This is a genomic window from Paenibacillus phocaeensis (assembly GCF_900021165.1).
Classification (GTDB): Bacteria; Bacillota; Bacilli; order Paenibacillales; family Paenibacillaceae; genus Fontibacillus; species Fontibacillus phocaensis.
In genome coordinates, this window is the sequence record NZ_FCOQ01000018.1 from 288,358 (window position 1) to 346,028 (window position 57,671).

The window sequence follows — 57,671 nt, forward strand, 5'->3', positions numbered from 1 at the left end:
CATCTCTCCCGATTGGGATTGACGCAGTTGGCGGCGAACGGTGAACTCGTTGAGATACGCTTGCAAATACTTAATCCCTAAAGCTACATACGTTCTCTTCAGGGATTCCCATGCCTCTCTTACGATTCTCCGCAAGGGAGGATATAGACGAAAAGCCAGCGGGAAAGATTGAAACGCCGAGTTATGGGCATCTACATATCTATTTATGAACGCGGTAATCTCGTGGCGGCTTGCCTGTGCTCCGTCTCCCCTCTTCTGCGACACCAAGCGGATCTTCACCTGCTCCGGCTCGCCCGATTCGGTAACCGCACAGCCAGCCACAACCGCAGTGGCATAGGAGTGAGGAAGCCGTTGGTGCCGGAAAGGATCTACCCCATAGTGATCGCTGTTGACTCTCACATTTCCGCTCAAGAGCTCCCGCGCATCAAATTCGCCGAGGGAATACCGAATTTTGTGCAGCATTAACCAAGCGGTCTTATAAGTGACACGAATCACCTGACTCAGCCGCATCGCCGAAATGCCGTCGGGGAGCAGGAACAACTCCAGAGCTTGAAACCACTTTAAAAGGGGCAGATGTGTCCCCTCAAAAATCGTATCAACCAATGGGGATGTCTGATGTGCGCATCTCCTGCACTCAAATAAGGGAATCCGGCGGGAGGTCAAACGGGTACACCGGGTGTATGAGCAGAGGGGACAAACGAAGCCGTTTGGCCACTTCAATGCGACTAAAGCCTCTATGCAGTCCCCTTCACGATGGAAGTGACTGTTGATTTTTGCTATCTCCAGCTTCATCTTAACCCCCACGGCCAATAACCTCCCTGACTCAAAATAGGAACCTGTGTTCGCTTTTCTACATTATACCAAACATACGTTCTCGAAACAAGCAGAAAATTCCACTTTTGATCTTTATCCCAGCTAAAATAATTCATTCAACGTTTCGCACTAGGAAAATCACACTGCCATGCGGCAACTCCTGAATGAAAGGGATAATGATAATTCCAATGATAATACCGTGTGATCATCCGGTGAATCCTGAGCGAAGGGGATAATCATTGAAGAAGGGGCAGGAGGAACACCAAAAGCGGGAAAGCGAAAAAAGTGAGATTTTTTTGTGAAAGCGCTATACCCAAAACAAACCAAATAGTTTAAAATTAAAACAAACAAAAATAAAGAAAAAACCAAACAATCAAAAATGGAGGTAATTATGGTACAGAACTTATGGGATTCATCTAAAGCAACGGTTTTAGCTTCGGGACTGGAGCAGCTTGTCTATCGCTCGAATCTGCTGGGGGCAGATCGTCGGGTATGCAATTGGGGCGGCGGCAATACGTCGAGCAAAACAATCGAAAAGGATTTTCGCGGCCGGGACGTGGAGGTGATGTGGGTGAAGGGCAGCGGCTCGGACCTCGCGTCGATGAAAGCCGGAAACTTTACCGGGCTGCGTATGGACGACATTCGACCGCTGTTTGCGCGGGAAAACATGAGCGACGAAGAAATGGTGGCATATCTCGCAAACTGTATGATCGATGCCAAACATCCGCGGGCATCGATCGAAACGCTACTGCATGCGTTTCTGCCGTTCAAGCATGTGGATCATACCCATCCGGACGCGATCATCAGCTTGTGCTGCGCCGACAACGGCCAAGACATTGCCCGGGAAATCTACGGCAACCGCTTTGTATGGGTCCCTTATATCCGCCCAGGGTTCACTTTGTCCAAAATGATCGCCGAAGGCGTGTTAGCCAATCCGAATGCGGAGCTTGTGCTGATGGAGAAGCACGGGTTGGTGACTTGGGGAGAGACGCAGGAGGACTGCTACGCCAAAACCATTGCCATTATCAATGAGGCGGAGGCGTATATTGAAGCGAAAAGCAGAGCGCAAGCGGCGGAAGGACGCATGTTTGGCGGGTCAGTGGCTGAGCCGCTTGAAGCCGAACAGCGCCGGGCGATCGCGGCAGAGATCATGCCGCTGGTTCGCGGGCTGGCGAGCGGAGAGAAGCCGGTTATCGTCACTTTTGACGACGAGGCCGATGTTCTTGAATTCGCCGGAAGCCGGGATGCCGGGGAGCTGTCGCAGGTTGGTGCGGCTTGTCCCGACCATTTAGTGCACACCAAGGTGGTGCCGCTATTCATCAACTGGAAGCCGGATACGGCTGATGTCGCCAGTCTGAAGGAGAAGCTTCAGGAGGGAATCGCCGACTATAAGGCGCGTTATCAAGCCTACTTTGAACGCAACAAGCAGGCGAATGACGTCATGTTCGACGCGGCACCGCGCGTTATTTTGATTCCCGGAATCGGCATGTTGAACACCGGCAAAAGCTGGGTGAACTCCAAGCTGAGCGGGGCGCTGTACCATCGGGCAATTGCGGTAATGAAAGGAGCAACGGCGCTGGGCCGGTTCGTATCGCTCAGTGAAAACGAATCCTACAATGTGGAATATTGGCCGCTGGAGCTGTACAAATTGTCGCTTGCACCGGCGGAGGCGGAGTTTTCCCGCAAGATTGCGTTTATTACCGGAGGTGCGGGCGGCATCGGCAGCGAAACTGCGCGGCGACTGGCCGAGGAAGGGGCGCATGTCGTACTGGCTGACCTTAACCTGGAAGGCGCACAAAAGGTTGCTGCCGAGATCAATGCCCAATATGGCGAAAATCGGGCGCTGGCAGTGAAGATGGACGTGACGAAGGAGGAGCAGGTTGCGGCCGCGTATGCGGAAGCCGCGTTAACCTATGGCGGTGTCGATATCATTGTCAACAACGCCGGTTTGGCAACGTCCAGCCCGTTCCCGGAAACGTCGCTCCAGGAATGGAATCTGAACATGGCCGTGCTGGGGACGGGGTATTTTCTGGTTGCCCGGGAAGCGTTCAAGCTGATGAAGGAACAGGGCCTCGGCGGCAGCATGGTGTTCATCGGCTCGAAAAACTCGGTTTACGCCGGCAAGAACGTCACCGCTTACAGCTCCGCCAAAGCGTTGGAAGCTCACTTGGCCCGCTGTATCGCAGCCGAAGGCGGGGAGCTGGGCATTCGGGTGAATACGATTTTGCCCGATGCGATTTTACAGGGCTCGGCGATTTGGAATTCCAACTGGCGAAATGAGCGGGCTGCCGCTTACGGCATTGACCCGGACCAGTTGGAGGAGTATTACCGCAAACGGACGACGCTGCAAGTGAACATTTACCCGCGGGATATTGCCGAGGGGGTTGCCTACTTCGCTTCGTCCAAGGCGGCGAAAACAACCGGCTGCATGCTGACGATCGACGGCGGCGTGCCGGCGGCGTTCGTGAGGTAAGGCGGAGGGGATCGAAGAGGGTGAAAGTCTAACGAACCTATGGGAGGTGCGAGAATGGGGCTGCTGAATCAAGTGGACCCGGCAACGGCCGGGGCCGGCATCAAAGTATCGATGTTTGCTACCTGCATCGGAGATGCGGTGTACCCGCGCATTGCGGAAGCGATGACGCGCCTGTTGGCGAGGGTTGGGGTCAGGCTGGATTTTCCGCAGGGGCAAACGTGCTGCGGCCAGCCGGCGTTTAATAGCGGATATTGGGAAGAAGCGCGCCGGTCGGCTTCAACGTTGCTGGAGGCTTTTGCCGACAGTGATTTTGTGGTGGGGCCTTCCGGCTCGTGTATCGGCATGATTCATCACTACCCGAAGCTGTTCGAGCATGATCCGGTTCGGCTGGCCATGGCCGAGGAGCTGAAAGCGAAGTCGTATGAATTTACCCAATTCCTCGTTCAGGTGTTGGGGGTAACGGATCTTGGGGCGTCTTTTCCGCATAAGGTTACGTATCATCCGTCCTGTCACGGCAGCCGATTGCTCGGGATCAAGGAGGAGCCGATGGCCCTTCTGCATAACGTAAGGGATCTGGAGCTCGTACCGCTTCCGTTCGCGGAGGATTGCTGCGGTTTCGGCGGGACGTTTGCGGTGAAAATGGCCGATATTTCCGGAGCGATGGTCACGGAAAAGGCCGACCACGTGCTCGAGACGTCTGCCGAGGTCCTGACCGGGTTGGACATGGCTTGCCTGATGAACATCGCCGGTCAATTGCGTTACCGCCGCCAGCCGGTGCGCGTTATGCATTTGGCGGAACTGCTGTATGAGGGGGTGAGCTTGGCATGAGCAGCGTGAAGGAGCGGGCGGATCTGGCGCTGAACAATGACTTTCTGCGCAAAGCGGTGCGTTTTACGACGGAGCGCTTGCGCGAGGGCAAGCGAATAGCCGCCGAGGACCATGGGAACTGGGAGGAATGGCGGGAGCGGGGGCGGCAAATCCGCCTGCATACGATCGCGCATCTCGATTACTACTTGGATCGATTTGCCGAGCAGGCCCGGGCAAACGGGGCGCATGTCCATTTTGCTTCGACCGGTGAAGAGGCGGTGCGAATTGCTTTGGAGATCGCCGCCCGCAAGCAGGCCAGTTCTGTCGTGAAGTCCAAATCGATGGTCAGCGAGGAGCTGCATATCAACCGGGCTCTGGAGGAAGCGGGGGTGGAGGCGGTCGAAACCGATTTGGGCGAGTATATCATTCAGCTCGCCGGGGAGGCCCCCTCCCATATCATTATTCCGGCGATCCACAAGAACCGGCACCAGATCGCCGAGCTGTTGTCCCGCGAGGCAGGGGAAGCGCTGCCGCCGGAGACGAGCGTGCTGGCGGGGTTCGTGCGCCGGAAGCTGCGGACGAAGTTCCTGGCGGCGGACATCGGCATGACCGGCTGCAACTTCGCGATCGCCGAGACCGGTTCGATTGTGCTGTTCGAAAACGAAGGGAACGCCCGCATGGTATCAACCGTCCCCCAAACGCAAATCACGTTTATGGGCATGGAGCGCATCATCCCGACCTGGAGCGATCTCGAGGTGATGGCGACACTGCTGCCGCGCTCGGCAACCGGTCAGAAGCTGACGGTATACATGTCCGGTATCACCGGTCCGCGCCGTACAGAGGATGGGGACGGCCCGGAGGAGATGCACATCATCATCCTCGACAACGGCCGCTCCGAGCAGCTAGGCGATCCGGAGTTCCAGGAACTGCTGAACTGTATTCGCTGCGGCGCTTGTCTTAATGCTTGTCCGGTGTACCGCCATATCGGCGGCCATGCCTACGGCGGTACGTACAGCGGCCCGATCGGGGCGGTCCTGACGCCGGCGCTCAACAAGAATGTAGCGGAATGGGACGATATCGCTTCGGCCTCCAGCTTATGCGGTGCCTGTTACGAAGCGTGTCCGGTCAAAATCCCGCTGCACGATATGCTCGTCTACTTGCGTCGGCGCAAGATCGAGCGAGGCTTCGGAAACAAGCTGGAGACGGCGGGGATGAAGGGCTTCGCCGCGGTGACGGCAAGCTCCAAACGGTTTCATCGCGCGCTGAAGGCAGGACGGGTCGCTCAGCGAGTTGTTGTCCGCAACGGAGAAATCCCCGTGCGGATCGGCCCGCTCAAAGGCTGGAACCGCTACCGGGTGGCCCCAAGCTTGGCAAACCAGCCGTTCCGCGAACGCTGGGGTACGCTCCAACATGAGCTGCAGGCACCCGTGGCAGAGACTGTGGATGGCGCGGCTGCGCAGGAACGGATGAAGGCAGCGCTGCGCAAGCGTGCAACTGGAGCGGGGGGATGCGGGGAGACGAGGCGAACGCATGGAGCCGAAGATGAGTCATCCAGTGCCGCGAATGTACGGAAAGAAGGTCAAACCCATGATGGATAACGAATATATCGATTGGCTGAAAATGAAGGAAGCGGAAGCGCGGGAGAAGCAGGAGCAGTTCATGGAGCGGATTGCCGGGAAACTCAAGCGGCCGCGGCAGCGGGAGGCGCCGAGCCATCCGTTCAAGGGAGCGCCGTTGTATTGGCGGGAGCTGGATTGGAGCCTGGAGGAGCGGCTGGCTCGCTTTGAGGACCACTTTACGGCGGCGGGGGGGCATGTCGTCCGCATGGCCAATCTCGAAGCGGCCAAAGCGTATATGGTGGCCAAGGCGCAAGCGCTGGGTGCCCGTTATATTCTGCGCCAGGATGATCCGTTGCTGGCGGAGCTCGGGCTCGACGATGCGCTTACCGCTGACGGCGCCCGGGTATCCGTGTGGAACGGGCGTCAGCCCGAGGCGTGGATCGCCCGGGCTGCGGAGGCGGACATCGGCATCGTAGCGGCGGATCATGCCGTCGCCTACACCGGTTCGCTGGTCGTCCGGTCCGCCGCGGAGAAAGGGCGCTCGGTCAGCCTGCTGCCGACGATGCTGTTCGCCATCATCCCCGTGGAACGACTGAAGACCCGCTTGGGCGAGGTATTGGAGACGTTCGACGCGGCCGGGCGCGAGGCTTTGCCCGCCGGCATCCACTTCATCTCCGGTCCGAGCCGTTCGGCAGACATCGAAAACGATTTGACGATCGGCGTACATGGGCCCGGTATTGTGTTTGCGTTGCTGGTCGGGCAAGATGAGGGAAGTTAGTATAACACTTCGATGTTTTTGTCGTGAAGCAGCTGCAACCAGGCATCGGAGGGACGTTGATCGGTGATCAAATAGTCGATCTGCTCCCAGTCAGCCAGTTTGACAAACGCGTTCTTGTCAAACTTCGTGTGGTCGGCCAGCAAAATGACTTTGTCGGCATGGCGGAGCATATGCTTCTTCAGCTCGCATTCCGGTTCATTGGAATCGGAGATGCCTTTGTCCGGCGACATGCCTTTGCAGCTGATGATCGCGGTGTCGACGTTGTACTTCTCCACCGTTTCCTGCGCGGCGGGGCCGACCAGCGACAGGGAACGGGCGCGCAGCGAACCGCCGGTGGAGATGATGTTCAGGTTCGAGCTGGCGAATTCGTGCAAGACGCTGACGGAATTGGTGATGACGGTGACGTTGCTTTTGGAATACAGCGTCTTGAGGAATTCAAAGCAGGTTGAGCTTGGATCAATCATCAGCGTGTCTCCGTCGTTCACTAGTTCGATGGCCTTGAGTGCGATGTCCCGCTTGATCTCTACATTAAGCGTGTTCCGGGTTGTATACGGCAAATCTTCGTTCGTATGCCGGTTGAGCATGGCACCGCCGTAGGAGCGGGTCGCGATCCCTTCTTTTTCAAGCTTCTCCAGGTCGCGGCGGATCGTCTCCTCCGTCACCTCGAACATCCGGCTGAGCTCGGACACCAGCACCCGCTTGTCCTGATGCAGCAAGTCGATGATTTTTTGTTTGCGTTCTGCCGCCAGCATGGCGTTCACCTCGAAATCCGTTCTTAGTGTCAAGACCCCCAGGTCTTGGTTTCCCTCCCATCATAGCGAGAAAAAGGGGCGCTTGGCAACCGTATTTCGGAAATGCGGCGACTTTGACAGACGTTATATTTTCACGAAAAATACAAAAACAGAAATAAAACAACATAGATAATATTTGTTTGTGTTGACTTTGCAAAAAAACAGACATAGGATAGAGGTAAGAACAAGCAGCATTTCAGAGTGAGGAGAGCTTAAGCGATGAGTATTCACGTTGCCGTTGATATCGGCGCCTCCAGCGGAAGGCTCGTACGGGGAGAACTGCAGGACGGTTGTTTGTCGCTGCAGGAAATCCACCGGTTTGACAACGGGTTTTCCGAGCGTGACGGGCATTGTTATTGGGATATCGACCATTTATATCGGGAAATCCTCCGCGGCCTGCAGCAGGCCAAAAAGCTCGGGATTGAGCGCTGCACGCTGGGCATCGATACGTGGGCGGTCGATTATGTCCTGCTGGACGGGAAGGGGAAGCGGATCGGCGAGGTGTACGCCTATCGCGATTCCCGCACACTTGAGGCCGTCCCTCAGGTTCACGCGGTTTATCCGTTTGCGCGGATTTATGAAAAAACCGGCATTCAGCATTTGTCTTTTAATACGTTATATCAATTGTATGCACATGATCGGGAAGAACTGGCGGAGGCCAAGGATATCCTGCTTGTGCCGGATTATCTTTATTATCTATTGTCAGGGCGGAGGATGAACGAACTGACGAACGCCTCGACTACCGCTTTGCTGAACCTGCAAACCCGTGAGTATGACCCGGATTTGCTGGAACTGCTGGGGGTGTCCCGGTCGAAGTTTCCGGCTCTGACGGAGCCCGGAACACGGCTTGGGCCGATCAAGCCGGAGCTGGTGCAGGCTTACGGCTTGCCCGAATGCGAGCTGATCGTCGCGGCGACGCACGATACAGCTTCCGCCGTATTGGGCGTTCCGGCCAGCAGCGCTTCTTGGGCGTATCTCAGCAGCGGGACGTGGTCGCTGATCGGTGTGGAGCGGCAGGCGCCGCTAGCGACGCCGGAAGCGATGGAGCGCAATTATACGAACGAATGGGGAGCATATGGGACGTATCGTTTTTTGAAAAACATCATGGGGATGTGGTTGATCCAGGAGGTCCGCAAGGATTACGGCAAGCAGCACAGCTATGCCGAATTCGTGGAACTGGCTGAGGCCGCACCGCCATTTCGTTCCCTGATCGACTGTAACGACGATCGCTTCCTCAATCCCTCGCACATGACCGAGGAGATTCGGCGATATTGTGCGGAGACGGGGCAGCCCGTTCCGGATACGCCGGGTGAGGTGGCACGGTGCATTTTTGACAGCTTGGCCTTATCCTATGAGGTTTACCTGAGGGAGCTGGGACGGTTGACCGGGCAAAAACCCGAGACGCTGCACATCGTCGGCGGCGGCGCGAACAACGGGCTGCTGTGCCAGTGGACGGCGGACGTGTCGGGCATTCCGGTTGAAGCTGGGCCAACGGAGTCCACAGCTTTGGGGAATTTGCTGGTGCAAATGATCAGCAGCGGCGCGATTCGCGATATCGGCGAGGGGCGCGAGCTGATTCGGCGGTCTTTTCCGATCCAGATCTATGTTCCTCGCGGGACAAATGCTCGCCCAATTGCAGAGGCGCGGAAACGATTCGCGGATTTGCTGGCGCGGTAACGGTTGGACTATCAGGTGGTTAGACAGATGATTTATGCCAAAAGGAGGAGCAGAACATGGACAACACGATTCAAACCAGCTACAACGAGGCGAAAAAACTATACGAGCGGCATGGCATCGATGTCGATGCCGCGCTGGCACGATTGGCTCAAATCAAGGTTTCGCTGCATTGCTGGCAAGGGGATGACGTCAAGGGATTCCTGCGCAAGGATCAGGAACTGGGCGGCGGCCTGGCGGTTACCGGCAGTTATCCGGGACGGGCGCGGACGCCGGACGAACTGCGGCAAGACCTGGATGAAGCGCTGCGGCTGATTCCGGGCCAACATAAGGTCAATCTTCACGCGATTTACGCCGATACGGACGAACAGGTCGAACTTGATGCGCTGGAACCGCGGCATTTTGCCGGTTGGGTGGATTGGGCGAAGGAGCGGGGGCTGGGTTTGGATTTTAACCCGACCTGCTTCTCGCACGAGAAAGCCAAGGACGGGTTCACGCTCAGCCACGCCGACCCGGAGATTCGTAAATTCTGGATCGACCACTGCAAGGCGTCGCGCAAGATTGCCGAATCGTTTGGCCGGGCGCTCGGCCAGCCGTGTGTCACCAACGTCTGGATCCCGGACGGCTTCAAGGACTCGCCGGTGGATCGGCTGACGCCGCGGGCCCGGTTGATGGAGGCGCTTGATGAGGTGTTCGCCGAGCCGATCGACGAGAAGTACAACATCGACGCGGTCGAGAGCAAGCTGTTTGGCATCGGCTCGGAAAGTTATGTCGTCGGCTCGCATGAATTTTACATGGGTTATGCGTTGTCGCGCGGCAAAGCGGTATGCTTCGATGCCGGCCATTTTCACCCGACAGAGACGATCTCCAACAAGCTGTCTTCCTGGCTGTTGTTTGGCCGCGAGCTGCTGTTGCACGTCAGCCGCCCGGTGCGCTGGGACAGCGACCACGTCGTAACGATGGACGACGAGCTGCTGGAAATTGCCCGCGAGCTGGTGCGCGGCGAGCTGTTGGAGCGCACGCACATCGGTCTCGATTTCTTCGACGGCAGCATCAATCATATCGCGGCTTGGGTCATCGGGACGCGCAACACGCAAAAAGCGCTGCTGCGGGCGATGCTGGAGCCGGTCGCTACGCTGAAGCAACTGGAGTTGGATGGCGATTATACGTCCCGCTTGGCGTTGGTCGAAGAATTCAAATCGTATCCGTACGGGGCGATATGGGATTACTTCTGCGCAACGCACGGCGTGCCGGTGCGTGAAACGTGGCTGGCGGACGTCAAGACCTACGAAACAAACGTGCTGTCGGCGCGGTAAGGAGTAAATCGTCGTAATTTGAGGCAATCCGCATTTTTTCAAATACAAGCTTGACCAAAGGAGAGAAACCTACTGTGAGTACGACATTAGCGGAAGTGGAGCAAGGACGGCGGAACCCAAGCATGGAAGTGCCTTTCATCCGGGAGATGGCGGAAATCACGTATCACATGTGGCGGCTGGGCTGGGATGAGCGGAACGGGGGAAACATCAGCTATCTGCTGGACGAGGCAGAGGTAATGAAGCATCTCGGCGGAACCGATTCTGCGGCGGAGCGGCGGAGGCTGCCGCTCGCGTTTCCGGTGAAGGAGCTGGCGGGGCGTTATTTTATCGTGACGGGTTCGGGCAAATATTTCAAAAACGTGATCTCCGATCCGGAAGCGAACCTGGGCGTACTCCGAGTAGCCGAGGGCGGCGATCAGGTCGAGGTGCTGTGGGGCCTGCGGGACGGCGCAGTTCCGACCAGCGAGCTGCCGGCGCATTTCATGAGCCACATCGAGCGGCTGAAGGTGGACCCGGCGCACCGTATTGTCATGCATTGCCATGCGACGCACGCGTTGGCCATGACGTTCGTCCATGAGCTGGACGAGAAGAAGCTGACGAAAACGCTGTGGGAAATGTGCACGGAATGCCTGGTGGTCTTCCCCGACGGCGTCGGCATCGTACCGTGGATGGTGCCGGGCAGCCCGGACATCGGGCGGGCGACCGCGGCGAAGATGCGCGAGCATCGCGTTGTCGTCTGGCCGCAGCACGGGATATTTGGCACGGGAACGACGATGGACGAAGCGTTTGGCTTGATCGAAACCGTGGAGAAGGCGGCGCAAATCTACATGTTGCTTGGCGACCGTCCGGTGCTGCAAAAGATCACCGACGCTCAGTTGCGCGATCTGGCTGCCGCCTTTGGCGTGACTCCGCAGCCGGGGATTTTGGGATAGGGATCACAGCGGAGCGGCGAATCCTAGAAGCAGCAGCGGAAGACATCTTCCTTCGGGGGATGTCTTCTTTTTGCTGTTCTTTTGAAGAAGATGAAGATATGTGTTCGGCGGACGCTTTACACCATTATCCCCTTTGATCAGGCAGCAGGGAAATGGACAAAAGCTTGTCTTAACTCAGGGACGCCTGTCCCCCCTACGCCGGTAGCCGACTCCTCCTGAACGAAAGGGATAATCTTGAAAAGAGGGGGGCAGTCTTCTTCTTGCCGACCTTTTGAAGAAGATGAAGATATATGTCCGGCGGACGCTTTACACCATTATCCCCTTTGATCAGTCAACATGGAAATGGATTGAAGCTTGTCTTAACTCAGGGGCGCCTGTCCCCCTACGCCGGTAGCCGACTCCTCCTGAACGAAAGGGATAATCTTGAAAAGGGAGGGCTGAGGGAGGAGCAGGAGGAGGGTGGCAGGAGCGAACCCGCTATTGCCTTTTGAGCCGGAGGGAAGTAGAATAAGGTTAATCCAACTTGTACGTACAATATGAGTGAAATTGTCGAAAATTCAAATAAGGTATGTACAAGTTAACAAGCAGTTATTTCCGATTAGGAGGCGCTTTGGCATGATGAAATTGAAACCGCATTCTTTCTGGTTTGTGACCGGCAGCCAGCACTTGTACGGCCCTGAAACGCTGGAGGAAGTGGCCGCCCACTCCCGCATTATTGCAGAACAACTGGACCAAGATCCGGCGATCGGTTTTCCGGTGGTTTTCAAGCCGATTGTGACGACTCCGGACGAAATCTACAAGCTGATTTTGGCCGCTAATGGCGACGAGACCTGCGCGGGAATTATCACCTGGATGCACACGTTCTCGCCAGCCAAGATGTGGATCGCCGGTTTGTCCCAGCTGCAAAAGCCGCTGCTGCATTTCCATACGCAGTTTAACCGCGATATTCCGTGGGAAACGATCGACATGGACTTCATGAACCTGAACCAGTCCGCCCACGGCGACCGCGAGTACGGCCATATCGGCGCCCGACTCGGCATCGCCCGCAAAATCGTCGTCGGCCATTGGGAAGACGGCGAAGTGCGCAGCTCGATCGCCGGCTGGATGCGGACGGCAGCCGCTTACGCCGAGAGCCGTCAGCTCAAGGTGGCCCGCTTCGGCGACAACATGCGCGAGGTGGCGGTGACCGAAGGCGACAAGGTCGAAGCGCAAATCAAGTTCGGCTGGTCGGTCAACGGGTACGGCGTCGGCGATTTGGTGCAGGTGCTGAGCGAAGTCAGCGACGCAGAAGCCGCAGCGCTGCTGAAGGAGTACGCGGAGCAGTACGCGATTACCCAAGCGGGCTTAAGCGATGGTCCGGTGCGCGATTCCATCGCCTATCAGGCGAAGCTTGAAATCGCTATGAAGCGGTTTCTGGAGCAAGGCGGATTCGGCGCGTTTACGACGACGTTCGAAGACCTGCACGGACTTAAGCAACTTCCGGGTCTGGCCGTGCAGCGGCTGATGGAAGCCGGCTACGGCTTCGGCGGCGAAGGCGACTGGAAAACCGCGGCCCTGACGCGCGTGCTGAAGGTGCTGGCGAACAACAAGAGCACGTCCTTCATGGAGGATTACACGTATCATTTCGAGCCGGGCAACCATATGATTCTCGGCGCGCACATGCTGGAGGTGTGCCCGACGATTGCGGCGACGAAGCCGACGATCGAGGTGCATCCGCTGGGCATCGGCGGCAAAGCCGATCCGGCGCGGATCGTGTTCGACGGCCAGGCCGGTCCGGCGGTCAACGCTTCGCTGGTCGATCTGGGTCATCGCTTCCGGCTGCTGGTCAATGTGGTGGACGGCGTGAAGGTGGAGAAGCCGATGCCGAAGCTGCCGGTGGCCCGCGTATTGTGGAAGCCGCAACCTTCGCTGCGCGAGTCGGCGGAAGCGTGGATTTTGGCCGGCGGGGCGCATCATACGGTGCTGTCTTACGCGATTACAGCCGAGAACCTGTCCGACTGGGCGGAAATGGCCGGCATTGAAACGGTGATCATCGACAAGGATACCTCGGTACCGCGCTTCAAGAATGAGCTGCGCTGGAGCGATGCCGCTTATCGGCTGCGTTAATCGAAGCTTTTAGATAAGGGGGGATCAGTACCAGCCCTCTGCGTTCGCCCGGCCTATGTTACAATAACGGGGAGTACAAAAAGAACGGCGGCATTGGTGAAGGGTGGACGAAACATGAATGACCGAAAAATTCCGAAATATATGCAGCTCAAAAACGAATTGCTGTCCTGGCTCGAGCAAGGAAAACTTCAGCCCGGGCAGCAGGTTCCTTCGGAGAACGAAATTGCGGAGCAGTTCGGCTTAAGCCGGCAGACGGTTCGGCAGACGTTCGGAGAGCTGGAGAAAGACGGCTGGCTGGAGCGCATCCAAGGCAAAGGCACGTTCGTCCGGCATCCCGGGCGGCGGGAAGGCGAAGCGGTCAAGACGATCGGGATAATGACGACGTATATTTCGGATTATATTTTTCCCCATATCGTTCGGGGGGCGGAAGCGGAGTTGCGCCAGCACGGGTATCGCCTGCTGCTGTCGAGCACGGACAACACGAAGGAGAAAGAGATGGACAGCCTGCAGCTCATGACGAGCCAGCCGCTCAGCGGACTGATCATCGAGCCGACGAAAAGCGCGGAGGGCAACCCGAATTTGGGGTATTTTTTGGAGCTGCAGGAGAAGGGCATTCCTTATTTGATGATCAACGAAAAATATCATGAGCTGGAATGTCCTTGCCTGAAGGTGAACGATGAGGCGGGGGGGCGGAAGGCGGCGCGTTACCTGCTAGAGAAGGGGCATCGGCAGATCGCCGGGTTCTTCAAAAGGGATGACCTGCAGGGCGTAAACCGGCTGAAGGGGTTCCTCTCCGCCCATCGGGACTTTGGGATCACGGTGTCGCCACAGCATGTGGTGACGTTTACGACGGAGCAAAAAGGGGATTTCGTCTACCAAAAGGCGCTGGACCTGCTTCAAAAAATGTCGGATACGCGGCCAACGGCGCTGGTATGTTACAATGACGAGCTGGCGGTGCTGCTGATGGACGCCGCAGCCGCCTGCGGCTTGCGGGTTCCCGAGGACTTGTCCGTTATCGGCTTCGACGATTCCAGCCTGGCGGCGGCCTCGGGCACGAAGCTAACGACGCTGACCCATCCCAAAACGGCGATGGGCGAACTCGCCGCCCGCCAGTTGATCGGAATGATCGAGCGGGGGGAAAGGCCGGACGATACGGTGTTTGAGCCGGAGCTGATTGAACGGGATTCGGTGCTGGAGCGGACGGAGTCGAAATAAACTGGAACGAGGCAACTTGGCGGTGTCATCGTCCTGCTGAAGTTTGGCGGGGCGGTGCCGCTTGGAGTTGAAGCAGGTGCTTGGTAACTTGTACGTACCTTTTTTAGGATGGGATGAGGAAAGGGGTTGGATCAAGCGATGTTGGAAGCCTTAAAGCAGCAGGTGTGGGAGGCCAATCTGGAGCTTCCGAAGTATGGACTGGTCACGTTTACGTGGGGGAATGTCAGCGGGATCGACCGGGAAAGCGGACGGTTCGTCATTAAACCAAGCGGCGTGCCGTATGAGGATTTAAAGCCGGAACACATGGTCGTCGTCGATCTGGAAGGGAACGTGGTGGAGGGGAACCTGCGTCCGTCCTCCGATACGCCGACACATCTTGTGCTGTATCGCGAGTTTCCCGACATCGGCGGGGTCGTGCATACGCATTCCCCTTGGGGAACCAGCTGGGCCCAGGCGGGGCGGGCGCTGCCGGCGTACGGAACGACGCATGCGGATTATTTTTACGGTGAGATTCCGGTGACGCGGCCGATGACGCGGGAAGAAATCGAAGGCGCTTACGAGCTGGAGACAGGCAATGTGATCGTGGAGCGGTTTGCCGAGCTGGGGCTGGATCCGAACCGGGTTCCCGGGGTGCTCGTGCATTCGCACGCGCCGTTCGTATGGGGCAAGGACGCGCATAACGCCGTCCATAATGCGGTTGTGTTGGAAGAGGTGGCGAAGATCGCCGCCCGCATGTTGCAGATTCATCCGGATACGCCGGCGATGGATCAGACGCTGCTGGATCGGCATTTTCTGCGGAAGCATGGAGCGAATGCCTATTACGGGCAGAAATAACGGGGAGGGATCACGATGAGTATCGGAAAAAAATACACGATCGGCGTCGACTACGGCACCCAGTCCGGACGCGCCGTGCTGGTCGATCTGTCGGACGGCCGGGAGGTCGCCGACCACGTTACGCCGTATCCGCACCACGTCATCGACGAGCGGCTGCCCGGCTCCGGAATCAAGCTCGAGCATGATTGGGCCTTGCAACATCCCGGCGACTATATTGAGGTGCTGCGGCGCTCGGTGCCTGCGGTGCTGAAGGAATCGGGGATCGATCCGGCGGATGTGATCGGGATCGGGATCGATTTTACCGCCTGCACGATGTTGCCGGTGGATGCGCAGGGTCAGCCGCTTAGCTTTGATTCGGCGCTGGCCGACAACCCGCATAGCTGGGTGAAGCTGTGGAAGCACCATGCGGCCCAGCCGGAGGCCGACAAGATCAACGCAATTGCGGCTGCGCGGGGAGAGGCGTTTTTGCCGCGGTACGGGGGGAAGATTTCCTCCGAGTGGATGATCGCCAAGGTATGGCAAATCCTCGATGAAGCGCCGGAGATCTACGAGAAGGCCGACCTGTTCCTGGAAGCGACCGATTGGGTGATCGCGCAAATGACCGGCAACATCGTCCGCAACAGCTGTACGGCGGGCTATAAAGCGATTTGGCACAAGCGGGACGGGTATCCGAGCAAGGCGTATTTCACGGCGCTGGATCCCCGGCTGGAGGATTTGACGGATACGAAGCTGCGCGGCGATGTGATTCCGCTCGGAACGAATGCGGGCGGGCTGCTGCCGGAGATGGCCGAGATGATGGGCCTTGCGCCGGGGATCGCCGTGGCGGTGGGCAACGTGGACGCCCATGCGGCTGTGCCGGCCGTTGGCGTCGTTACGCCGGGCAAGCTGGTGATGGCGATGGGCACCTCGATTTGCCACATGCTGCTGGGGACGGAAGAGAAGCAGGTGGAAGGCATGTGCGGCGTGGTCGAAGACGGGATCATCCCGGGCTTGTACGGCTACGAGGCCGGACAGTCGGCCGTGGGCGACATTTTCGAATGGTACGTTGAAGAAGCGCTGCCGGCGTACGTGAAGGAAGCGGCCGAGAAGGAGGGCCTGAATGTACACCAATGGCTGGAGCGGGAAGCCGCCGCATACAAACCGGGGCAAACCGGCCTGCTCGCGCTCGATTGGTGGAACGGCAACCGGTCCGTGCTGGTGGATACCGATTTGACCGGCTTGATGCTGGGGATGACACTGCTGACCAAACCGCAGGAAATTTACCGGGCGCTGCTGGAAGCTACCGCCTTCGGCACGCGCAAAATCGTCGACGCGTTCGATCGGAACGGCGTGCGGGTGGACGTGTTGTACGCCTGCGGCGGGCTGCCGCAGAAAAATCGCCTGCTGATGCAGATCTATGCGGATGTGACGAACCGCGAGATTTTCGTGGCGGATTCCAAGCAGACGCCGGCCCTCGGCGCGGCGATGTTCGCGGCGGTAGCCGCAGGCGCGGAGGCTGGCGGGTACGATTCGATCCTGGACGCGGCCGGGAAAATGGCCAGGGTCCAGGAGGAAACGTTCAAGCCGATTCCGGCGCACGTGGAAGTGTACGAGAAGCTGTACCAGGAGTACAGCAAGCTGCACGACTACTTCGGCCGCGGCGAAAACGACGTGATGAAACGGCTGAAGCGGATCAAAAAAGCTGCGGAGTAAGCGTGTGGGTGCGGAGCGACGGATCAACGGTTAAATTGCAGGAAGTTGATGGATGGCCCAAGGAGGGGATACCATGCTGCAAGACAAGGTATTGGAGCAGTTGAAGGTGATTGAACTAGAGCGGGGGGCAATCCGGAAAGTCGCCCCTTATTTGCGGGAACAAGGTTATGAACACGTCCTGCTGGTGGCGGACGATCTTACGTATGCGGCGGCGGGGGAGCAGCTATCGGGTTTGCTTGCGGCCGAAGGCGTCGATGCGCGCGTCTGCCTCATTCAACCGGACGCGCAGGGGGACGTGGTGGCCGACGAGATTGCGATCGTCCAACTGCTGCTGGAGGTTCGCCCGGAGGAGACGGCCGCGCTGCTCGCGGTGGGCTCCGGGACGATTCACGACATCGTCCGGTTTGCCGCCCACAAGACCGGCAAGCCGTTCGTCTCGGTGCCGACGGCGCCGTCCGTGGACGGCTTCACCTCCGCGGGTGCGCCGCTCATCCTGCGCGGGGTCAAGAAGACGGTACCGGCTGTTCCGCCGGTTGCGATCTTCGCCGACCTCGACGTCCTGATGGCGGCCCCGCAGCGGCTGGTCGCCGCGGGTTTTGGCGATATGCTCGGCAAGTACACCAGCCTGTTCGATTGGAAGTTCTCCCGCCTGACGGCGGGGGAACCTTATGACGAACAGGCGGCGGCGATTACCGAGCGCGCGCTTTTGAGCTGCGTGACGCACGCCGAGGCGATCGGCGCGCGCACGGAAGAAGGGATCCGCGCCTTGATGACGGCGCTGATCGAATCGGGCATCGCCATGCTGCTGTTCGGGCAGTCGCACCCGGCCTCGGGCGCCGAGCACCATCTCTCCCATTACTGGGAGATGGAGTACCTGCGCCTGGGCCGGCGGGCGCTGCTGCACGGCGCCAAAGTCGGCGTTGCCTGCGCCGAGATCGCCCGCGCGTACCACGCCGCGGGCGAAGGGACCTTCCCGGGCGCCGAGCCCGCGGCGCTCCGGGAACACGGGGAGCAGGTCCGCGCCTGGCTGCGGGACCTGCCCGGCGAAGCCGAGNAGCTGTTCGCGCGCAGCCTGCGCGAAGCCCACCGGGTGCGCGACCGCCGCACGTTGCTGCGGGCGCTGAACGAGGCGGGGCAGGCCTAGCGCGCGAACCGTTCGCGGCCGGGCCAGGCGCCCCGGCCGCGCTTAAATGCGCCGGCGGGACCTCACGAAGGGGTCCCGCCGGCGCGTTTAAGCGAAATAGCGGTAATAAATCACCTTATTTCCGCCGGGAACCCCGGTTTCTTCGGAATAAGGTGATTTTTTGTCGCGATTCATGGCCTTGGGCTTACCCGAGTCTCTTATCCTACCCCCAGCAGCTCCATTAAAGCGCGAAGCGCACTGGTGGGATGGGCGTTTTTGCGGTAGAGGAGTTCGGTCTTCATGTGCCGCATCGCCTCCGGAACCTCGTGGATTCGCACGGTGCCGTCCTGCTCCGGCTTCTCGGCGACGATCCGAGGAACCAGCGAGATGCCGAGGCCGGCCGATACGCCGCCGAGGATGGCTTCCAGCGTGCCGAACTCCATCGTGCCGACGTAAGTTCTGCCGCGAGATTGCCGCATCTCCTCCAGCATTTCGCGGTAAGTGCAGCTCTGGCTGTAAACCAGGCTCGGTTTCGCCAGGGCCTCATCCAGGCTGGCTATGCCCGGTGGAGAGATGACGACAACCTCCTCGTCGAACACGGGGATGGAGGCCAGATCTTCATGGCGGTACCGGAAACTGCCAAAGGCCACGTCCAGCTCATATTGCAGCACCTTCTCGGCCAGGCGGTCGGAGAAATCGGTCGTCAGCGTTAACTCCACCTTCGGATACATTTCGTAATATCGGCTCAGCAGCTTGGGCATCCGCACCGCCGCCGTCGTCTGCGTCGAGCCGATCGTAAGCGGGCCGGCAGGTTCGCCGGAGAAGGAGAGCGCCGTCGTCGCTTCGTCCAGCAGACCGACGATTTTATCGGTGTAATCCAGCAGCGTTTTGCCGCTGGAGGTCAAGGTCATGCCGCGGTTATGACGGTAAAACAACCCCGTTCCAAGCTCCGATTCCAACTGCCTGATGCGGGCGGTTACGTTGGACTGCACATAACCCAGCCGGTCGGCGGCTTTCGTGATGGACCCTTCCCGGGCAACCGCTTGAAAGATTCGTAAATCCGTACTCTCCATAGCGGGAGTCCCCTTTCCAATAAGGTATCACTAAAAATGATATCAGATATCTTTATCAATCATTATACATAATGGCATACCTCCCTTACAATACAAACATGACTTACATCACGGGAGGAAGAACTTCATGAACATTTACAAATATACAGGTTTGCTGCTGTTAACCACCTTCTTGATGGGGACGGCCTACCCTGTTGCCAAGCTGGGGTTGGGGTATACAACGCCCCTTATGCTCATGGGGATCCGTTTCTTGTTCGCCGGGGGATTGCTTGCCTTGTTCAGCGCCAAAAGACCGCAGCCCCAAGGAGCCAGAGCCTGGCTGCAAATCATGCTGCTCGGCTTGTTTCAATCGGCCGGGGTGATGGGCTTCACGGCCTACAGCATGCGGTGGATCACCTCCGGGGAGTCGGCGATCATCTCGAGTACCAGCCCGCTGATGCTGCTCGTTTGGGGGGCGTTGATGGGCACCGCGTACCGCGTTAGGCAATGGTTCGGCGTGGCGATCGGTTTTATCGGCGTGGTGATCACCTTCGGGGCGCATCTGAGCCTGGATCCCGGCACCTTGCTTGCGCTCGCTGGAGCCGTATGCTTCACCGTCGCCACGTTAATCATTAACCGAATCGGCCCGGCGTTCGATAAAAGCGTCCTGGCCGCCTACCAAATGCTGGTGGGCGGTATCCTGCTGCTGATCCTCAGCTTTGCAGGAGAGCAGCCCGCCTTCGAACTGAACTTCACGTCGGGCTGGGTGGTCGTATGGATGGTCTTGTTCTGTTCCATCGTTCAATTTACGTTATGGTTCTATTTGCTAAGCCATAGCGATCCGGGCAAAACCAGCTCGTTCCTGTTCCTCGTACCGATCTTTAGCCTACTTTGCAGCTGGCTGCTGCTTGGCGAGCACATCGCTTGGTACGTTTACGTGGGCGGGGCCCTGACTTGTGCAGGCGTCTTCCTGGTGAATTGGCAGGGGAACGGCAAGCCGCAAGCCGAGGAAACAAAGGCAGCAAAGGCACCGAATCCGCTTCGAATGAAGGAGGAGATGTAAACATGAGTTACCGGGCAAACTCTCACCGTCGACAACGGTCAGCCCCTGTGAGTTTATCTTGCGCATGACAAACAGCAGCCACCAGGTCAACCTGATGGCTGCTGTTCGTTTATTCCTCCCTTACATCATACAGCACCCGGGCCAACAGATCCTGGCTGTAATTGCCGAAATTCCGGCCGAAGATGGTCAACCCCCGCTTGTTAATCGGCTTGTCGGTGACGGCGATGCGAAACGTCAGCTCGCTCTTGAAATCCAGGTTAATCTGTTCCAGCGTGACGTCAGAGATGCGGCAACCGTCGATAAAGCTGCCTTCGTTGTTAATGCGGATCAGCTTCAGCATCCCGTATTGGTTCAGATGCGGCGGCCACCAATCCGGGTTAAACGTCCCGCGCGCATCGCCGAAATCGCCCGGACTCGTCCAGAAACCGATTTCGACGCCGTTCAAATAGAAATAGATGTCGGACGGATAGTTGTCGCAATAGCCGGGGGCCTCCGAACCCAGCTCCATCGAAAATTGAATTTCCCGGAACGTCTGATTCGGCTTGAGGTAGTTCGGAATGCGGTATTCCAGGAAACCCTCGGACAACCATATGATCTCCGAATCGATCCGCTGCGGATCGGCGAAGTATCGGGGATCGTCGAAGTCGCCGATGATGCTGTCTTTTGTGGCGAGCCCGCAGGTCGGAACCGCCTGATAGTTGCTGTAGTGGCCCACCTGGATTTCCACTTCATATAAGTTGTCGACATCTTTGCTCCGCAGGTCGACCATCAACTTGTCTTTGTTCAGATAACATATTTTCTGGATGCCGTGTTTGCCGACGGTCGTATTGATTTCAATCAGGCCGCTCTCCTCGAGCTTCTTAATGTGCATCGTAATGGCCCCGTTGCTCAACCCCAGCTTGGTGGCCAGGTCGTTCAGATTTAAGGCTTGGTTCTTCGCCAGCAATTCGAGGATTTGAATCCTGATCTCGGAGCTTAACGCTTTAAAAATATCGATCCCGCTCATCAAATCCTTAATATAGATCATCGGATAATCGAACCTTCTTCCAATAGGATTATGGATTGTTTTATTTTAGATAATTATAAACTAACTCAGTCGTTTAAGAAAGCATCAAATCAAATAATGTAAATAATGTTCAAAAAATAGCTTAATTTTGTAATAAATTCACAATTATATTTAGAATAATCTAAATCAAATTTCAGGAGTTTATTGAAAATACAATTGTTTTACACTGTTTTTCATGCGGTTTAGCATCACTTATTTAATTAACTTTACAAAAACATAAAACAGTTTAGATAAATATATTTACAAGCTAATTCTCATATGTTATTTTATACCTGTAAACGGATTCATTCAAGAATATGCGAAATAATTTAGTATTTTCTAAAACGGAAGGTGATCAACATGTCATCAGCAGCACTGCGGGCGAAGATGGTCGTCGATAAGGCCTTTAGCATTGCCGAGGTGGATCGGCGGATTTACGGCTCCTTTATTGAACATCTGGGCCGAGCGGTATACGGAGGAATCTATGAGCCTGCGCATCCGTCAGCCGACCGGATGGGGTTCCGAAACGACGTGAAGGAGCTGGTCAAACAGCTGAACGTTCCGATCATCCGGTATCCCGGCGGGAACTTCGTATCCGGATACAACTGGGAGGATGGGGTGGGTCCGGTCGAAGCGAGACCCAAACGTCTGGAACTGGCCTGGAGAACGGTCGAGCCTAACTGGGTCGGGACGAACGAGTTTGCCGGATGGGCCAAGGAGGTCGGCTCGGAAGTGATGATGGCGGTGAACCTCGGGACACGGGGCGTCGATGCCGCCCGCAACTTGCTGGAATACTGCAATCATCCGGGCGGCAGCTATTGGAGCGATTTGCGCCGCAGCCACGGTTACGAGCAGCCTCACCAGATCAGAACCTGGTGCCTGGGCAACGAGATGGACGGACCTTGGCAAATCGGGCAGAAGACGCCGCAGGAGTACGGCCGGCTGGCCTACGAGACGGCGAAGGCGATGCGGTTGGTCGATCCCGGGATCGAGCTGGTATCCTGCGGAAGTTCCAGTTCGTCGATGCCGACGTTCCCTGAATGGGAAGCGGTGACGCTGGATCACACCTACGAGGTTGCCGACTACATCTCCCTGCACCAATACTACGGCAACCGGGACAACGACTCCGCGAATTTCCTGGCCCGCTCGATGGACATGGACCATTTTATCCGGACGGTAATCGCCACCTGCGACTATGTCAAAGCGAAGAAACGCAGCAAGAAAACGATGTACCTCAGCTTCGACGAATGGAACGTTTGGTACCATTCCAACGATTCTGATGCCCGGCTCGAACCTTGGGGGATCGCTCCGCCGCAACTGGAGGATGTCTACAACTTCGAGGACGCGTTGCTGGTCGGCAGTATGCTGATTACGTTCCTGCGCCATGCCGACCGGGTGAAGATGGCTTGCATGGCCCAATTGGTGAACGTCATTGCTCCGATTATGACGGAGAATGGCGGGCGGTCCTGGAAACAGACGATCTTTTACCCTTATATGCATGCTTCGGTTTTCGGACGGGGCGTATCCCTGCAACCGGTCGTCGACTCCCCGGTATACGACGCCAAGGATTACACCGATGTTCCTTATTTGGATAGCGCCGTCGTATACAATGAAGCGGAAGAGACGCTGACGATCTTTGCGGTGAACCGCCACCTGGAGGAGGCTCTTGAAGTGGAATGCGATATCCGCGGGTTCGAAGGTTACCGTCTGATCGAGCATCTCGTGCTGGAGCACGAGGACCTGAAAGCTGTGAATACGGCGGAGCGCGAGAACGTAAAACCTCACAACAGAGGGGATGCTGCTTGCGATGGCGGTTATGTCAAAGCCCGATTCGCCAAGGCGTCCTGGAACGTTATTCGCTTAGGTAAGCCGGGGAACTAACGAACTGGCGCTCCTTCAAGCGTGTCCACTGCATCTCCCGATGGAATATGACAACATCCTTGAGCTAGAGCTATACACAACAGGCGAGCGCTTCTTAGGCTATCGATTTACCGCCGGTATTGCTAGAAGTGAGAGAAACAGACTGTAGATGAAGTGTGTAGATTTTATTTTGTCAGGGAGGGTCAAGGATGAAGAAAAAAGGTTGGATTGTGCTCTTGATTTTAACGATGGCCACATGGTTATGGGGCTGCGGCAAGGCGTCGACGACGGCCGGCGGGGAAACCTCCGTGCTGGACGGCGGAGCTGGAGAAAGCGCGACGGAGCTGTCCTATTGGACATTCGTGGAGCTGCATGGGCAGCATTTTGAGAAAATGCTGGAGAAATGGAACGCCGCCAATCCGGATCGGCAAATCAAGCTGAACGTCACCGTGATGCCTTACGACGACATGCACAACAAATTATCGATTGCCGTGCAGACGGGCGTTGGCGCGCCGGATATCGCCGATATCGAGCTAGGCAAGTTCCCGGACTTCCTGGCCGGGACACCACAACTGGTCGAACTGAACGACGTCATCGATCCGTATCGGGACACGATCGTCAAATCGAGAATCGACCTTTACAGCAAAGACGGCAAGAATTATGGCGTTCCGACCCACGTAGGCGCTTCGGTCGCGTTCTACAACACGGAAATTTTGGAAGCGGCCGGGGTGGATTACAAGACGATCGTTACTTGGGAGGATTTCAAAAAAGCCGGGATTCAAGTCTATGAGAAAACCGGGAAGTATATGGGGACCGCCGATACGAGCGCAACGTGGCAAGCCTCCCAGCTGCTGGCGCAGCAAGGGACGGATTTTACGGACGACGCCGGGAACCCGGTCGTCAATTCGGAAGCGATGGTGAAGGCGCTCACCCTGCTGAAGGACCTGCAGGATAACAATGTCATCGCCACGATTGCCGGCGGGCAGCCGGATACGGAAGAGGCGTACGGGGAATTTAACGCAGGCAACTATGCAACCGCATTCATGCCGTTGTGGCAAATGTCGCGTTACACGAACTACATGAAGGACTTGTCCGGGAAGATCGCCATTGCGCCAATCCCGGTTATTGAGAAAGGCATGCCGCGATCGGTCGGCGGCGGCGGAACCGGGACGGTCGTGACCAAGACGGCGAAGGACATTACGCTTGCGAAGGACTTCCTCGCTTTTGCCAAATTGTCGGAGGATGCCAACATCGAGATCTGGAACACGCTGGGCTTCGACCCGGTGAACATGGATGTTTGGGAAATGAAAGACGTCACCCATAACCCGGATAACCAGTTTGTGCAATATTTCGTAAACAACCCGTTTGACGTGCTGGCCGACATCAAGGATGAAATTCAACTGATCAAGTCGACCTCGGCATCGCCAACCATCAACAATGTGTTGTGTACCGTCACGCTGAACGAGATTTTCGAAGATGGCAAGGATATCAAGCAAGCCCTGGACGATGCGCAGGCGCAAATCGAGCAGGAGCTGAAGTAATCCCGAATCGATTGAAATAAGCAGCGAGCTACTCCATCCGGAGTAGCTCTGTTTAAAAGGGGGATGGCGATGGTCAAAAAATTCCTTTACTCGCAAAAGGTAGCTCCTTACGTATTTGTTCTGCCGTTCGTGCTCGTTTTCCTCCTCTTCTGGGTGTATCCGCTGGCCAGTTCCTTCGGAATGAGCTTCCAGAAGGTCACGCTGGGACAGGAAGCGGCCTGGATTGGCGTAGACAATTACGATAAATTGATGGGCGACGGCATTTTCCTCAAAGCAGTGGGCAACAGTGCGATCTATATGGTGTTAACTTTAGTGATCCTGATTCCGTTTCCGATGCTGTTTGCTGTATTAATCAACAATAAATTCATGTGGGCCAGAGAGTTTTTCAAATCCTCGTTTTTCTTCCCGGCCCTGACTTCGGTTGTCGTTGCCGGGACCATTTTCCGCCTGATGTTCGGGGAAATGGAAGGTTCGTTAATCAACAGCTTCCTGGGGTTGTTTGGCGTCGAACCGATCAAATTCCTGAAAGGGCAAACAACCGGATTCATCGCTTTGCTGGCCTTGGCAACCTGGAGATGGACCGGGGTGAACATGCTTTACTTCTTATCCGGACTCAAAAATATCCCCGACGAATATTACGAAGCCGCTTCGATCGACGGCGCCTCGCCTATTCAGCGATTTACGAAAATCACCATGCCGCTGTTGAAGCCGACGACAATTTATGTATTAACGATCAGCATTTATGCTGGATTGGCGATGTTTATCGAAAGCATGATGCTCTGGAACGGCAACAATTCTCCGAAAAATATCGGCTTGACTATCGTCGGCTATTTGTACCGCCAAGGGATTGAGAAGAACAACCTGGGGTATGCAGCCGCCGTCGGTATCGTGCTTCTGATCATCACGATGGTCATTAACCTGACGCAGTTGGCCTTCACCGGCATGTTCAAGAAGGAGGAGGAAGCATGACGAAATCAACTCGCAGCTTGCCGATCAAAATCGTCCTGTTCGTGTTTTTTGCCTTCTTGTGCGTGCTGATCCTTCTGCCTTTTTATGCCGTTACGCTCGCTTCATTTAAGCCTGGAGAGGACTTGATCCGGTACGGGCTGAATTTGCGGTTCGATCTATCGGCTATGAGCTTTGACAACTTCATTTACCTGTTTACGGGCAACCATTCTTATTTTTTGTGGTTTTTTAATTCACTTCTGCTGACGATCGTGCAGGTGGTTGTGACTCTGCTGGTCAGCGCCACGGTAGCATATGGATTTTCGGCGTATGAATTTAAGGGGAAAAATGTCCTGTTCGTCTGCGTGCTGCTGATTATGATGGTTCCGTTTGAAATCCTGCTGCTGCCACTGTATACGTTGACATATGATATCGGGCTGATGAACTCGTATTCGGCCATCATTCTGCCGGGGATCGCCAGCGCGGCGACGATCTTCTTCTTTCGGCAGTATCTGCGGGGAATTCCCCGGGAAATCATCGCCGCCGGACGCGTGGATGGAGCCAGCGAATACGGGATTTACGTGCGGCTGATCCTGCCGATAATGAAACCTTCTTTTGCTGCAATGGCCATCCTCAACGGGATGAACAGCTGGAACAACTTCCTGTGGCCGTTTATGGTGTTGAGCGATGCAAACAAATATACACTGCCGATCGGGCTCAAGACGCTGCTGACTCCTTACGGAAACAATTATGATTTGCTGATCGTGGGTTCTTTTTTCTCCATCATTCCGATCTTTATCCTGTTCGTCGCGTTCCAAAAATACTTTATCGACGGGATGACAGCGGGAGCGGTCAAAGGATAGGCGGATTCGGATTCGCGCTCAATGTCAACTAATCATAGAAGGAGAAACCGACATGAATCACAAGCAGACGTATTTAAATCCCATTGTAGAACAGCGGGCAGACCCGTGGGTTTATAAGCATCGGGACGGGTATTATTACTTTACGGCCTCCGTTCCCGAATACGACCGGATTGAAATCCGCCGGTCAACGACGCTGCAAGGATTGGGGGATGCGGAGCCGGTCATCGCTTGGCGCAAATATGAGAGCGGTCCGCTGAGCGCCAATATCTGGGCGCCGGAAATCCATTATATCGATGGAAAATGGTACATCTACTTTGCCGCGGCGCGGACGACGGAAACGAACGAAGGTTTGTTTGATCATCGAATGTACGTGCTGGAGAACGCCTCCGCCAATCCGCTGGAAGGCGCATGGGAAGAGAAAGGGCAGATCCGGACGCGCTGGGAGTCGTTCGCGCTGGATGCGACGACGTTCGAGCACCGGGGGGAACGTTATTACGTTTGGGCGCAGAAGGATCCGCAGATCGACGGCAACTCCAATCTGTACATCTCCCGGATGAGCAACCCCTGGACGCTGACCGGAGAGCAAGCGATGATCTCCACGCCGGAATACGACTGGGAGACGGTCGGCTTCAAGGTCAACGAAGGCCCGGCGGTACTGCGGCGAAATGGACGAATCTTCATCAGCTATTCGGCCAGCGCAACCGACCATCATTATTGTATGGGGCTCCTTGCCGCCGCCGAAACGGCGAATCTGCTGGACCCCGCCTCCTGGACGAAATCGCCGGTCCCGGTGTTCGCCACCGATGAGGCTGCCGGGCAGTTCGGGCCGGGGCATAACAGCTTTACCGTCTCGGAAGACGGGCGCGATGTGCTAATATATCATGCCCGCAACTACAAGGAGATCGTCGGCGACCCGCTGTATGATCCGAATCGGCATACGCGGGCCCAGCCATTTGTCTGGAACGAGGACGGTACGCCGAATTTCGGCGCGCCGGTCCCGGATCCGACTCGCACCGGAAGTTAGCCCGAATTTAAACGAAACCCTGGAATCACCGTAAACCGAATGAATCGGACAACTGCTCCCTTATCCAATGATGGGGGCAGCTTTTTTTTGCAACCTCAAAATAGTGCAATAAATGAACAGAATAATGTTGGTAACTGATTCAAAGTTCAACTTATAATGTTTGAAAACGCTTTAATGATGCTGGAGAAACGAACTTTTTCCGGTCGGAGGAGTGCCAAATGATTAAAGTGCTTATTGTTGACGACGAACCCAAACTCAGAGAAGGCCTGCGCGCCTTCATCGATTGGGGAGCTTATGGCTACGAAGTTGTAGATACGGCGGCGAACGGGAACGAAGCACTGGATAAATATCAGCGATCCCATCCTGACTTGGTGCTGGCCGATATCCGCATGCCGGGCATGGACGGGCTGCAATTGATCGAGAAGCTCCGCAGGCAGGACCCGCTCCTGCATATTTTAATTCTTAGCGGTTACGCGGATTTCAGCTACGCGAAGAAAGCCATGACCCAGCGGGCCGACGGTTATTTGCTGAAGCCGGTCGATGAGGACGAGCTGAAGGATTATCTCCGGAAAATCAAGCTGACGATCGACGAGGAGAAGTCCTCCCAGCAGTGGAAGCACGTCACGGACGAATGGAACCGCGAAGCGCTGATCCAGTCCGTACTGACCGGCGAGGACGAAGACGATACCGCCACGCTATGCGAACGGGCCGATAAGGTCGGCATCTGCGGCAAGTCGTTTCAAATCCTGCTGCTGAACGCGCAAATTGAAGGGGACGCCGAAGCCGAAATGAATGCGCTGGCCCGGAAAACGCTGGTTCGGCTGTTCGAAGAGACCGGCCGCGGCTGGGGGTTCGCCATTCACGCCAAGCTCGGCGTCCTGCTGAAGGAACCGCTTCTCTCGGTAGAACTCGGGGGGATTTATCGCGAACTGGCCGCCGAGTTGACCGGGGCGGGAATCCGGTTTTCCGCCGCGCTTGGTGAGAAGGTTGGCTGCTTGACGGAGATCCGGGAATCCTATCGAACCGCGTGCGAGTTGGTTCGACATCACTTTTTTCTGGACCAGGGAACGATCTTGACTTCGGAAGCTTTGCAAGCCGGGACAGCCAAGGTCACGGGATCTTCGACCGAAGAGCTGGGGGAACAGCTCTATTACGCCGTCGACATCGGAAATCGGGATGCGGTGAAATCCGTGCTGCACCGGTTGGGGGAAGCCTATCGAGCCGAGGGGGCAACAGAGAATGAAATCAAGAGCCGTTACGTGGAGCTGCTGACGACGATTTACGGCAAGGCGCTGAAGCAATCGCCTGAGCTGCAACACCGCGGCAAGGAGTTTTCCGACGGTTTCTCTAAGATTCAAAAGGCCTACTCCATCCTGGAGTTAAATGGACAGGCGGAACGCCTCCTGCAGCAGATCATGAATCAGCTCGGCGAAGACGGCAAACACCGGGAAGTCAAAATTATGCTAGACCTAATTCACCGGAACTATAGCGATAACCTCAAACTGGAGACGCTCTCCGGCATTTTTAACTATAACAGCGCTTATTTGGGCAAATTGTTCAAGAACACGACCGGGGAATATTTCAATACGTATCTGGATAAGGTGCGGATCGAGAAAGCGAAGAGTTATCTTGAGGAAGGCTTGAAGGTCTATCAGGTGGCCGAAAAAGTCGGGTATACCAATGTCGATTACTTCCACAGCAAATTCCGCAAATACGTTGGCACCTCGCCTTCCGCTTACCGCAAACAGTCGAATCATGCCTGAATCCTCGATGGGATGTATGCTATCCGAGCCTCTTCTGACGATTATCCCGTTGCATCAGGGAGTGGAGAAAGAGAGGCTGAACCGCCGTGAACCACTCACAAGAAAAAATGTTAAGGTTATAAAAAAGCCCTGATTCTATACCAACCGATCCAGCCTAGCCCAGTCCAGTCCACCTAGCTCACCGAGCCCATCCGGTTCACCCGGTCCACCAGTCCACCCAGCGCATCCGGTCCAACTGGTCCGTCCAGTCCACCCAGCACATTCGGTTCATCTGATCCGTCCAGTCCACCCAGCACATTCGGTTCATCTGATCCGTCCAGTCCACCCAGCGCATCCGGTCCAACTGGTCCGTCCAGTCCACCCAGCACATTCGGTTCATCTGATCCGTCCAGTCCACCCAGCGCATCCGGTTCATCTGATCCGTCCAGTCCACCCAGCGCATCCGGTTCATCTGATCCGTCCAGTCCACTCAGTTCATCGGGTCCACCTGGTCCGTCCGGTCTACCCAGCTCATCCGTCCATCCGGTCCACCCGGCCACCCGGTCCGTCCTGAAATCGACCCTGCTCGTTCGCTTAAGCGCGTTCGTTCAGCCATTGATTAAGCCGCTGCTGCAAGGGACGGGTTATGTTGTTGGTGTGCAATTAGTTGGTGGTACGGGATCGCTGGAATAGACATACACATATGCAGAAATTGACGACTCATCGTCTCTTCAGAATTAGACATGAGCAAGCGGCGGCGTACGGTATACTCATTTAGATACGCCTGTAAATGCGTTATACCTAAGGCGACATACGTACTCTTGAGAGAACTCCAAGCCGCTCTTACTTCTCTCTGTAAAGGCTGATACAGCCGATAAGCCAACGGGAACGATTGAACGCTGGAGGTATGGTCCTCGATATGCTTATGAATGAACGCGGAAAGATCGTGCCGGTTGGCCCGTTGCCCGCCTCCTCTTTTATGCGAAATCAACTGAATCTTTACCCGCCCCAGCTCCCCGGACTCCGTGACCGTGCATCCGGCGACGACCGCGGTGGCATAGGGTTGAACGGTTGGATGAAACCGCAACGGATCGTTTGCATATAGATCGCAGTTCACTTTCACCTCTCCGCTGAGCAGCTCCCGGGCATCGCATTCACCGAGAGTATGGCGGATTTTGTGCAGCATGAGCCATGCGGTCTTGTAGGTAACCTGGATAACCTGACTCAATCGCAGCGCCGAGATGCCATCGGGAAGCAGGAACAATTCCATAGCTTGAAACCATTTCACTAAGGGCAGATGGGTTCTTTCAAAAATCGTGCCCACCAAAGGCGAGGCTTGATAGCCGCATCTTCCACATTCAAATAGAGGAAGGCGGCGGGAGGACAGACGGGTGCATTCGGTATAATCACATCGCGGGCAGACGAAGCCATTCGGCCACTTCATAGCGATAATCGCATCGATGCAGTTCGCCTCACTTTGAAAACGACTGAGGATAGATTGAAGCTCCGTATTCGCACCTAATTCCAAGTCCGATCCCTCCAAATCAAGAAATACGTACATACGTTCTCTTTTTTCTCATTATACCAAACAAATGTTCTTGTTACAAGAAAAAAATCCCAAAAAGCTAATTTTTCTTCAATAAAGATGTGGAGTATCAACCCTTCAAAGAGGTTTCATCTCCGAGCTTCATCTAGAAGACCTCATATCACCTTTCTGTTAACCTATTTCTGAACAAAAGGGATAATCACGGAAAGAAGGGGGGAAATAGTTGAAGTAGCGAAGTAGCGAAGTGGCGTAGTAGTGGGGTAGCAAAGTGGCGTAGTAGTGAGGGGTAGCGCAGGCGATACGATATTTTTATATGAAAATATAACTAATGTACCGTGTACCCCGAGAAATGGCGGCGAGGGAATCGCAGAACCCTGATTTGCCGCTGGCGGAGCGGGTGAATATACGATCAGGATCGGGCCTTCTTCCAGCGTGATGGCCTTGACGACGACGCTTCAAGTGAACGGCGAAACTGTGCCGCCGCCCGCGTTCACTGCGCGAACCTGTGCGGGCGGTGTACCTGTATCTGCAAGGGGAGGCGCCAATCGGCTGGTTCCGGCTCTATGACTTTTGAGCATTGCCTCCGCGTATTTGAGCCAAACTACTATAGCATTAGGAAAGTTACAGTTCCTGCGCGGCAAGCGAGCGTTGGGCGCAGCAGGGGCAGCATGTAGCCTGACCAGCCCTCGTGCCGCATAGCAACTCGCTCTGCGAGCAGCGCGAGTTAGGAATCGGCAACCAGCTAGACCTCCACTGGCGTCAGCAGCCGCTTGCGGAATTCCGACGGCGAGCAGTTCATCGCCTTGCGGAACACCCGAATGAAGTAGCTGATGTTGTCAAAGCCAACCTCCAGCGCGATATCGGAGATTTTGCGGTCCGGCTCCCGCAGCAGCTCGGCAGCCTGGCGGATCCGGTACGAGTTGATGTAATCCATCGGCGTCTGCCGGGTCATCGATTTGAAGAAGCGGCAGAACTGCCCTTCGCTCATTGGAATCAGCGCTGCCAGCTCCGCCAGGCGGATCGGATGACCATAGTTCTGCTGAATATGCTGGATGACGGTCTTCAGCCGGTCGATCTTGGAGGATTCGCTGCGGCTGCTGCCATGGGAGCGGTTCACGGTTCGGCCTGCCGCTGCGGTCTCCGCCAGCATCAGGTAGAGATGCCCTTTGACGGCGCCTTCATATCCGGGCGATTGGGTGCTGCAACTGCGCATCATCGATACGATATGCTCAAGCAAGGAGAGATTTGCCGCCTCCGTGCGCCGGATATGACGGGGAAAGGTAGCCTTCCGTTCCTGCAGCGGCAGAATGAGGTTCTCCTGAACCGCGTCGTAGTGGGCGCTGGCCAGCAACTGCGTGTCGAAGACGAGGGAGAAGAAAGCGCAGCCCTGCTCGCCATGGGCATGTGCGGCGTGAAGATCTCCCCCGTCGATAAATACCGCTTCTCCCGCCCGAACCGGGAAGTAATCGGTGTCGACTTGAAACAGCGTTTCGCCTTCAAGACAATAGAACAACTCAGCTTCCTCATGCCAGTGGCAGTCGATGACATGCTCGCCGGGGCCGTAGCGGTACCAGTAGGTGCCGAACGGCAGGCGCTCGGTGCCGTGACTTTTGCTCTCTTTCAGCGAGCGGCGCAGCGCTTGATCCATGGTCATTCACCTCGTCAAAATAGTGTTATATTTTCACTTGATAATGTTAGTTTAATCATCGTGGTATCAGTATAATGCAAGTATAGAACGTTTTCATTTGAAAAACAATGCGACGAGAAAGGCGGTACTCCCTCTATGAAATTTACCGATGGCAACTGGCTGATTCGCGACGAATTTACCCTATCCACCGCGGTACAGGCCCATGATTTTTACGTTCAAGACCATACTCTAATCGCCTCCGCTTCAACGACACCGATCCGCGGTCGCGGCGACATGATTAATACGACCCTGCTGACGATGCAATTCCATTCCCCGCTGCCGGGTGTGATTGGCGTGAAGCTGATCCACTTTGCCGGTACGGTCGACCATGGCCCGCATTTTGAATTGGCGAAGGGCGGCGATCATGCCGAGATTACGGAGAATGAGCAATACGCCGAGCTGAAGAGCGGCAGCCTCAGCGTCCGCATCAATAAAGGCCCGCAATGGTCCGTGGATTTCTATCGCGGCCGCGAGCGGATTACCGGCAGCGGATTCAAATCGATGGCGCATGTTACCGAGACCGGCGGCAAGACCTATATGCGCGAGGAGCTTGATCTTCGCGTTGGCGAATGGGTGTACGGACTCGGCGAACGCTTCACCTCGTTCCTCAAGAACGGTCAAGTCGTCGACATTTGGAACAAGGACGGCGGCACCAGCTCCGAGCAGTCCTACAAGAACATTCCTTTCTATGTGACCAATAAAGGGTATGGCGTATTCGTCAATGATCCGGGCGCCGTTTCCTTCGAAGTCGCCTCGGAAAAAGTGAAGAAAGTGCAGTTCAGCGTTCCCGGCGAATCGCTGGAATATTTCGTGATCGACGGCCCCGAGCCGAAGGAAGTGCTGAATAAATATACCGATCTGACCGGCAAGCCTTCACTCCCGCCAGCCTGGAGCTTTGGCTTGTGGCTGACGACCTCGTTTACAACCGATTACGATGAAGCGACGGTAAATTCCTTTGTGGACGGCATGGCTGAACGCGATTTGCCGCTGCATGTATTCCACTTCGACTGTTTCTGGATGCGCGAATTCCACTGGACGGACTTCAAATGGGATGAACGGGTCTTCCCGGATCCGGTGGGCATGCTTAAGCGCTTGAAGGAGAAGGGGCTGAAGATTTGCGTGTGGATCAACCCGTACATCGGGCAGCGGTCCCGGCTGTTTGAAGAAGGCAAGCAAAAGGGTTATCTGGTGAAAAAAGCGAACGGCGACGTCTGGCAATGGAATCTCTGGCAGCCGGGGATGGCGCTGGTGGATTTCACGAATCCTGCGGCCTGCGAATGGTTTGCCGGATATTTGCGGGAGCTGGTCGACATGGGCGTCGACTGCTTCAAGACCGACTTCGGCGAACGGATTCCGACGGATGTCGTCTACCACGACGGCTCCGATCCGGTGAAAATGCACAACTATTACACGTACCTGTACAATAAAGTCGTCTTTGAAGTGCTGGAAGAGAAGCTGGGCAAAAATGAAGCGGCCTTGTTCGCCCGTTCGGCAACGGTTGGCGGCCAGAAGTTCCCGATTCATTGGGGCGGCGACTGCTACGCCGATTATGAATCGATGGCGGAAAGCCTCCGCGGCGGCTTGTCGCTGGGTCTCGCCGGCTTCGGCTTCTGGAGCCACGATATCGGCGGCTTTGAGAATACGGCGCCAGCGCATGTGTTCAAACGCTGGCTGGCCTTCGGCTTGCTGTCGAGCCACAGCCGCTTGCACGGCAGCAGCTCGTACCGCGTGCCTTGGGCTTACGACGACGAGGCCGTGGACGTCACCCGCTTCTTCACCAAGCTCAAATGCCGCTTGATGCCTTATATGTTCGACACCGCCGTCCAAGCGACGCAGCAAGGCGTGCCGACGATGCGGGCCATGTTCCTCGAATTCCCGGAAGATCCGGCTTGCGATACGCTGGACCGTCAGTATATGCTGGGCGACTCGCTGCTCGTAGCGCCGGTATTCAGTGAGCAGGGCGACGTGACCTACTACCTGCCGGAAGGTCAGTGGACGCATCTACTCTCCGGTCAAACCGTAGAAGGCGGCAAATGGCGCAAGGAACAATACGACTTCTTCAGCCTGCCGCTGTTCGTTCGTCCGAACTCGATCCTGGCCATAGGCGCAAACGACGTGCGTCCGGATTATGACTATGCGGACGGCGTGGAGCTTGGCTTGTATGCGATTGAGGACGGAGCTGCGGTATCTCGCACGGTGCGGAATGCCAAAGGCGAGGTTGAATTAACCGTGACGGTCGTTCGCAGCGGAAATGTCGTGAAATTGGCTGCCAAAGGGGCAGGCAAACCGTTCTTCGTCACCTTGAAAGGCATGGGTGAACCGGTTGCGGTGCAAGGCGCAGCGCTCGCCGAGAACGGCCGGATCCAGGCCGCTTCCTTCAGCGGCAAGACCGAACTGCAAATCACTTTGAAATAAGGGGTCCCGGACCTTTAGCAGGCGGCAATTTAATAGATGACTGGCATCCCTGGCCCTGATATAAGGAGCAGGGATGCCGAAATATCCCCTTTCCCCAAACGAAGGGGATATTTCCATTTCTATGAGGGGGGATCCGATTGTTAGGCAAATTGATCCGTATCACCAACAACCTGAGACTGAAGCATAAGCTGCTCATTTCCTATATCGTCGTGGTCATGATTCCCATCCTGATCGTAGGCGCTGCTGTAACCGCTTACTTCCGCCATCAAGCTATGGAACGGGCGATCGCGCAAACGACCAACAACGTCGAGAAGGTAAAAACCCGAACGGCTACGATGCTCCGCGTGCCTACCGATATCTCCGATTTCTTTATGCTCGACAACAAGCTGGAGAAGATGGTAAGCACCCCTTACCCCAACGTGCTGGAGTTGACCAAGGCGTATCTCGACTATGACGATTTCCGCAATTACGACAGAACCTACCGCGAGGTTTCAGGGATCCGTTTTTACTATGACAACGCGACCTTGATCAACAACCTGGAGTTAATCCCGGTGAATGAGAACATCGAGGGCATGTATTGGTACAAGCAGGCGATGACGAGCAAAGACATCGGGTGGTTTTACATCAACGACAATGAAGAGGTTCCGGTTAAGCGGCTTAGCCTCGTTCGGCAAATCTCCTTTGAGGGGACGAAGAAGAGCGGCGTTCTGATGGTCATCATGAACCAGGAGGAGCTTAACCGGATGCTGCAGCAGGAGCCCTTCGAGACGTTGATCACCGATGATTTGGGGTACGTTGTCGCCGCCAAAAATCCGTCGATCGTCGGCCAAACGCTGGAAGATCTGGACTACGGCATTGATTTGCGGAATCAGCAGAAAGGGACGTTTCAAGTGGATATCCAAGGGGTCCCGTCTTACCTCGTCATCGACACTTTGACCCCGGAGTCCAGCATGAACGGCTTGAAGTTTATCTCGGTGTTTGCAACGGAGCCAATCGTAAAAGACGCGAATACCGTCAGTCTAGTCGGACTCCTCATTATGATCCTCGTGCTGGTGATTGCCCTGATTTTCGTATATACCGTTTCTTTCCTGACGACCAACCGAATGCTGCGATTAAGCCGTCACTTGAACCGACTGGCCTTAGGAGATCTCAATGTCGTATCGCGAATCGACGGCAATGATGAGATCGGGCAGTTGTCCCGGCAGTTCAACTATATGGTGGACAGCATCCGCCGGCTCATGGACCAGGTGGTGGAGAAAACCGAGCAAAACAACACGCTCGAGCTGGCACAACGCGAGATTAAGCTGAAGATGATGGCCAGCCAGATCAATCCGCATTTTCTATTTAACGCCTTGGAGTCGATTCGAATGAATGCCCATTTGAAAGGGGATAAGGAAATCGCGAATGTAGTCCGGCTGCTCGGTAAAATGATGCGCAAAAATCTGGAGGTCGGCCGGGAGAGCACGCCGCTCAAGGAAGAGCTGGAGATGGTCAGCTCCTACCTGGAGATCCAGAAGTTCCGCTATGAGGACCGCTTAAGCTATACCTTATCGATCGATCCCGCAGCCAGTCTTATTCGCATTCCGCCGCTGATCATTCAGCCGTTGGTCGAGAATGCGGTGGTGCATGGAGTCGAGGACAAAGAAGAAGGCGTGCATGTCGAGGTGAAAGTCGAAACGGACGGGCATCGGGTCCGCGTCACGGTACGCGACAACGGGATGGGGATGACGCCGGAACGTCTTGCCGAGGTGAGGCGTTTTATCTCCGGGAGCCATGAACCGGAGCAGACGCGAATCGGACTGCGCAACGTCCATCAGAGACTTGTTTTGTCTTACGGGGAAGAGCATGGTTTGCGGATTGTCAGCGAGTACGGGAGCGGGACGGAGATTCAATTTACGCTGCCGACCGGAAGCAATCTCTAATTTTTATATGGTTTTGTTTGAAATCTCTCGGGTATTTTGCCGCACCCCCCTGCCTTATCATTAAGCTATAGCAGACAAGGGGGGAGAAAAGAGATGGAAACGCTGTCAACTCGGCCTCAAACCAGAAAGGCAAGCGCAACCCCTAAGCCGCCGAGGAAGCGGAAGAGCGGGATCTGGCGGAGTATTTTGCAGCAAAAGTATCTGTACTTCATGTCCTTGCCATTCGTCATCTGGTTGTTCGTATTCAACTATCTACCGATCTGGGGATGGACGATGGCTTTCCAAAACTATAAGCCGGCGAAATCCTTCACGGAGCAGAAATGGATTGGATTCAAAAATTTTGTGGACCTGTTCCAGGATGACCGGTTCTACCTGGTGCTCCGCAATACGCTGGCCATGAGCATCATGGGCCTGATCGCCGGGTTCGTAGTCCCGATTACCTTTGCGGTGCTCCTGAACGAGCTTCGCGGGAAGTACTTCAAGCGGACGGTGCAGACGGTGTCGTATCTGCCGCACTTTGTTTCCTGGGTTGTCGTTGGGGGGATTATTACGAAGATGCTCTCGATCGACGGCGGGATTGTGAATGAGATCTTGATCTCCTTGCACATCATCAACGAGCCGATTCAATTCATGGCCGAGGGGAAGTGGTTTTGGGGAATTGTAACCGCTTCCGATGTATGGAAGGAAACCGGCTGGAACGCCATCATTTACCTGGCGGCCATCACCGGTATCGATAAAGAGCTATATGAGGCGGCCCGGGTCGACGGGGCCGGACGTTTCCGGCAGATCTGGAACATCACGCTTCCGGGGATCCGGACGACGATTTCAGTGCTGCTGATCATGTCAATCGGTCATTTGATCGGCATCGGGTTCGAGAAGCAGTTCCAGCTCAGCAACTCGCTGGTCACCGACTATTCCGAAGTGCTTGATTTGTATGCGCTGAACTACGGGATCAATATCAGCCGCTTCTCGTATGGTACGGCGATCAGCATGTTCACCTCCGTGGTCAGCATCATCCTGCTGCTTACCGCGAACGGAATCATGAAGAAAACGACGAAAGAAAGCATCATGTAGGGAAGGGAGAGGAGACGACGATGGCAGGTTCAAGCAAAGCCTTCAACGACACGCGGGGCGATAGAATCTTCAATATCTGTAATTTCATGCTGATGAGCGTTATTTTGGTCATCACGCTGTACCCTTTCCTGAACGTGCTGGCGATCTCGCTCAATGATTCCACAGACACGGTTCGAGGCGGCATTTACCTGTGGCCGCGGGAATTTACCCTGGAGAACTACAGGACGATCTTCAACTATTCCAGCCTGATTACGGGCTTCAAAATTACGATCTACCGGACGGTGCTCGGAACTGTGCTTGGATTGATCAGCGCCTCGATGCTGGCCTATACGCTCAGCCGGCAGGATTTCAAATCCCGGAAGTTCGTGTCCACTTTTCTGGCGCTGACGATGTACTTCTCCGGCGGTCTGGTACCGACTTATATGTTGATGCGCCATCTCGAATTGATCGGCACGTTCTGGATTTATGTGCTGCCGGGGGTTGTCAGTGCATTTAACGTCTTTATTATCCGTTCCTTTATCGACGGATTGCCGTATGCGCTGCAGGAATCGGCCAAGCTGGACGGAGCCAACGACTTTACGATTTACTACAGGGTGATTCTGCCGCTCTGCAAGCCGGTTCTGGCGACGATCGCCTTGTTCCTGGCGGTTGGTCAGTGGAACTCCTGGTTTGACACCTATCTGTACAACGGGAACAAAGCGCATTTAACGACCTTGCAATACGAGCTGATGAAAATCCTGCAGAGCACGAACCAAGGCGCACGGATGATCAATGCCAACGATATGGCGAATCAGATGGCCCAGGTCTCGCCCGAGTCCATCAAAATGGCGATCACGATCGTTGTTACGGTGCCCATCCTGGTTGTCTACCCCTTCTTGCAGCGTTATTTCGTAGACGGGATGACGCTGGGGGCCGTCAAGGCTTGACGCAGGAGTTGGCGTACGGAATGGGTATCAGCAGGTTATGCCTGTTATACAATACAAGCTTCATAATCAAGATGATGAGGGGGAACGCGGAAATGAAATGGAGAAGTCCTAAAGCTTTTGCAGCCATCCTGCTCGCGAGTATGATACTGGTAGCAGGTTGCGGAAGCAATGGAAACCACGCCGCCAATAACGGGAATGCAGGCAATACCGGGAGCACCGGGAACGCAGGAACCAACGCGGAAGCAGCCGCAGATACAAGCCCGATTACCTTTACCTTCTTCGGTGCGGACGCCAGCCCGAACTGGAACAACATGCAGGACGACGTAGGCAAGGTGATTCAGGAGAAAACCGGTGTGACGATCGAAGCCGAATATGACGTAGGCGCAGGCGGCGGTGAGAACAAGATCGCCCTGATGGCGGCGAGCGGCGGCGTGCCGGACCTGATTTTTGCCAAAGGCGAATTGAGCAAGCTGGTGGATGCCGGATTGATCGTCGACCTGGCCCCGTTGATTGAGAAGCATGCGCCAAACCTGAAGAAAATTTTCAGCGAAAACATGAACCGCCTGAAATACAGCAACGATGATCAAGCCATCTATTCGATCTTTACCAACGGCGGCGTGGACCAACAATATTTCGATGCCGGCGGCGGATTTGAAATTCAGCAGCGCGTCCTGAAAGAACTGGGCTATCCGAAGGTTCGCACGGTTAAGGATTTTGAAAATGTGCTGAAGCAATACGTGGAGAAGAACCCGACGACGGATGGCCAGCCGACGATTCCGCTGACGCTGAGCGCTGACGACTGGAGAATCATGATTACGGTAACGAATCCGGCGTTCCTGGCGACCGGAGCTCCTGATGATGGCGAGTACTACGTTAATCCGGAGACGTATGAGGCCATGCTGCACTACAAACGCCCGGAGGAGAAGGAATATTTCCGTTGGCTGAACCACATGTATAACGAAGGTTTGCTCGATAAAGATACGTTTGTTCAAAAAGAAGACCAATACAAAGCGAAAATCGCCAGCGGCCGCGTATTGGGCCTGATCGACCAGGAGTGGGGGTATCAGGACGCTGAGAACGCGTTGAAAACCGCAGGCAAAGACGAATACACCTACGCGCATTTCCCGGTCACCTTGTCGGAAGAATACGAGGACCATTCCTTCCAGCAAGCGGGCGTTGACGGCTACGGCATCAGCATCACGACGGCATGCAAAGATCCGGTTCGCGCCATCCAATTCATAGACTGGTTGTCTTCCGACGAAGGCCAGGTTTTGAGAAACTGGGGGATCGAAGGCAAACACTATACGGTCGAGAACGGCCAACGCGTCGTACCGGCAGACATTCAAGAACGCAAAGTCAATGACAGCACGAACTTCACCAAAGAATCGGGCATCAGCCTGTACCGTATCTTCGGCGCAAACTATGGCGACGGCGTGAAGGATCCTTCAGGCAACTACTACACCACGAACTTCCCGGAGCAAATCGTGGCAGGCTACACCGAAGCTGAGAAAGAAACGCTGAAAGCCTACAATGCAACAACCTGGAAAGACCTGTTCCCGGGTGAAGACGCCTTCCCTGCGAAGGATTGGGGCGCATTGTACAATATGCCTGTTCCTACGGACGGCGATTACCAAGTGATTTTCCAAAAAACGCAGGATATCATCCGCAAGCGGATTCCGGAAGCGGTTCTGGCGAAAGAGGCCGATTTCGACAAGGTATATGACGCATTCCTGGTCGAGCTGGATAAAGCCGGCGCCAAAGAAATGGAAGCCGAATATACAGAACTGGTGAAGAAGAGAGTCGAGTTGTTCACCGGCAAGAAATTGCAATAATCTTACTGGTTTAATAAGCGTTGCGAAAAGGTCCGTGCTTTCATCGGGCCTTTTTGCGCCACTATAACCGATCTCGTACGCTGACCACTTCGGATCAAACGCCTAATGCAGCCTGCGGAACTGCTGGGGGGTCATGCCCGTGTGCTTGCGGAAGGTGGCAACGAAGTGGCTGGCATCGCGGAAGCCGGTTTTGCCGGCAATGGCGGCTACGGTGACGCCGGGCTCACTGGCCAGATGCTCCTTCGCCTTATGGATGCGCATCTGGGTAAGATAGCTGTACGGCGCGATGCCGAAGGTTTGCTGGAACAGCTTGCTGAGATGTCTGCCTGACATCCCGACCACTTCTGCCAAGGTATCCAGGCCAACGTCGGGATTGCCGTATTCCTGCTCCATCCAGGCGAGCAGCGGCCCGAGCTTCTCCATGTTTCGGGGGACGGCGCTGCTGCTTACCTGGCCAAATTGGCTCAGGACGGCGAGAAAACGGTACACCTCGGTCGAGGTTTCGAGGCCGAAGAAGTCCTGGAGACGGTCCAGCTTGTTCAACAGCTGCCCGAGCAGCGGGGTGAGCGGGGCTTCCGCTTCCCAGCGGAACAACGCGGCCTCGCGGATGCCAAAAGCCGCCAGAATCGAACCGGCGGCCGCTCCGCCGAAGGTGAGGTAATACGTCTCCCATTTCGGGCTCCGCTTGGCTTCATAAGCGTGGGGCATACCCGGCGGAAGCAGCATCCCGCTGCCCGGCGGAAGGGGGACCTTTCCGCTGCCCAAGGTGATTTCCCCTTCACCCTCGGCGGTTTGCAGCCAATGGTAATAGGGGTAGCCTTCGGGACGGGTGATTTTCTCCTGATTCGGATTATAACCTACGCTTTCCAGAAGCAAGGGAAGATCCGGAGTTGCCGCCGGAGAGAAAACAAAACGGGTAAAGGCCCGTGAGCTCATCGTATCTAATGCCTCCTAACTTGATCCATATTATTATATTACAACACGGGAATTTTATATATAAAGCGGGGATTATTCATTTTAGAATGGACTTAGAAGTTATATATCGCAAAAGGATGTGGGTATGGTGATCAACGATAAACTGCCGAAAATCTGGTACGGCGGCGACTACAACCCGGAACAGTGGGGGCCGGACATCTGGAACGAGGACGAGCGGATGTTCAAGCTGGCCGGGATCGACGTTGCGACCGTCAACGTATTCTCCTGGGCGCTGAATCAACCGAGCGAAGAGACGTATGACTTTACCCATCTGGATGAAACGATCGACCGCTTGTACAAGAGCGGGGTCTATGTTTGCCTGGCTACCAGCACCGGGGCTCACCCCGCGTGGATGGCCCGCACATACCCTGACGTGCTCCGCGTGGACGTACAGGGGCGGAAGCGCCGGTTTGGCGGGCGTCATAACTCCTGTCCGAATTCGCCGACTTACCGCAAGTATTCCGCTCGTCTGGCCGGTAAGCTTGCCGAACGCTACAAGGATCATCCGGGCCTGTTGATCTGGCATGTCTCCAACGAATACGGCGGTTACTGCTATTGCGATAATTGCGCTGCAGCTTTTCGCGTATGGCTGCGGGAGCGCTACAAAACGCTGGATGAGCTCAACCGGGTATGGAATACGCGGTTCTGGGGCCATACGTTCTACGATTGGAAAGATATCGTCGTCCCGAACGAACTCAGCGAGGAATGGGGCGGAAACCGCACCAATTTCCAAGGGATTTCGCTCGATTATCGCCGCTTCCAATCGGAATCGCTGCTTGCGTGCTACAAGCTGGAATACGATGAGATCAAAAAGCATACCCCCCACATCCCGGTTACGACCAATCTGATGGGGCTTTATCCGGAGTTGGATTATTTTGAATGGGCCAAACAGATGGATCTCGTCTCCTGGGACAACTACCCGTCGCTTGATACGCCGGTCAGCCACACGGCCATGACCCACGACCTGATGCGCGGACTGAAGAGCGGGGCGCCGTTCATGCTGATGGAGCAAACGCCAAGCCAGCAGAACTGGCAGCCGTATAACTCCCTCAAGCGCCCCGGCGTCATGCGGTTGTGGAGCTATCAGGCAGTCGCCCGCGGCGCCGACACGGTGCTGTTCTTCCAACTGCGCCGCTCAATCGGGGCGTGCGAGAAATACCATGGGGCGGTGATCGAACACGTCGGCCATGAGCACACCCGGGTATTCCGCGAGGTGGCGGAGCTTGGCCGGGAGCTGGAGCAGCTCGGCGATACGCTGCTGGACGCGCGGACCGAAGCTTCGGTCGGCATTGTATACGATTGGGAGAACCGCTGGGCCATCGAGCTCTCCAGCGGCCCGACCGTTGCCATGAATTATGCGAACGAGGTTCACAAATATTACGATGCCTTGTTCCAATTGCATGTGGAGAGCGATATGGTGTCGGTGGAGGAGGATTTCAGCAAATACGGGATCTTGATCGCGCCGGTGATGTATATGGTGAAGCCGGGATTTGCCCAAAAGGTAGAGGCGTTTGTGGCGAACGGCGGCACGTTTATCACCACGTTCTTCAGCGGTATCGTGAATGAGAACGATTTGGTGACGACCGGCGGTTATCCGGGCGAGCTGCGCTCCGTGCTGGGCGTCTGGGCGGAAGAGATCGACGCCTTGCTGCCGGGCCACACCAACCAAATCGTGATGAAAGAGGCCTGGGGCGCGCTGTCGGGCCAATATGAATGCGGCCTTCTGTGCGATCTGATCCACACCGAAGGAGCTGAAGTGCTGGCGGAGTACGGCTCGGACTTCTATCAAGGAATGCCGGTGGTAACGGCCAATTCGTACGGCAAAGGCCGTGCCTATTATGTGGCGAGCAGCCCGGAAGCGGCCTTCCTGCAAGGGTTCCTGAAGAACCTGTGCGAGGACAAAGGCATCCGGCCGCTGCTGGACGCTCCGGCCGGCGTCGAAGTGGCGCGCCGCGTCAAGGACGGCAAAAGCTTCCTCTTCCTGCTGAATCATAACGAAGGCGCCGCCGAGTTGGAGATCGGGTCGGAAGGGATGAAGGACCTGCTGGCGAACACCGAGGTGTCGGGGACCGTCACGGTACCCGGTCGAGGTGTCGTGATCTTGGAGGGCCGGAAATAATTAAAACCCGCAAGGCCTTTGGCAGGCTTTGCGGGTTTTTTGCGCGGTTTCTCCGGCCGTTCGACCATTAGTTCCTCGCCTGTTTCTCCGGTCGTTCCTCTGGCCGTTCGACCGTCTTTTCCTCCGGTTGTTCCTCCGCTTGTTCCTCCATCTGTTCCACCATCCGTTCCTCCGTCAGAAATGTTGTAAAAACTGCAACTTTTCTGGGGGAATATGCGGCTTTACGGGCGAAATGTTGCATTTTGTACAGCATTTTCCCGAGATCTCCCCGTAACCGGGAGGAAATGTTGTACTTTTTACAACATTTTGCTCGAAGAGACCGGTCTGACGGGTAAAATACTGCAGTTTCTGCAACATTTAAGGTCGCGAGGACGAGATCAGCCGACATCAGATAGCTGGACTCGCAGAATTCAACTAAATTATCCAACATCAGTTGGAATTGCAGAGTTCAGTTGGATCAGCCATCAGTCAAATCAGCCGGGAGTCGCAGAGGTAACAAACTTTAGCTGAATTTAGCAAGGGTCGCGAGAGATAACAAGCTTAGCTGAACTTAGCAAGGGTCGCGAGAGATAACAAGCTTAGCTGAATTTAGCAAGGGTCGCGAGAGGTAACAAACTTAGCTGAATTTAGCAAGGGTCGCGAGAGGTAGCTAGATCAGCAGAGCGAGCTTAGCCGAACCAGCTGAATTTCGCAGCCGACATCCAACCGGATCAGTTGAATTTCGCAGCCGACAACCAGCTGGATCAGCTAAGTCAGCGCGCTTAGCTTGCGTTGCTCAGCTGTTCTCGAGAATTGTGTTCAGGGTCGTGCGATCCAGTCCGCGCACGAGGCGGATCAGCAGCTCCTTCGCCGCTTCGTAATCGTCCGTATGGATGATCGAAGACGAGGTATGGATGTAGCGGGAGCAAATGCCGATTACGCTCGACGGCACGCCGGTGCCGCTGAGATGCACCTGGCCGGCATCCGTTCCGCCCGGCGATACGAAGTATTGATACTTAATACGGTGCGTATCCGCCGTATCGCGGATATACTCGACCAAGCCGCGATGGGTGATCATCGTCGGGTCGAGGATGCGCAACAGTGCGCCGTCGCCCAACCGGCCGAACGCTCTCTTGTCGCCGGTCATATCGTTGGCCGCGCTGGCATCCAGTGCGAAGAAGATGTCCGGTTGAATCAGATTCGCCGCTGTCCGCGCGCCTCTCAAGCCCACTTCCTCCTGCACGTTAGCGCCGGCGTAGAGGATATTCGGCAGCTTCTCGCCATGCAGCGCCTCGACCAACTCAATCGCCAGCCCTACGCCATAGCGATTATCCCAAGCTTTGGCCATGATTTTCTTCGGATTGACAAGGGGAGTAAACTCGCAAATCGGCACGATTTGCTGACCGATCCGCACACCGGCTGCTTCGGCCTCCTCACGGCTGTCCGCGCCGATGTCCAGGTACATCGCTTTGATATCCACAGGCTTGTTGCGCTGCGCTTCGTCCAGCAGGTGGGTTGGAATCGAACCGACCACCCCGGGGATGCGGCCGCCGGGCGTAATAATCTGCAGACGTTGCGCCAGCACAGCCTGGCTCCACCAGCCGCCCAGCGGCTGGAACGAGACCATCCCGTTGTCGCTGATGCCGGTGGTCATGAAGCCGACCTCGTCAAAATGTCCGGCAACCATAACCCGCGGGCCTTGCTCATCGCCGCGCAGGACCCCGAATAAACCGCCAAGGTTATCTTGAACGAATTCCTTTGTGTAAGCCGACATTTTCTCCTTGACGAGGGCGCGCAGCTCCCGCTCAAATCCGGGCGCCGCCGGGAATTCCGTCAGTTCTTTAAATAACTCGCGCGTTTTCTGATTCATGGTATTCTCTCCTTTGCTTTCTTTTTATCAGCCAAGTGAACATTCTTTCTTAGTATGAACTACCTTTTTTCGATTGTCCATTCGTGCACCTCCCCGGTTAGAACACCGGTTGCACCCGGCCTCCACGTCCGGCATATACTGCACCAAGCAGCAGTCTGATGGGCGAATGAGGAGGCTAAGCTTAATGGAACAGTATGCCAAGGATTGGCTGGTGATCTGTCTTCTTTTCATCCTGCTGGTCATCATTCTTCTGTTACTGTGAAAGGGCAGGGGGACACCTGGATGGCCGCTCATATTAGCAATACCCGTCCCGCCTGAGGCAAACCCGCCGGAACCCGATTCCCGCGGGTTTTTTCATATCTTGAGCCATGGATGATTTTCCAAACATAACAAGCGGTCGGATGACAAATAATGAGTATACCGTGCAAGTCAGGAAAATAAGGAGGAATGTCGTTTGCCTGCAAAAGCGAAAAGCAAATCGGGGGCCCGGGTGAAGCTGAACCATCTGCTTCTGACGGAGGAAGAGTACAAGCAGGTTGCCGACCAGCATAATCCTAAACCCAAGATCTGGGTCAACTGCCTGCGGGCGTTTCTGGTCGGCGGGTTCATCTGCCTGATCGGCCAATGTATCCAACAGCTGTTCATGACCTTCGCCGACATGACCTCGCGGGAGGCGGCCAGCCCTACGGTTGCTGTGTTGATATTCATCTCTGTCGTGCTCACCTCCTTGGGCGTCTACGATAAAATTGCCCAGTGGGCCGGGGCCGGAACAGCCGTCCCCGTAACCGGGTTCGCGAACTCGATGTGCTCCTCGGCTATCGAATCCCGAGCGGAGGGGCTTGTCCTCGGCGTTGGCGCCAATATGTTTAAGCTGGCGGGATCGGTGATTGTGTTTGGCGTCGTCGCCGCTTTCATCGTGGGGGTTATCCATGTCATCTTCGGTCTGGGAGGAGTGCATTAACCCATGTTGATAGGCGCGCAAACCTGGGAATTCCGCTCCAAACCGGCGATCATTGGGGCAGCGACAGTCGTGGGTCCTGAAGAAGGGGAGGGGCCTCTGTCCAGTACGTTCGATTTCGTCTACGACAATTTGGAGATTGACGAGAAGACGTGGGAGAAGGCCGAGCGTAAACTTCTGGAGCACGCATCGTCCCTCGCCTTGGTCCATGCCGGTATCAATCGGGAGGATCTGTCGTTCTTCATCGGCGGCGATTTGATGAACCAGATCATCACCGCAACGTTTGCAGCCCGTACGATCGCTGCTCCGTATCTCGGGGTATTCGGGGCTTGCTCGACCTCGATGGAGAGTCTGGCGCTCGCCGCTTTTCTGGCGGACGCCGGCGGGGCGCGTTACGTAATGGCCGGCACAGCCAGCCATAACTGTACGGTGGAGAAGCAGTTCCGGTATCCGACCGAATACGGATCGCAAAAACCGGCCACAGCCCAGTATACGATTACGGGGGCGGGCTGCGCAGTTGTATCGACGGAAGGAACCGGTCCCCGCATTACCCATGCTACGATCGGCCGAATCCAGGATCTTGGAGTGAAGGATCCGTTTAACATGGGGGCGGCGATGGCCCCGGCCGCAGCCGACACGCTGGTGTCGCATTTCCGCGATACAGGCCGCGGCCCTGAGGACTATGATCTGATCGTAACCGGGGACCTGGCGACAGTGGGACATGCCATCGTCAAGGATCTCCTCGATCAGGACGGCGTTTCGATGGACAAAACCGAATTTAACGACTGCGGGCTGATGATCTATGATCGTGAGAAACAGACTTATGTGAATGCCGGAGGCAGCGGGTGCGGCTGTTCTGCTGTCGTTACCTATGGCCATATTTTACGAAAATTAAAAAACCGGGAACTGGGCCGGGTGCTGATCGTTGCCACGGGAGCCCTCTTGTCGCCGCTGTCTTATCAGCAGGGCGAGAGCATTCCCTGCATCGCTCACGCGGTCGCCCTGGAACAGGAGGATGACGAAAAATGATATTTGTATGGGCGTTTTTGGTTGGCGGATTGATCTGTGTCGTCGGCCAATTGATGTTTGATGTGTTGAAGATGACCCCGGCGCATACGATGAGCACGCTGGTTGTAGCCGGTGCGGTGCTGGATGCGATCGGATGGTACGACCCGCTGGTGAAGTTCGCCGGAGCGGGGGCCTCCGTGCCGATTACGAGCTTTGGCAATTCGCTGGTGCACGGAGCGCTAACCGAGTTGCAGCGGGATGGCTGGATCGGGGTGATCACCGGGATTTTTGACGTCACCAGCGCGGGGATATCGGCGGCGATCATTTTCTCCTTTCTAGCGGCGCTTGTCGTACGGCCCAAAGGATAAAATTTTCGGAATTCCCTCCGCTTTTTACGGGTTGCAGTGTACTCCCTATCTATCTTCATGTAAAATAGGTAGATATATACCGGTCTTATTTGGGAGGGAAAATGCGTGCCCGTACACGAGCAATCAATGCAAACGTTGAACGCCGTAAAGAACAACCTGGAGTCGTGTATTTTAGGAAAGTCATTTGAGATCAAGCTGCTGCTCTCGGCACTGCTGGCCGGCGGCCATGTGTTAATCGAAGACGTACCCGGTACAGGCAAGACTCAGCTTGTGAAGGCGCTGGCCAAATCGATGAGCGGCGACTACCGGCGGATTCAATGCAACCCTGACATTTTGCCCAGCGATATTACGGGGGTTTCGGTTTTCCATCCCCATGAAGAACGATTCGTATTCCGGCCTGGTCCGGTTATGACGCATATTTTGCTGGCGGATGAAATCAACCGGGCAACTACAAAAACCCAGTCCGCCTTGCTGGAGGTCATGGAGGAACGAAGTGTGACCGCCGACGGCGTGACGTACCCGCTCCCCCATCCGTTTATGCTCTGCGCCACGCAGAACCCGATCGATTTTGAGGGCACTTATCTACTGCCCGAAGCGCAGTTGGACCGCTTTATGATGAAGATCGGAATTGGCTATCCCGATGCCGGTACGGAGAAAGCGATGCTACGCTCCCATAGCCAGGGTCAGCCGGCCGACCAGTTGGAATCGGTTACAACGATGGAGGAAATCGCCGCAATTCAGCGCGAGGTTCACCAGGTGCATATCAGCGAATCCTTAGCGGATTATTTGCTGGAGATCGTTCGCCGGACGCGGGAGCACGAAGACGTTCTGCTGGGTGCGTCACCGCGCGCTTCGCTGGCCTTTATGGCCGCAGTCAAGGCGTTTGCTTTCCTGGAGGAACGGGACTACGTATTGCCGGACGATATCAAGACTATGGCCCCTTTCGTGCTGGAGCATCGGATCCTGCTGCGCCCCGAGTCGCGGCTTGGCCACCGGAACATCGGTGAGGTGCTGCAGCAAATTCTCCGGCAGGTCCATGTACCGGTCGCTGTAGGACGGTAACCGATGCGAGCGCTGGTCGAAGGCATCAAATCGGGCCTTAGTTCCCGCAAATTCTGGAGCGTTGCGTCCGTCTGGCTCGTCTGCTTATTGTACGTGTTGTTTCAAGGCGGGAAAACCTCGCTGATGTTGTTCATGATGGTATCGGTGCTGAGCTTCTATTGGGCGATTGGCGGCCTTGGCGGCGTCAAAAGGATCAGAGGCACCCGCACGCTGTCGCTCTCCGGTGAACGGGGAGCGCTGCTGCAAGCGGGGGATCAGGTGCTGGTCAAGCTGCAGTTGCAGCTTCCGGCATTCCTGCCGCTCCCCTACATCGTCGTCCGGGAAACGTTGCGGCGTCATAATGGGGACACCTGGGTGTTCGAGGACAGCGTGGTGCCTTACTTCAGCTCAAGGTCCGAGCTGGTGTACAAAACGCCGCCCCTCGAGCGCGGCAAATACGCATTTATCGGCACGAACTTCAGTGCCGAGGATATCTTCGGCCTGGTGGAGCACACCAGTGTCTTTCAGGCTGACGGAGAGTTTCGCATCCTTCCCCGGACTGTGTTCGTCCCCCACTGGGAGCTGTACAGCCGCAATTCGCGTCTCGCCGGTCCGGAGACGGCCGTTGCCTTGTCGCGCCGAGAATCAACTCAGATTAACGGGGTGCGGGATTACGTGTACGGGGATCGGATTTCCCGCATTCACTGGAGCGCGACCGCAAAGACGGGAACCTGGAAATCCAAGGAATTCGAGCATGAATCGCTGCCCAAAATACTGCTGGTTCTCGACGCCCATAGCAGCGGATACCCCCGCTCCGCTCAGTTCGAGCTGGCCGTATCTACGGCGGCGTCGCTGCTGGAGTACGGGACCCGGGAACGGATCAGCATGGGGCTGTGCACCCTGGGCAAGACCCTCCGTTACTTCCCTCCGGCAGAGAGTTATCTGGAGCGCCAGCAGATGCTGCACCAGCTCGTCGATATCAACGCGGACGGGTTCGGCAATCACAGAGAGCGTTTAGAGGCGCAGCAGGATTTGTTCCAGCCGGGAGCATTCTTTATCCTTATCAGTCCGCTGGCAGACGATAAGGTGCTCTCGATGTTAAGGTTGGCCAAATCGCGGCAGATGATCCCGTATCATATCCAGGTCGGAGAAGAAGCCGCTGCTTCAGGCATGCCGAACGCCTACCGGGCAGGCAAGCGCTCCGCCTGGCAGGGAGCTCTGCTGGAACGGGGGCTGCGCGGCGTATACGTCTCGTCTCTCCGTGAGCTTCCTGCGGCGATGGGGGGTGCGAAGCTGTGAAGCAAGCTGCCAAGCAAGGCGTAAACCCTCAATTTTCCAAGACGTATCAGACATTGAATCTGCTTTGGATTGTCATCATCGCTATGCAATGGATAGACTTTACGGAGCCGTTGTGGTTTGCGGTGACGACCACTTTGGTGACGGTGACGATCCTCATGATGGCTTTGGTGGAATGGCTGCTGCCGTTGCCGGCGGCGTGGAAGTGGACGATCAAGATCATCTTACTTCTGACGACGTGGCGCTTCATCCTGACCAGTTACGGAGTTTACATCCCGTACGGCCCGTTTTTTCCCGATCAGATTCGCGGCATGGCGCTGACCTTTACGCCGTATATCTGGTTTTCCCTCATCGCCTGGGCGCTGCTGGAGGCGGTGCTGCGGCTTGTTGTCGGTCGGCCGCGAATTCTGATTTTTCTGGCAGCTCACTTGATTGCTTTTGCGATTTTGGACTCTTTTACACCTTATTATTTATGGACCAATGTGGCCTGGATCGTGTTTGCCGGCCTCGGTTGGTTGGTGAGCACGCATTTCTATGAATACCGCAAGAAATATCCTCAGGGCTGGCAGCGCCTGCGGCAGAGCCCGATCAAGATCGCGGTGAATATCGGCATCGTGTTTGCCTGCGTCCTGTTGATCGGCATCAGTATGCCGTCGGTTTCCCCGACGCTGACCGATCCGTATACGGCTTGGATCAAGCGAAGCGGGAGCGGCGGCGGGGGACCCTCGGCCCTCTCCGGTAGCCTTGGGGAAGGACCGTCAGCGGTCAAAGAGGAGGTCGTCTCCGGATACAGCCGGGACGACAAATCCCTTGGTGACGGTTTTGAATTCAGCTACAGCCCGGTGATGTCGATCGATACGCCGGTAAGATCCTATTGGCGCGGAGAAACCCGCCGCATTTACTCAGGAACCGGGTGGTCGGATCTGGAGCGGGAAGGCCGGGAGACGGAACGCTACCGCGGCGCTTTGGAGGAAGATCCCCTTGTGCATGAGCAGCCTGGCAAGGTAGAAACGATGCGGGTGGAACAGACGGTGACGATGAATACCGACAAGGTCTACCCTGTCCTGTTCGGCGGTTATGCGATTGAAAGCGTCGAGCTGCTCGACGAACGCCAGCAGCCGGATATGCGCTGGGCCGGGAAGCAGGCGGAGCTGTTCTGGAACGGCTTCCGCAATCCCGGCGATTTGCCGGATTATCCTAGGAAGTATAAAGTGGTCGCCAATATTCCGCTGATCCCGCTCGACGAGCTGCAACAGGCCGATTACGAAGCATTATATCCGGAAGGAGCGCCGGAGGAATACTTACAGCTGCCGAACAATCTGCCGCAAAGGGTCAAAGACCTGGCAAAGGAGATTACCGCAGAAGGCGGGACGCCGTACGCAAAAATGGATTTGCTGCAAACCTACCTGCGGCAAAATTACGAATACACGAATAAACCGGATTTGGCCCGCAAGCGCAGCGACGACTTCGTCGACAGCTTCTTGTTCGAAATCCGGCAAGGGTACTGCGATTACTATTCGACGGCGATGGTCGTCATGGCCCGATCGCTGGGAGTTCCCGCGCGCTGGGTCAAGGGGTATGCGCCCGGCAGTCAGCCGAGCGACGAGATGCTGATGCGGAATCCCGAGCTCGGCCGGGCTTACAATGTGAGCAACGCCGACGCCCACTCTTGGGCGGAGTTGTATTTCGGCGATTACGGCTGGATCCCATTTGAAGCGACGCCGGGCTTCCTGTCGCCGGTCATGTTGGCGCCGGAGGAGAGCGAAGAAGCTTTTGCCCCGGATACGGAACCGGAACCGGAAGTTTCAGCGGCGGAGGACGGCTTCTTCTCCAAGCTGGATCCGGTTGTGATGCAGCGGATCTTCTTGTCCGCCGTGAGTGTGCTGGTGGTTTGGACTCTGTACCAGCTGCGATCCCAGCTGTATTATCTCTGGCTCCGGCTGCGGTTGGGCCGGCCGCTGACGTCAGGCGAGAAGGCGATTTACGAGACGCTGCGGCTTGTGAAGCGGCTGCGCCGCAGAGGCTTGACCCGCGGTGATCAGGAGACGCTGCGGGAGGCCTTCGGGCGCTGGAAGCTCGAGCGGCCGCAGCTTGCCGAGGTGCTGGACCCATTGCTGCTCCTGTACGAGCAGGCAAATTACGGCCGGAGCCCGGCTGCAGCGGATTGGCGCGCGGCGCGCGAGATGTCGCGCAAGGCGGTCAAATTGGCCGGCGGAAACAGGTGGAGACAGGCGCTGCCGATCGTCGGCAAACGGTTCCTGGACCAGTGACCCGCCAACTGTCGGCTTCCTTCGGATCGGGATCGTCCCATCGCCTGGGAACGCTGGGATGCGCTGGACGCCTTCATAACGCCCCCGTGCTTGCGCGGGGGGCGTTTTCTTTTTTAAAATAGAAGCATGTCGGGGGAAGAATATGGTATAGTTTGTCGTATGAAACCGAGGTGAACGTATTTGTTTGAGAAGTTTATGCCGAATTTACGCGTGGACAGCGTATTCGATATCGATCTGGAAGGACTCTATGCCCAGGGTTACCGCGGCATCATCACCGACCTGGACAACACGCTTGTCGGTGCTAAGGCCCCGCTGGCCACTCCCGAACTGATCGGTTGGTTTGAGAAAGTGAAGAAATGCGGATTTAAACTCGTGATTGTGTCAAACAATAATTTGGACAGGGTGTCGATATTCGCGAGCCCTTTGAATATTGAGTTTGTGCACGCAGCCAGGAAACCGTCCGGCGCGGCTTTTCACCGAGCCATGGAAATGATGGGCCTTGGCCCGCAGGAGACGATCGTCGTGGGTGACCAAATGATGACCGATGTGTTCGGCGGGAACCGGCAGGGGTTATATACCGTGCTCGTGCTCCCGATTTCCGTCCAGGATGAAGGAATCGGCACGAGGATTAACCGCCGGCTGGAGCGTATCGTGAAGCGGCGGCTGGGCAAGGTTGGATTATGGCTCGAGGAGGAAAAGAAGCGATGACGGAAGTGCGGAGCGCGGAAGGCGCTCTTCGATGCAGCGGATGCGGCGTCATGCTGCAAACGCAAGATTCGAGTAAACCGGGGTTCGTCCCGGAGCAAGCTTTGACGAAAGAACCGGTGATTTGCCAGCGCTGTTTCCGGATCAAGAACTACAATGAATCCTCGTCGGTTACGGTCGAGCAGGACGAGTTCCTGCGGCTGCTGTCGCAAATCGGCGGGAAGGAAGCGCTGGTGATTCATATCGTCGACCTGTTCGATTTCCAGGGCAGCGTCATTTCCGGATTGCAACGCTTTGTCGGGAACAATCCGGTGCTGCTGGCCGTCAACAAAACCGATCTGTTGCCAAAGGTGACAAATTGGAACAAGGTCCGAAACTGGGTGCAGAAGGAAGCCAAGGACCTGGGGCTGAAGATCGAAGACGTCGTCCTGTGCAGCGCCAAGCAGAACAGCGGCTTCGATCGGCTGCTGGAAGCGGTGGCGGCGCGGCGCGGCGATCACGATGTGTATGTGGTCGGCGCGACGAACGTCGGCAAGTCGACGCTGATCAATCGGTTGATTCGCGATTACAGCGACCTGGAGCAGGAGCTCACCGTATCGCGATATCCGGGTACGACGCTCGACATGGTGCACATCCCGCTGGATGACGGCCGGGCGATCATCGATACGCCGGGGATTATGTATCCGTCGAGGTACAGCGAGCTGGTAGCCCCTGCCGATCTGGGGGTCATTCTGCCGGACAAACCGCTTAAACCGGCGGTGTACCAGCTGAATGAGGGGCAGACGCTTTTCTTTGGCGGCTTTGGCCGGTTTGACTTCATTCAGGGAGATCGCCAATCGTTTACTTGCTTCGTCGGCGGCCGGGTGCCGATTCATCGTACGAAGCTGGAGCGGGCGGACGAGCTGTTCGCGGAGCATGCCGGGGAAATGCTGGCGCCGCCGAGCAAGGAGCATCTCGAAGCCCTGCCCGAATGGACGCGGCACGAGTTCCGGGTTCCGAAGGGCAGCCGAAGCGACCTGTTTATTTCCGGCCTCGGCTGGGTCAAGATCAACAACGATTTCGGCGCGGTCGTTGCGGCGCACGTGCCTAAGGGCGTGAAGGTGCTCGTTCGGCCGTCGTTGATTTAAGGGTGTTTAAGGTTGCGGATGCTGGTAGGCTGGTTGACTAACTGACGGCTGATTGGCTAGCTGGTTGACTGACTGGTTGACTAACTGACGGCTGATTGGCTAGCTGGTTGACTGACTGGCTGACTGGCTGACGGCTGACGGCTGACGGCTGATTGGCGGGCTGACGGGTTGGTTATCTGCGGACTGCGACTTGCGGCTTGCGGTGTTCTGCCTAAACCAGAATCAGAACCAGATAAGGGTAAAAAAGGGCGCTATTTTATGAAAAAGGTGAGTTTTGAGCGGAATAGCGGTAATTTTGGGCGTTATTTCCGGAACATGGCCCAAAGATAGGGCGGTTTGTTACATCTTAGGCAGAATAACGCCATAATGTACCGCTATTTCCCGGAAGAAGAGGACTTTCGAGAAAATAAGGCCCATTTGTGCCCTTATTTTTCTCAGGTCGGCGAGCGGGAGGAGAACCGATGGGAGAGCAGGCGAATCACGAGAAACGGGAAGGGGCACGCACGCCGGAAGACGAACGGGAGGGGCTGCAGGCGGGCACGCCGGATCCAACGCAGAAGTCGATGAGGCCGGACCCGGTGCAGAAGAAGGCGAGCCAGGGGCCAGCGCAGAAGGCAAGGGGTCAGAATCTGGCGCAGAAGATGGCGAGCCAGGATCCAACGCAGAAGTCGATGATGCTGGACCCTACGCAGAAGTCGATGGGCCAGAATCCGGCGCAGAAGAATGCGAGTCAGGATCCGGCGCAGGCAACCTTGCAGGCAAGTACGCAGGCTGCCCCACGCAATGAGCAGGCCGTTCCCCGCAATAAGCAGGCTGCCCCCCTCAATAAGCAGCCGTTGTTGCTGGGCGTCATCGGCGACCCGATTCAGCATTCCAAGTCGCCGGCGATGCATACCGCTGCGCTGGAAGCTTGCGGGATCGCAGGTGCCTACCTGCCGTTCCACGTCAAGGGGAACCGGTTGGAGGAAGCCATTCGGGGCATCCGCGCGCTCGGGTTCCGGGGCATCAATGTCACGGTCCCGCATAAGGTGGAAGTGATGAACTACTTGGACCAGGTCGACGAAGGAGCGCGCCTGATCGGCGCGGTGAACACGATCGTCAACGACGGCGGCGTGCTCACCGGCTATAACACCGACGGCATCGGGTATATCCGTTCGCTGAAGGAGGAGGCGGCCCCCGTGCTGCGGGGGAAACGCGTACTGGTGCTGGGCTCCGGCGGCGCAGCTCGCGGCATCGTCTACGCGCTGCTGCAGGAGGAGCCGGAACTCGTGACATTGGCCAATCGTACGGCCGAGAAAGCGCGCGAACTGGCCGCCGAATGGGCCCGGCTCGGGAACTTGGCCGGATGCGGGATGGAGGCGTTGGATGAGGTCCTGCCGAAGGTGGACCTGATCATCAACACCACCTCCGTTGGCATGCATCCGCATGTCGGCGATTGTCCGCTCGATTCGCGGCAGATCCCGGAGGGAATCGTGGTCAGCGATCTGATCTATAATCCGCTGAAGACGGAGCTCTTGCAGAAAGCCGAGGCTCGAGGATGTACGATCCACAGCGGACTTGGCATGTTCGTCTACCAGGGCGCTTACGCGTTTGAACGGTGGACGGGACGAACGGCTCCAATCGAAGCGATGCGCGCCGCGGTATTGGAGAGTATGTATCAATAAAACAAGTTATCGCATAATTGAATATTAAGGAGTTATGAAACCATATGTTAACGGGAAAACAAAAACGCTACCTGCGCAGTATGGCGCACGGGCTGCAGCCGATTTTTCAAGTAGGCAAAGGCGGCACGAACGAGCATATGATTAAACAAATCTCGGAAGCGTTGGAGCGTCGGGAGCTGATCAAAATCTCCGTGCTGAACAATAACCTGGACGATCCGAAGGAAATTGCCGAGGAGCTGGCGGAAGGGGCCGGCGCGGAGCTGGTTCAACTGATCGGACGGACGATTATTCTCTACAAAGAGTCTCGCGAATACAAGCAAATCGAACTTCCATAGGTTCGTGGAGGACACGCAAAATGAAAAAAGTCGGAATTATGGGCGGGGCGTTTGATCCGATTCACCTCGGCCATCTCCTGGCGGCAGAAGCCGCCAGAGAACAATATCATCTGGAAGAGGTCTGGTTCATGCCCTCCCATATCCCTCCGCACAAGCATCAGGCCGGCGTCAGCGGTAGGCAGCGGCTGGAGATGGTAGAGGCGGCGATCGCCAGCCACCCTGCCTTTAAACCGCTCGACCTTGAGCTGCGCCGCGGCGGGGTATCCTATACGGTGGACACGGTCCGGGAGCTTCGTTCGCTTCATCCCGATCTGGAGTTCTATTTCATTATCGGGGCCGACATGGTGAATTACCTTCCGAAATGGGAGGGAATCGAGGATCTGGCCGGGATGCTCTCGTTTATCGGGCTGCAGCGCCCCGGAAGCTTCCTGGAGCTGGACGCGCTGCCGCCCTTTATTCAGGAAGCGGTGCAGCTTGCGGAAATGCCGCTTGTCGATATTTCCTCCAGCCTGATTCGCAGCCGCTTATCCGCCGGACGTTCGATTCGGTATATGGTTCCGGACGCCGTGTATGAATATATGATAAGGAGCGGATTGTATGGGCTACAGCCGTGAAGAACTGATCGCCGCCGTGTCGGCGGGGATGCCGGCCAAGCGCTGGAAGCATGTCGAAGGCGTGATGGAGAGCGCGGTGATCCTGGCCAAACGGTACGGAGCCGATCCGGTCAAAGCCGATTTGGCCGCCTTGTTGCATGATTTGGCCAAGTTTTGGCCGATCGAGGAGCAGGAAGCGATCATCCGCGAGAACGGCTTAAACGCCGAGTTGCTCCGGCATGACAAGCAATTGCTGCATGCCGAGGTGGGTGCTTTTATCTCCCGGCGGGATTACGGTGTCGACGACGAGGAAGTGTTGGATGCGATCCGTTACCATACTTCCGGCCGGGAAGGCATGACCCTGCTGGACAAAATCGTCTGCCTGGCCGACTACATCGAGCCGGGGCGCGAATTCCCGGGCGTGGAGAAGATCCGCGAACTGGCGGAAACGAGTCTGGAGGACGCGCTGGTCGCGGGGTTCGATTCGACGATCTCTTTTTTACTGGAGAAAGGGAAACCGATCTTCCCGCTCACGGTATTGGCGCGCAACGATTTAATTGTCAACCGAACAAAATTTAAGGAGGCTGAGTGAATGGCGGTAAGTTCGAACGAATTAATGAATATGGCGGTGCAAGCCGCAGACGATAAAAAAGCCATGAATATCGTGGCGCTGGATTTGAAGGGGGTTTCCCTGATTGCGGACTATTTCGTGA

The 57,671-nt window shown here is 56.1% G+C and carries 48 protein-coding genes (2 of these 48 only partly in view); 38 read left to right on the forward strand and 10 right to left on the reverse strand.

Annotation, left to right across the window (positions count from 1 at the left end):
* Nucleotides 1–792, reverse strand: the 5' portion of a protein-coding gene (locus BN3795_RS11405; RefSeq protein ID WP_110945179.1) for a transposase. 108 nt of this gene lie to the left of the window's left edge; only the first 792 of its 900 coding nucleotides appear in the window; it begins with the start codon at nt 790–792; its stop codon lies beyond the left edge, outside the window.
* 400 nt (nt 793–1,192) lie between these two features.
* On the opposite strand from BN3795_RS11405, the gene BN3795_RS11410 reads away from it, so the two are divergent.
* From BN3795_RS11410 to BN3795_RS11425, 4 genes are all read left to right on the forward strand, one after another.
* Entirely contained in the window at nt 1,193–3,286 is a 2,094-nt protein-coding gene (locus BN3795_RS11410) for a bifunctional aldolase/short-chain dehydrogenase (protein ID WP_110945140.1), read from the forward strand.
* A gap of 99 nt (nt 3,287–3,385) precedes the next feature.
* Complete coding sequence (locus tag BN3795_RS11415; RefSeq protein WP_068785365.1) at nt 3,386–4,114, forward strand: (Fe-S)-binding protein; 729 nt, start codon at nt 3,386–3,388, stop codon at nt 4,112–4,114.
* Nucleotides 4,111–5,691, forward strand: coding sequence for a LutB/LldF family L-lactate oxidation iron-sulfur protein (locus BN3795_RS11420; protein WP_232729911.1), 1,581 nt, complete (start codon nt 4,111–4,113; stop codon nt 5,689–5,691). The genes BN3795_RS11415 and BN3795_RS11420 overlap by 4 nt, the downstream gene beginning before the upstream one ends.
* A complete protein-coding gene (locus BN3795_RS11425; RefSeq protein WP_068785366.1) occupies nt 5,684–6,430 on the forward strand; it encodes a LutC/YkgG family protein in 747 nt (248 codons plus the stop codon). Before BN3795_RS11420 ends, BN3795_RS11425 begins: the two co-directional genes overlap by 8 nt.
* Here the strand turns inward: BN3795_RS11425 and BN3795_RS11430 are convergent.
* Nucleotides 6,427–7,182, reverse strand: a complete 756-nt coding sequence (locus tag BN3795_RS11430) for a DeoR/GlpR family DNA-binding transcription regulator (protein WP_068784795.1) — start codon at nt 7,180–7,182, stop codon at nt 6,427–6,429. The two genes, BN3795_RS11425 and BN3795_RS11430, sit on opposite strands and share 4 nt — an antisense overlap.
* 258 nt (nt 7,183–7,440) lie before the next feature.
* On the opposite strand from BN3795_RS11430, the gene rhaB reads away from it, so the two are divergent.
* The 8 genes from rhaB to BN3795_RS11475 all read left to right on the forward strand — a co-directional run bounded on the left by rhaB (nt 7,441) and on the right by BN3795_RS11475 (nt 18,134).
* Complete coding sequence (gene rhaB, locus BN3795_RS11435) at nt 7,441–8,898, forward strand: rhamnulokinase (RefSeq protein ID WP_068784796.1); 1,458 nt, start codon at nt 7,441–7,443, stop codon at nt 8,896–8,898.
* Between the two features lie 56 nt (nt 8,899–8,954).
* A complete protein-coding gene (gene rhaA, locus BN3795_RS11440; RefSeq protein WP_068784797.1) occupies nt 8,955–10,211 on the forward strand; it encodes an L-rhamnose isomerase in 1,257 nt (418 codons plus the stop codon).
* A gap of 122 nt (nt 10,212–10,333) precedes the next feature.
* Nucleotides 10,334–11,143: a rhamnulose-1-phosphate aldolase gene (gene rhaD, locus BN3795_RS11445; protein ID WP_068785367.1), complete on the forward strand. Its 810-nt coding sequence runs from the start codon at nt 10,334–10,336 to the stop codon at nt 11,141–11,143.
* A gap of 615 nt (nt 11,144–11,758) precedes the next feature.
* Nucleotides 11,759–13,249 carry an L-arabinose isomerase gene (gene araA / locus BN3795_RS11455; RefSeq protein WP_198524699.1) on the forward strand — a complete coding sequence of 497 codons (1,491 nt, stop codon included), beginning with the start codon at nt 11,759–11,761 and terminating at the stop codon, nt 13,247–13,249.
* A 114-nt stretch (nt 13,250–13,363) separates the two neighbouring features.
* Entirely contained in the window at nt 13,364–14,464 is a 1,101-nt protein-coding gene (locus BN3795_RS11460; RefSeq protein WP_068784799.1) for a GntR family transcriptional regulator, read from the forward strand.
* Nucleotides 14,465–14,602: 138 nt separating this feature from the next.
* Entirely contained in the window at nt 14,603–15,298 is a 696-nt protein-coding gene (araD, locus tag BN3795_RS11465) for an L-ribulose-5-phosphate 4-epimerase (RefSeq protein ID WP_068785369.1), read from the forward strand.
* Between the two features lie 21 nt (nt 15,299–15,319).
* Nucleotides 15,320–16,990, forward strand: a complete 1,671-nt coding sequence (locus BN3795_RS11470; protein WP_068785370.1) for a ribulokinase — start codon at nt 15,320–15,322, stop codon at nt 16,988–16,990.
* A gap of 73 nt (nt 16,991–17,063) precedes the next feature.
* Nucleotides 17,064–18,134 carry a sn-glycerol-1-phosphate dehydrogenase gene (locus BN3795_RS11475; protein WP_110945180.1) on the forward strand — a complete coding sequence of 357 codons (1,071 nt, stop codon included), beginning with the start codon at nt 17,064–17,066 and terminating at the stop codon, nt 18,132–18,134.
* A gap of 197 nt (nt 18,135–18,331) precedes the next feature.
* On the opposite strand, the gene BN3795_RS11480 is transcribed toward BN3795_RS11475, so the two are convergent.
* Complete coding sequence (locus tag BN3795_RS11480; protein WP_068784801.1) at nt 18,332–19,186, reverse strand: LysR family transcriptional regulator; 855 nt, start codon at nt 19,184–19,186, stop codon at nt 18,332–18,334.
* Nucleotides 19,187–19,313: 127 nt separating this feature from the next.
* Here BN3795_RS11480 and BN3795_RS11485 point away from each other — a divergent pair, with 127 nt between their 5' ends.
* A complete protein-coding gene (locus BN3795_RS11485; protein WP_068784802.1) occupies nt 19,314–20,228 on the forward strand; it encodes a DMT family transporter in 915 nt (304 codons plus the stop codon).
* A 109-nt stretch (nt 20,229–20,337) separates the two neighbouring features.
* Here the strand turns inward: BN3795_RS11485 and BN3795_RS11490 are convergent, their stop codons facing one another.
* Nucleotides 20,338–21,255, reverse strand: coding sequence for an ArsR/SmtB family transcription factor (locus BN3795_RS11490; RefSeq protein ID WP_068784803.1), 918 nt, complete (start codon nt 21,253–21,255; stop codon nt 20,338–20,340).
* A 378-nt stretch (nt 21,256–21,633) separates the two neighbouring features.
* Here BN3795_RS11490 and arfA point away from each other — a divergent pair, with 378 nt between their 5' ends.
* The 6 genes from arfA (at nt 21,634) to BN3795_RS11520 (ending at nt 29,269) form a co-directional block, all read left to right on the forward strand.
* Nucleotides 21,634–23,154, forward strand: coding sequence for an arabinosylfuranosidase ArfA (gene arfA / locus BN3795_RS11495; protein ID WP_068784804.1), 1,521 nt, complete (start codon nt 21,634–21,636; stop codon nt 23,152–23,154).
* Between the two features lie 188 nt (nt 23,155–23,342).
* Nucleotides 23,343–24,674: an ABC transporter substrate-binding protein gene (locus tag BN3795_RS11500; RefSeq protein WP_068784805.1), complete on the forward strand. Its 1,332-nt coding sequence runs from the start codon at nt 23,343–23,345 to the stop codon at nt 24,672–24,674.
* A 69-nt stretch (nt 24,675–24,743) separates the two neighbouring features.
* Complete coding sequence (locus BN3795_RS11505; protein ID WP_068784806.1) at nt 24,744–25,643, forward strand: carbohydrate ABC transporter permease; 900 nt, start codon at nt 24,744–24,746, stop codon at nt 25,641–25,643.
* Nucleotides 25,640–26,482, forward strand: a complete 843-nt coding sequence (locus tag BN3795_RS11510; RefSeq protein WP_068784807.1) for a carbohydrate ABC transporter permease — start codon at nt 25,640–25,642, stop codon at nt 26,480–26,482. Before BN3795_RS11505 ends, BN3795_RS11510 begins: the two co-directional genes overlap by 4 nt.
* 52 nt (nt 26,483–26,534) lie before the next feature.
* The gene (locus BN3795_RS11515; protein ID WP_068784808.1) at nt 26,535–27,506 is read left to right on the forward strand and encodes a glycoside hydrolase family 43 protein; all 972 of its coding nucleotides are present in this window, start codon (nt 26,535–26,537) and stop codon (nt 27,504–27,506) included.
* 218 nt (nt 27,507–27,724) lie between these two features.
* Entirely contained in the window at nt 27,725–29,269 is a 1,545-nt protein-coding gene (locus BN3795_RS11520) for a response regulator transcription factor (protein ID WP_068784809.1), read from the forward strand.
* A gap of 173 nt (nt 29,270–29,442) precedes the next feature.
* On the opposite strand, the gene BN3795_RS25875 is transcribed toward BN3795_RS11520, so the two are convergent.
* The 3 genes from BN3795_RS25875 to BN3795_RS11535 form a co-directional block, all read right to left on the reverse strand.
* The gene (locus tag BN3795_RS25875; RefSeq protein ID WP_232729912.1) at nt 29,443–29,808 is read right to left on the reverse strand and encodes a collagen-like domain-containing protein; all 366 of its coding nucleotides are present in this window, start codon (nt 29,806–29,808) and stop codon (nt 29,443–29,445) included.
* 59 nt (nt 29,809–29,867) lie between these two features.
* A complete protein-coding gene (locus BN3795_RS11530; protein WP_232729913.1) occupies nt 29,868–30,776 on the reverse strand; it encodes a transposase in 909 nt (302 codons plus the stop codon).
* 760 nt (nt 30,777–31,536) lie between these two features.
* Nucleotides 31,537–32,442: an AraC family transcriptional regulator gene (locus tag BN3795_RS11535; RefSeq protein WP_068784812.1), complete on the reverse strand. Its 906-nt coding sequence runs from the start codon at nt 32,440–32,442 to the stop codon at nt 31,537–31,539.
* A gap of 135 nt (nt 32,443–32,577) precedes the next feature.
* Between BN3795_RS11535 and yicI the strand changes: the two genes are divergently transcribed.
* From yicI to BN3795_RS11560, 5 genes are all read left to right on the forward strand, one after another.
* Complete coding sequence (gene yicI, locus BN3795_RS11540) at nt 32,578–34,896, forward strand: alpha-xylosidase (protein WP_068784813.1); 2,319 nt, start codon at nt 32,578–32,580, stop codon at nt 34,894–34,896.
* A 137-nt stretch (nt 34,897–35,033) separates the two neighbouring features.
* Nucleotides 35,034–36,818, forward strand: a complete 1,785-nt coding sequence (locus tag BN3795_RS11545; protein WP_068784814.1) for a sensor histidine kinase — start codon at nt 35,034–35,036, stop codon at nt 36,816–36,818.
* Between the two features lie 93 nt (nt 36,819–36,911).
* On the forward strand, nt 36,912–37,892 hold the full coding sequence (locus BN3795_RS11550; protein WP_068784815.1) for an ABC transporter permease: 981 nt from the start codon (nt 36,912–36,914) through the stop codon (nt 37,890–37,892).
* A 20-nt stretch (nt 37,893–37,912) separates the two neighbouring features.
* On the forward strand, nt 37,913–38,818 hold the full coding sequence (locus BN3795_RS11555) for a carbohydrate ABC transporter permease (RefSeq protein WP_068784816.1): 906 nt from the start codon (nt 37,913–37,915) through the stop codon (nt 38,816–38,818).
* A gap of 92 nt (nt 38,819–38,910) precedes the next feature.
* The gene (locus BN3795_RS11560; protein ID WP_068785371.1) at nt 38,911–40,650 is read left to right on the forward strand and encodes an ABC transporter substrate-binding protein; all 1,740 of its coding nucleotides are present in this window, start codon (nt 38,911–38,913) and stop codon (nt 40,648–40,650) included.
* A 102-nt stretch (nt 40,651–40,752) separates the two neighbouring features.
* On the opposite strand, the gene BN3795_RS11565 is transcribed toward BN3795_RS11560, so the two are convergent.
* Nucleotides 40,753–41,586 (reverse strand): AraC family transcriptional regulator, encoded by an 834-nt coding sequence (locus BN3795_RS11565; protein WP_068784817.1) that lies wholly within the window; start codon nt 41,584–41,586, stop codon nt 40,753–40,755.
* 127 nt (nt 41,587–41,713) lie between these two features.
* On the opposite strand from BN3795_RS11565, the gene BN3795_RS11570 reads away from it, so the two are divergent.
* Nucleotides 41,714–43,744, forward strand: a complete 2,031-nt coding sequence (locus BN3795_RS11570) for a beta-galactosidase (protein ID WP_068785372.1) — start codon at nt 41,714–41,716, stop codon at nt 43,742–43,744.
* A 67-nt stretch (nt 43,745–43,811) separates the two neighbouring features.
* Here the strand turns inward: BN3795_RS11570 and BN3795_RS11575 are convergent, their stop codons facing one another.
* Entirely contained in the window at nt 43,812–43,997 is a 186-nt protein-coding gene (locus tag BN3795_RS11575; RefSeq protein WP_068784818.1) for a hypothetical protein, read from the reverse strand.
* Between the two features lie 522 nt (nt 43,998–44,519).
* Nucleotides 44,520–45,593 carry a M42 family metallopeptidase gene (locus BN3795_RS11580; RefSeq protein WP_068784819.1) on the reverse strand — a complete coding sequence of 358 codons (1,074 nt, stop codon included), beginning with the start codon at nt 45,591–45,593 and terminating at the stop codon, nt 44,520–44,522.
* A gap of 454 nt (nt 45,594–46,047) precedes the next feature.
* Here BN3795_RS11580 and spoVAC point away from each other — a divergent pair, with 454 nt between their 5' ends.
* The 13 genes from spoVAC to rsfS form a co-directional block, all read left to right on the forward strand.
* Nucleotides 46,048–46,554 (forward strand): stage V sporulation protein AC, encoded by a 507-nt coding sequence (spoVAC, locus tag BN3795_RS11585; protein ID WP_068784820.1) that lies wholly within the window; start codon nt 46,048–46,050, stop codon nt 46,552–46,554.
* A gap of 3 nt (nt 46,555–46,557) precedes the next feature.
* On the forward strand, nt 46,558–47,580 hold the full coding sequence (spoVAD, locus tag BN3795_RS11590) for a stage V sporulation protein AD (protein ID WP_068784821.1): 1,023 nt from the start codon (nt 46,558–46,560) through the stop codon (nt 47,578–47,580).
* The gene (gene spoVAE, locus BN3795_RS11595; protein ID WP_068784822.1) at nt 47,577–47,927 is read left to right on the forward strand and encodes a stage V sporulation protein AE; all 351 of its coding nucleotides are present in this window, start codon (nt 47,577–47,579) and stop codon (nt 47,925–47,927) included. Before spoVAD ends, spoVAE begins: the two co-directional genes overlap by 4 nt.
* Nucleotides 47,928–48,032: 105 nt before the next feature.
* Nucleotides 48,033–48,989, forward strand: coding sequence for an AAA family ATPase (locus BN3795_RS11600; protein WP_068784823.1), 957 nt, complete (start codon nt 48,033–48,035; stop codon nt 48,987–48,989).
* A 3-nt stretch (nt 48,990–48,992) separates the two neighbouring features.
* Nucleotides 48,993–50,267, forward strand: a complete 1,275-nt coding sequence (locus tag BN3795_RS11605; protein WP_068784824.1) for a DUF58 domain-containing protein — start codon at nt 48,993–48,995, stop codon at nt 50,265–50,267.
* Nucleotides 50,264–52,534, forward strand: coding sequence for a transglutaminase-like domain-containing protein (locus BN3795_RS11610; protein WP_068784825.1), 2,271 nt, complete (start codon nt 50,264–50,266; stop codon nt 52,532–52,534). Before BN3795_RS11605 ends, BN3795_RS11610 begins: the two co-directional genes overlap by 4 nt.
* 180 nt (nt 52,535–52,714) lie before the next feature.
* Nucleotides 52,715–53,242, forward strand: a complete 528-nt coding sequence (locus tag BN3795_RS11615) for a YqeG family HAD IIIA-type phosphatase (protein WP_068784826.1) — start codon at nt 52,715–52,717, stop codon at nt 53,240–53,242.
* Nucleotides 53,239–54,366 (forward strand): ribosome biogenesis GTPase YqeH, encoded by a 1,128-nt coding sequence (gene yqeH / locus BN3795_RS11620; protein ID WP_068784827.1) that lies wholly within the window; start codon nt 53,239–53,241, stop codon nt 54,364–54,366. The genes BN3795_RS11615 and yqeH overlap by 4 nt, the downstream gene beginning before the upstream one ends.
* 836 nt (nt 54,367–55,202) lie before the next feature.
* On the forward strand, nt 55,203–56,030 hold the full coding sequence (gene aroE, locus BN3795_RS11625; RefSeq protein WP_068785373.1) for a shikimate dehydrogenase: 828 nt from the start codon (nt 55,203–55,205) through the stop codon (nt 56,028–56,030).
* 44 nt (nt 56,031–56,074) lie between these two features.
* Nucleotides 56,075–56,365, forward strand: a complete 291-nt coding sequence (yhbY, locus tag BN3795_RS11630) for a ribosome assembly RNA-binding protein YhbY (RefSeq protein WP_059044315.1) — start codon at nt 56,075–56,077, stop codon at nt 56,363–56,365.
* 20 nt (nt 56,366–56,385) lie between these two features.
* A complete protein-coding gene (locus BN3795_RS11635; protein WP_068784828.1) occupies nt 56,386–56,979 on the forward strand; it encodes a nicotinate-nucleotide adenylyltransferase in 594 nt (197 codons plus the stop codon).
* Nucleotides 56,963–57,550, forward strand: a complete 588-nt coding sequence (gene yqeK / locus BN3795_RS11640) for a bis(5'-nucleosyl)-tetraphosphatase (symmetrical) YqeK (RefSeq protein ID WP_068784829.1) — start codon at nt 56,963–56,965, stop codon at nt 57,548–57,550. The genes BN3795_RS11635 and yqeK overlap by 17 nt, the downstream gene beginning before the upstream one ends.
* Nucleotides 57,551–57,671, forward strand: the 5' portion of a protein-coding gene (gene rsfS, locus BN3795_RS11645; protein ID WP_068784830.1) for a ribosome silencing factor. It continues 227 nt past the right edge of the window; 121 of the gene's 348 nt are visible here — the first part of the coding sequence; it begins with the start codon at nt 57,551–57,553; the stop codon falls past the right edge of the window.

Coding starts and splice junctions, on each gene's coding strand:
- BN3795_RS11480 (WP_068784801.1), bottom strand. CDS start 19,186: ATGGAGAGTACGGATTTACGAATCTTTCAAGCGGTTGCCCGGGAAGGG.
- rhaD (WP_068785367.1), top strand. CDS start 10,334: ATGGAAGTGCCTTTCATCCGGGAGATGGCGGAAATCACGTATCACATG.
- arfA (WP_068784804.1), top strand. CDS start 21,634: ATGTCATCAGCAGCACTGCGGGCGAAGATGGTCGTCGATAAGGCCTTT.
- BN3795_RS11500 (WP_068784805.1), top strand. CDS start 23,343: ATGAAGAAAAAAGGTTGGATTGTGCTCTTGATTTTAACGATGGCCACA.
- BN3795_RS11550 (WP_068784815.1), top strand. CDS start 36,912: ATGGAAACGCTGTCAACTCGGCCTCAAACCAGAAAGGCAAGCGCAACC.
- BN3795_RS11515 (WP_068784808.1), top strand. CDS start 26,535: ATGAATCACAAGCAGACGTATTTAAATCCCATTGTAGAACAGCGGGCA.
- BN3795_RS11410 (WP_110945140.1), top strand. CDS start 1,193: ATGGAGGTAATTATGGTACAGAACTTATGGGATTCATCTAAAGCAACG.
- BN3795_RS11575 (WP_068784818.1), bottom strand. CDS start 43,997: ATGCTGTACAAAATGCAACATTTCGCCCGTAAAGCCGCATATTCCCCC.
- BN3795_RS11505 (WP_068784806.1), top strand. CDS start 24,744: ATGGTCAAAAAATTCCTTTACTCGCAAAAGGTAGCTCCTTACGTATTT.
- BN3795_RS11490 (WP_068784803.1), bottom strand. CDS start 21,255: ATGATCTATATTAAGGATTTGATGAGCGGGATCGATATTTTTAAAGCG.
- BN3795_RS11420 (WP_232729911.1), top strand. CDS start 4,111: ATGAGCAGCGTGAAGGAGCGGGCGGATCTGGCGCTGAACAATGACTTT.
- araD (WP_068785369.1), top strand. CDS start 14,603: ATGTTGGAAGCCTTAAAGCAGCAGGTGTGGGAGGCCAATCTGGAGCTT.
- BN3795_RS11510 (WP_068784807.1), top strand. CDS start 25,640: ATGACGAAATCAACTCGCAGCTTGCCGATCAAAATCGTCCTGTTCGTG.
- BN3795_RS11560 (WP_068785371.1), top strand. CDS start 38,911: ATGAAATGGAGAAGTCCTAAAGCTTTTGCAGCCATCCTGCTCGCGAGT.
- BN3795_RS11565 (WP_068784817.1), bottom strand. CDS start 41,586: ATGAGCTCACGGGCCTTTACCCGTTTTGTTTTCTCTCCGGCGGCAACT.
- BN3795_RS11430 (WP_068784795.1), bottom strand. CDS start 7,182: ATGCTGGCGGCAGAACGCAAACAAAAAATCATCGACTTGCTGCATCAG.
- BN3795_RS11485 (WP_068784802.1), top strand. CDS start 19,314: ATGAACATTTACAAATATACAGGTTTGCTGCTGTTAACCACCTTCTTG.
- BN3795_RS11460 (WP_068784799.1), top strand. CDS start 13,364: ATGAATGACCGAAAAATTCCGAAATATATGCAGCTCAAAAACGAATTG.
- BN3795_RS11425 (WP_068785366.1), top strand. CDS start 5,684: ATGGATAACGAATATATCGATTGGCTGAAAATGAAGGAAGCGGAAGCG.
- yqeK (WP_068784829.1), top strand. CDS start 56,963: ATGGGCTACAGCCGTGAAGAACTGATCGCCGCCGTGTCGGCGGGGATG.
- araA (WP_198524699.1), top strand. CDS start 11,759: ATGATGAAATTGAAACCGCATTCTTTCTGGTTTGTGACCGGCAGCCAG.
- BN3795_RS11605 (WP_068784824.1), top strand. CDS start 48,993: ATGCGAGCGCTGGTCGAAGGCATCAAATCGGGCCTTAGTTCCCGCAAA.
- spoVAD (WP_068784821.1), top strand. CDS start 46,558: ATGTTGATAGGCGCGCAAACCTGGGAATTCCGCTCCAAACCGGCGATC.
- rhaA (WP_068784797.1), top strand. CDS start 8,955: ATGGACAACACGATTCAAACCAGCTACAACGAGGCGAAAAAACTATAC.
- yicI (WP_068784813.1), top strand. CDS start 32,578: ATGAAATTTACCGATGGCAACTGGCTGATTCGCGACGAATTTACCCTA.
- yhbY (WP_059044315.1), top strand. CDS start 56,075: ATGTTAACGGGAAAACAAAAACGCTACCTGCGCAGTATGGCGCACGGG.
- spoVAE (WP_068784822.1), top strand. CDS start 47,577: ATGATATTTGTATGGGCGTTTTTGGTTGGCGGATTGATCTGTGTCGTC.
- BN3795_RS11535 (WP_068784812.1), bottom strand. CDS start 32,442: ATGGATCAAGCGCTGCGCCGCTCGCTGAAAGAGAGCAAAAGTCACGGC.
- BN3795_RS11635 (WP_068784828.1), top strand. CDS start 56,386: ATGAAAAAAGTCGGAATTATGGGCGGGGCGTTTGATCCGATTCACCTC.
- rhaB (WP_068784796.1), top strand. CDS start 7,441: ATGAGTATTCACGTTGCCGTTGATATCGGCGCCTCCAGCGGAAGGCTC.
- BN3795_RS11520 (WP_068784809.1), top strand. CDS start 27,725: ATGATTAAAGTGCTTATTGTTGACGACGAACCCAAACTCAGAGAAGGC.
- BN3795_RS11580 (WP_068784819.1), bottom strand. CDS start 45,593: ATGAATCAGAAAACGCGCGAGTTATTTAAAGAACTGACGGAATTCCCG.
- yqeH (WP_068784827.1), top strand. CDS start 53,239: ATGACGGAAGTGCGGAGCGCGGAAGGCGCTCTTCGATGCAGCGGATGC.
- BN3795_RS11555 (WP_068784816.1), top strand. CDS start 37,913: ATGGCAGGTTCAAGCAAAGCCTTCAACGACACGCGGGGCGATAGAATC.